60 protein-coding genes, 4 tRNA genes and 1 riboswitch (1 of these 65 only partly in view) are annotated in these 54,582 nt (G+C 68.4%); of the genes, 39 read left to right on the top strand and 25 right to left on the bottom strand.

What is annotated here, in order from left to right; genetic code table 11:
- The 5 genes from AC6EKW_RS13640 to proS all read right to left on the bottom strand — a co-directional run.
- Positions 1–25, bottom strand: partial view of a hypothetical protein gene (locus AC6EKW_RS13640; protein ID WP_273889362.1) — the start only. Its footprint begins 1,055 nt before the window's first position; 25 of the gene's 1,080 nt are visible here — the first part of the coding sequence; its start codon is at positions 23–25; its stop codon lies off the left edge, out of view.
- Entirely contained in the window at positions 22–1,206 is a 1,185-nt protein-coding gene (locus tag AC6EKW_RS13635) for an aspartate kinase (RefSeq protein WP_273889361.1), read from the bottom strand. Before AC6EKW_RS13635 ends, AC6EKW_RS13640 begins: the two co-directional genes overlap by 4 nt.
- 31 nt (positions 1,207–1,237) lie before the next feature.
- Positions 1,238–2,368, bottom strand: a complete 1,131-nt coding sequence (gene metX / locus AC6EKW_RS13630) for a homoserine O-acetyltransferase MetX (RefSeq protein WP_273889360.1) — start codon at positions 2,366–2,368, stop codon at positions 1,238–1,240.
- 112 nt (positions 2,369–2,480) lie between these two features.
- A riboswitch (SAM riboswitch) is annotated at positions 2,481–2,611 on the bottom strand.
- A gap of 51 nt (positions 2,612–2,662) precedes the next feature.
- Positions 2,663–3,550, bottom strand: coding sequence for a DUF8814 domain-containing protein (locus tag AC6EKW_RS13625; RefSeq protein WP_273889359.1), 888 nt, complete (start codon positions 3,548–3,550; stop codon positions 2,663–2,665).
- Positions 3,551–3,721: 171 nt separating this feature from the next.
- On the bottom strand, positions 3,722–5,152 hold the full coding sequence (gene proS, locus AC6EKW_RS13620; RefSeq protein WP_273889358.1) for a proline--tRNA ligase: 1,431 nt from the start codon (positions 5,150–5,152) through the stop codon (positions 3,722–3,724).
- A 123-nt stretch (positions 5,153–5,275) separates the two neighbouring features.
- Between proS and AC6EKW_RS13615 the strand changes: the two genes are divergently transcribed.
- Positions 5,276–7,984 carry a UxaA family hydrolase gene (locus tag AC6EKW_RS13615; protein WP_498514653.1) on the top strand — a complete coding sequence of 903 codons (2,709 nt, stop codon included), beginning with the start codon at positions 5,276–5,278 and terminating at the stop codon, positions 7,982–7,984.
- Positions 7,985–7,986: 2 nt separating this feature from the next.
- On the opposite strand, the gene AC6EKW_RS13610 is transcribed toward AC6EKW_RS13615, so the two are convergent.
- Genes AC6EKW_RS13610 through AC6EKW_RS13600 form a run of 3 tightly spaced genes read right to left on the bottom strand, consistent with a single transcriptional unit; the run spans position 7,987 to position 10,513 of the window.
- Positions 7,987–8,946, bottom strand: a complete 960-nt coding sequence (locus AC6EKW_RS13610) for a GGDEF domain-containing protein (protein WP_273889356.1) — start codon at positions 8,944–8,946, stop codon at positions 7,987–7,989.
- A 14-nt stretch (positions 8,947–8,960) separates the two neighbouring features.
- Positions 8,961–10,229 carry a serine--tRNA ligase gene (gene serS / locus AC6EKW_RS13605; RefSeq protein ID WP_273889355.1) on the bottom strand — a complete coding sequence of 423 codons (1,269 nt, stop codon included), beginning with the start codon at positions 10,227–10,229 and terminating at the stop codon, positions 8,961–8,963.
- Between the two features lie 44 nt (positions 10,230–10,273).
- Positions 10,274–10,513: a hypothetical protein gene (locus AC6EKW_RS13600; RefSeq protein ID WP_273889354.1), complete on the bottom strand. Its 240-nt coding sequence runs from the start codon at positions 10,511–10,513 to the stop codon at positions 10,274–10,276.
- An 83-nt stretch (positions 10,514–10,596) separates the two neighbouring features.
- Here AC6EKW_RS13600 and AC6EKW_RS13595 point away from each other — a divergent pair, with 83 nt between their 5' ends.
- Genes AC6EKW_RS13595 through larE form a run of 3 tightly spaced genes read left to right on the top strand, consistent with a single transcriptional unit; the run spans position 10,597 to position 13,298 of the window.
- The gene (locus AC6EKW_RS13595; protein WP_273889353.1) at positions 10,597–11,838 is read left to right on the top strand and encodes a beta-ketoacyl-[acyl-carrier-protein] synthase family protein; all 1,242 of its coding nucleotides are present in this window, start codon (positions 10,597–10,599) and stop codon (positions 11,836–11,838) included.
- On the top strand, positions 11,839–12,411 hold the full coding sequence (locus tag AC6EKW_RS13590; protein ID WP_273889352.1) for a peroxiredoxin: 573 nt from the start codon (positions 11,839–11,841) through the stop codon (positions 12,409–12,411).
- A 29-nt stretch (positions 12,412–12,440) separates the two neighbouring features.
- Positions 12,441–13,298 carry an ATP-dependent sacrificial sulfur transferase LarE gene (gene larE / locus AC6EKW_RS13585; protein ID WP_273889351.1) on the top strand — a complete coding sequence of 286 codons (858 nt, stop codon included), beginning with the start codon at positions 12,441–12,443 and terminating at the stop codon, positions 13,296–13,298.
- Here the strand turns inward: larE and AC6EKW_RS13580 are convergent.
- A complete protein-coding gene (locus AC6EKW_RS13580) occupies positions 13,295–14,176 on the bottom strand; it encodes a PAC2 family protein (RefSeq protein ID WP_498514652.1) in 882 nt (293 codons plus the stop codon). The two genes, larE and AC6EKW_RS13580, sit on opposite strands and share 4 nt — an antisense overlap.
- Before the next feature lie 23 nt (positions 14,177–14,199).
- The gene (gene aat, locus AC6EKW_RS13575) at positions 14,200–14,772 is read right to left on the bottom strand and encodes a leucyl/phenylalanyl-tRNA--protein transferase (protein WP_273889349.1); all 573 of its coding nucleotides are present in this window, start codon (positions 14,770–14,772) and stop codon (positions 14,200–14,202) included.
- A gap of 105 nt (positions 14,773–14,877) precedes the next feature.
- Between aat and AC6EKW_RS13570 the strand changes: the two genes are divergently transcribed.
- Both AC6EKW_RS13570 and AC6EKW_RS13565 read left to right on the top strand, forming a co-directional pair.
- Positions 14,878–15,306, top strand: coding sequence for a Fur family transcriptional regulator (locus AC6EKW_RS13570; RefSeq protein WP_273889348.1), 429 nt, complete (start codon positions 14,878–14,880; stop codon positions 15,304–15,306).
- Positions 15,303–16,349: a HoxN/HupN/NixA family nickel/cobalt transporter gene (locus AC6EKW_RS13565; RefSeq protein ID WP_498514651.1), complete on the top strand. Its 1,047-nt coding sequence runs from the start codon at positions 15,303–15,305 to the stop codon at positions 16,347–16,349. Before AC6EKW_RS13570 ends, AC6EKW_RS13565 begins: the two co-directional genes overlap by 4 nt.
- Positions 16,350–16,367: 18 nt before the next feature.
- Here AC6EKW_RS13565 and AC6EKW_RS13560 read toward each other — a convergent pair whose 3' ends face one another.
- The gene (locus AC6EKW_RS13560) at positions 16,368–17,855 is read right to left on the bottom strand and encodes a carboxypeptidase M32 (RefSeq protein ID WP_273888796.1); all 1,488 of its coding nucleotides are present in this window, start codon (positions 17,853–17,855) and stop codon (positions 16,368–16,370) included.
- A 45-nt stretch (positions 17,856–17,900) separates the two neighbouring features.
- Here AC6EKW_RS13560 and hisZ point away from each other — a divergent pair, with 45 nt between their 5' ends.
- From hisZ to AC6EKW_RS13540, 4 genes are read left to right on the top strand one after another with little or no spacing between them, the layout of a single operon-like run.
- The gene (gene hisZ, locus AC6EKW_RS13555; RefSeq protein WP_498514650.1) at positions 17,901–19,181 is read left to right on the top strand and encodes an ATP phosphoribosyltransferase regulatory subunit; all 1,281 of its coding nucleotides are present in this window, start codon (positions 17,901–17,903) and stop codon (positions 19,179–19,181) included.
- Entirely contained in the window at positions 19,178–19,822 is a 645-nt protein-coding gene (gene hisG / locus AC6EKW_RS13550; protein ID WP_498514649.1) for an ATP phosphoribosyltransferase, read from the top strand. Before hisZ ends, hisG begins: the two co-directional genes overlap by 4 nt.
- Positions 19,815–21,053, top strand: coding sequence for a histidinol dehydrogenase (gene hisD, locus AC6EKW_RS13545; protein ID WP_498514648.1), 1,239 nt, complete (start codon positions 19,815–19,817; stop codon positions 21,051–21,053). Before hisG ends, hisD begins: the two co-directional genes overlap by 8 nt.
- Positions 21,050–21,481, top strand: coding sequence for a GNAT family N-acetyltransferase (locus AC6EKW_RS13540; protein ID WP_498514647.1), 432 nt, complete (start codon positions 21,050–21,052; stop codon positions 21,479–21,481). Before hisD ends, AC6EKW_RS13540 begins: the two co-directional genes overlap by 4 nt.
- On the opposite strand, the gene AC6EKW_RS13535 is transcribed toward AC6EKW_RS13540, so the two are convergent.
- Positions 21,478–21,873: a Clp protease N-terminal domain-containing protein gene (locus AC6EKW_RS13535; RefSeq protein ID WP_498514658.1), complete on the bottom strand. Its 396-nt coding sequence runs from the start codon at positions 21,871–21,873 to the stop codon at positions 21,478–21,480. The genes AC6EKW_RS13540 and AC6EKW_RS13535 overlap by 4 nt on opposite strands.
- A gap of 257 nt (positions 21,874–22,130) precedes the next feature.
- On the opposite strand from AC6EKW_RS13535, the gene hisB reads away from it, so the two are divergent.
- The 5 genes from hisB (at position 22,131) to hisA (ending at position 25,653) form a co-directional block, all read left to right on the top strand.
- On the top strand, positions 22,131–22,715 hold the full coding sequence (hisB, locus tag AC6EKW_RS13530; RefSeq protein ID WP_420542084.1) for an imidazoleglycerol-phosphate dehydratase HisB: 585 nt from the start codon (positions 22,131–22,133) through the stop codon (positions 22,713–22,715).
- Positions 22,712–23,335: an HAD family hydrolase gene (locus AC6EKW_RS13525; protein WP_498514646.1), complete on the top strand. Its 624-nt coding sequence runs from the start codon at positions 22,712–22,714 to the stop codon at positions 23,333–23,335. Before hisB ends, AC6EKW_RS13525 begins: the two co-directional genes overlap by 4 nt.
- A complete protein-coding gene (hisH, locus tag AC6EKW_RS13520; RefSeq protein ID WP_498514645.1) occupies positions 23,328–23,969 on the top strand; it encodes an imidazole glycerol phosphate synthase subunit HisH in 642 nt (213 codons plus the stop codon). Before AC6EKW_RS13525 ends, hisH begins: the two co-directional genes overlap by 8 nt.
- Before the next feature lie 103 nt (positions 23,970–24,072).
- Positions 24,073–24,912, top strand: coding sequence for an undecaprenyl-diphosphate phosphatase (locus tag AC6EKW_RS13515; protein WP_498514644.1), 840 nt, complete (start codon positions 24,073–24,075; stop codon positions 24,910–24,912).
- A gap of 9 nt (positions 24,913–24,921) precedes the next feature.
- Positions 24,922–25,653 (top strand): 1-(5-phosphoribosyl)-5-[(5-phosphoribosylamino)methylideneamino]imidazole-4-carboxamide isomerase, encoded by a 732-nt coding sequence (gene hisA / locus AC6EKW_RS13510; protein ID WP_498514643.1) that lies wholly within the window; start codon positions 24,922–24,924, stop codon positions 25,651–25,653.
- Positions 25,654–25,660: 7 nt separating this feature from the next.
- On the opposite strand, the gene AC6EKW_RS13505 is transcribed toward hisA, so the two are convergent.
- A complete protein-coding gene (locus AC6EKW_RS13505) occupies positions 25,661–25,936 on the bottom strand; it encodes a hypothetical protein (protein WP_498514642.1) in 276 nt (91 codons plus the stop codon).
- A gap of 105 nt (positions 25,937–26,041) precedes the next feature.
- On the opposite strand from AC6EKW_RS13505, the gene AC6EKW_RS13500 reads away from it, so the two are divergent.
- From AC6EKW_RS13500 to AC6EKW_RS13490, 3 genes are all read left to right on the top strand, one after another.
- Positions 26,042–26,497 carry a hypothetical protein gene (locus AC6EKW_RS13500; protein WP_498514641.1) on the top strand — a complete coding sequence of 152 codons (456 nt, stop codon included), beginning with the start codon at positions 26,042–26,044 and terminating at the stop codon, positions 26,495–26,497.
- Positions 26,498–26,566: 69 nt separating this feature from the next.
- On the top strand, positions 26,567–28,012 hold the full coding sequence (locus AC6EKW_RS13495) for an NAD-dependent malic enzyme (RefSeq protein ID WP_498514640.1): 1,446 nt from the start codon (positions 26,567–26,569) through the stop codon (positions 28,010–28,012).
- Between the two features lie 28 nt (positions 28,013–28,040).
- Complete coding sequence (locus AC6EKW_RS13490; protein ID WP_273888809.1) at positions 28,041–28,304, top strand: (2Fe-2S) ferredoxin domain-containing protein; 264 nt, start codon at positions 28,041–28,043, stop codon at positions 28,302–28,304.
- On the opposite strand, the gene AC6EKW_RS13485 is transcribed toward AC6EKW_RS13490, so the two are convergent.
- Complete coding sequence (locus AC6EKW_RS13485) at positions 28,293–29,516, bottom strand: NAD(P)/FAD-dependent oxidoreductase (RefSeq protein ID WP_498514639.1); 1,224 nt, start codon at positions 29,514–29,516, stop codon at positions 28,293–28,295. The two genes, AC6EKW_RS13490 and AC6EKW_RS13485, sit on opposite strands and share 12 nt — an antisense overlap.
- A 212-nt stretch (positions 29,517–29,728) precedes the next feature.
- Here AC6EKW_RS13485 and AC6EKW_RS13480 point away from each other — a divergent pair, with 212 nt between their 5' ends.
- The 3 genes from AC6EKW_RS13480 to AC6EKW_RS13470 all read left to right on the top strand — a co-directional run bounded on the left by AC6EKW_RS13480 (position 29,729) and on the right by AC6EKW_RS13470 (position 31,506).
- Positions 29,729–30,055, top strand: a complete 327-nt coding sequence (locus AC6EKW_RS13480) for a hypothetical protein (protein WP_273888811.1) — start codon at positions 29,729–29,731, stop codon at positions 30,053–30,055.
- A gap of 77 nt (positions 30,056–30,132) precedes the next feature.
- Positions 30,133–30,354, top strand: a complete 222-nt coding sequence (locus AC6EKW_RS13475) for a hypothetical protein (RefSeq protein ID WP_273888812.1) — start codon at positions 30,133–30,135, stop codon at positions 30,352–30,354.
- A 36-nt stretch (positions 30,355–30,390) separates the two neighbouring features.
- Positions 30,391–31,506, top strand: coding sequence for an alpha/beta fold hydrolase (locus tag AC6EKW_RS13470; RefSeq protein ID WP_273888813.1), 1,116 nt, complete (start codon positions 30,391–30,393; stop codon positions 31,504–31,506).
- On the opposite strand, the gene AC6EKW_RS13465 is transcribed toward AC6EKW_RS13470, so the two are convergent.
- From AC6EKW_RS13465 to AC6EKW_RS13455, 3 genes are read right to left on the bottom strand one after another with little or no spacing between them, the layout of a single operon-like run.
- A complete protein-coding gene (locus AC6EKW_RS13465) occupies positions 31,503–32,132 on the bottom strand; it encodes a GNAT family N-acetyltransferase (RefSeq protein WP_273888814.1) in 630 nt (209 codons plus the stop codon). The two genes, AC6EKW_RS13470 and AC6EKW_RS13465, sit on opposite strands and share 4 nt — an antisense overlap.
- A gap of 45 nt (positions 32,133–32,177) precedes the next feature.
- Positions 32,178–32,981 (bottom strand): ABC transporter permease, encoded by an 804-nt coding sequence (locus AC6EKW_RS13460; protein WP_273888815.1) that lies wholly within the window; start codon positions 32,979–32,981, stop codon positions 32,178–32,180.
- Positions 32,981–33,946: an ABC transporter ATP-binding protein gene (locus AC6EKW_RS13455; protein WP_273888816.1), complete on the bottom strand. Its 966-nt coding sequence runs from the start codon at positions 33,944–33,946 to the stop codon at positions 32,981–32,983. Before AC6EKW_RS13455 ends, AC6EKW_RS13460 begins: the two co-directional genes overlap by 1 nt.
- Positions 33,947–34,151: 205 nt before the next feature.
- Between AC6EKW_RS13455 and AC6EKW_RS13450 the strand changes: the two genes are divergently transcribed.
- Positions 34,152–34,862: a class E sortase gene (locus AC6EKW_RS13450; protein WP_273888817.1), complete on the top strand. Its 711-nt coding sequence runs from the start codon at positions 34,152–34,154 to the stop codon at positions 34,860–34,862.
- A 16-nt stretch (positions 34,863–34,878) separates the two neighbouring features.
- On the top strand, positions 34,879–35,682 hold the full coding sequence (locus AC6EKW_RS13445) for a metallophosphoesterase family protein (protein WP_273888872.1): 804 nt from the start codon (positions 34,879–34,881) through the stop codon (positions 35,680–35,682).
- Here the strand turns inward: AC6EKW_RS13445 and AC6EKW_RS13440 are convergent.
- The 7 genes from AC6EKW_RS13440 to AC6EKW_RS13410 form a co-directional block, all read right to left on the bottom strand.
- Entirely contained in the window at positions 35,673–36,041 is a 369-nt protein-coding gene (locus tag AC6EKW_RS13440) for a hypothetical protein (RefSeq protein ID WP_273888818.1), read from the bottom strand. The genes AC6EKW_RS13445 and AC6EKW_RS13440 overlap by 10 nt on opposite strands.
- Before the next feature lie 4 nt (positions 36,042–36,045).
- Complete coding sequence (locus tag AC6EKW_RS13435) at positions 36,046–37,020, bottom strand: glycine betaine ABC transporter substrate-binding protein (RefSeq protein WP_273888819.1); 975 nt, start codon at positions 37,018–37,020, stop codon at positions 36,046–36,048.
- 10 nt (positions 37,021–37,030) lie between these two features.
- Positions 37,031–37,690: an ABC transporter permease gene (locus AC6EKW_RS13430; protein ID WP_273888820.1), complete on the bottom strand. Its 660-nt coding sequence runs from the start codon at positions 37,688–37,690 to the stop codon at positions 37,031–37,033.
- The gene (locus tag AC6EKW_RS13425; RefSeq protein WP_273888821.1) at positions 37,687–38,373 is read right to left on the bottom strand and encodes an ABC transporter permease; all 687 of its coding nucleotides are present in this window, start codon (positions 38,371–38,373) and stop codon (positions 37,687–37,689) included. The genes AC6EKW_RS13430 and AC6EKW_RS13425 overlap by 4 nt, the downstream gene beginning before the upstream one ends.
- Positions 38,370–39,329 (bottom strand): ABC transporter ATP-binding protein, encoded by a 960-nt coding sequence (locus AC6EKW_RS13420; protein ID WP_498514638.1) that lies wholly within the window; start codon positions 39,327–39,329, stop codon positions 38,370–38,372. The genes AC6EKW_RS13425 and AC6EKW_RS13420 overlap by 4 nt, the downstream gene beginning before the upstream one ends.
- A 140-nt stretch (positions 39,330–39,469) precedes the next feature.
- Complete coding sequence (locus AC6EKW_RS13415; RefSeq protein ID WP_498514637.1) at positions 39,470–39,754, bottom strand: hypothetical protein; 285 nt, start codon at positions 39,752–39,754, stop codon at positions 39,470–39,472.
- 80 nt (positions 39,755–39,834) lie between these two features.
- Entirely contained in the window at positions 39,835–40,215 is a 381-nt protein-coding gene (locus AC6EKW_RS13410; RefSeq protein ID WP_273888824.1) for a recombinase family protein, read from the bottom strand.
- Positions 40,216–40,271: 56 nt separating this feature from the next.
- On the opposite strand from AC6EKW_RS13410, the gene AC6EKW_RS13405 reads away from it, so the two are divergent.
- The 16 genes from AC6EKW_RS13405 to AC6EKW_RS13330 all read left to right on the top strand — a co-directional run bounded on the left by AC6EKW_RS13405 (position 40,272) and on the right by AC6EKW_RS13330 (position 54,034).
- Positions 40,272–40,345: transfer RNA gene (locus AC6EKW_RS13405), tRNA-Pro, on the top strand.
- Positions 40,346–40,530: 185 nt separating this feature from the next.
- Positions 40,531–41,286 (top strand): hypothetical protein, encoded by a 756-nt coding sequence (locus AC6EKW_RS13400; RefSeq protein ID WP_498514636.1) that lies wholly within the window; start codon positions 40,531–40,533, stop codon positions 41,284–41,286.
- A 163-nt stretch (positions 41,287–41,449) separates the two neighbouring features.
- Entirely contained in the window at positions 41,450–42,736 is a 1,287-nt protein-coding gene (locus tag AC6EKW_RS13395) for an adenylosuccinate synthase (protein WP_273888826.1), read from the top strand.
- Between the two features lie 13 nt (positions 42,737–42,749).
- Entirely contained in the window at positions 42,750–44,015 is a 1,266-nt protein-coding gene (purD, locus tag AC6EKW_RS13390) for a phosphoribosylamine--glycine ligase (protein ID WP_273888827.1), read from the top strand.
- Positions 44,016–44,034: 19 nt separating this feature from the next.
- Complete coding sequence (gene purB / locus AC6EKW_RS13385; RefSeq protein ID WP_498514635.1) at positions 44,035–45,351, top strand: adenylosuccinate lyase; 1,317 nt, start codon at positions 44,035–44,037, stop codon at positions 45,349–45,351.
- Positions 45,344–46,048 carry a phosphoribosylaminoimidazolesuccinocarboxamide synthase gene (gene purC, locus AC6EKW_RS13380; protein WP_498514634.1) on the top strand — a complete coding sequence of 235 codons (705 nt, stop codon included), beginning with the start codon at positions 45,344–45,346 and terminating at the stop codon, positions 46,046–46,048. Before purB ends, purC begins: the two co-directional genes overlap by 8 nt.
- Positions 46,042–46,272, top strand: coding sequence for a phosphoribosylformylglycinamidine synthase subunit PurS (purS, locus tag AC6EKW_RS13375; protein WP_498514657.1), 231 nt, complete (start codon positions 46,042–46,044; stop codon positions 46,270–46,272). Before purC ends, purS begins: the two co-directional genes overlap by 7 nt.
- Positions 46,269–46,931, top strand: coding sequence for a phosphoribosylformylglycinamidine synthase subunit PurQ (gene purQ, locus AC6EKW_RS13370; RefSeq protein WP_498514633.1), 663 nt, complete (start codon positions 46,269–46,271; stop codon positions 46,929–46,931). The genes purS and purQ overlap by 4 nt, the downstream gene beginning before the upstream one ends.
- On the top strand, positions 46,928–49,132 hold the full coding sequence (purL, locus tag AC6EKW_RS13365) for a phosphoribosylformylglycinamidine synthase subunit PurL (RefSeq protein WP_498514632.1): 2,205 nt from the start codon (positions 46,928–46,930) through the stop codon (positions 49,130–49,132). Before purQ ends, purL begins: the two co-directional genes overlap by 4 nt.
- A gap of 54 nt (positions 49,133–49,186) precedes the next feature.
- Entirely contained in the window at positions 49,187–50,596 is a 1,410-nt protein-coding gene (gene purF / locus AC6EKW_RS13360; RefSeq protein ID WP_273888831.1) for an amidophosphoribosyltransferase, read from the top strand.
- Positions 50,550–51,614, top strand: coding sequence for a phosphoribosylformylglycinamidine cyclo-ligase (purM, locus tag AC6EKW_RS13355; RefSeq protein ID WP_498514656.1), 1,065 nt, complete (start codon positions 50,550–50,552; stop codon positions 51,612–51,614). The genes purF and purM overlap by 47 nt, the downstream gene beginning before the upstream one ends.
- On the top strand, positions 51,607–52,188 hold the full coding sequence (gene purN / locus AC6EKW_RS13350) for a phosphoribosylglycinamide formyltransferase (protein WP_498514631.1): 582 nt from the start codon (positions 51,607–51,609) through the stop codon (positions 52,186–52,188). The genes purM and purN overlap by 8 nt, the downstream gene beginning before the upstream one ends.
- Positions 52,185–53,723, top strand: coding sequence for a bifunctional phosphoribosylaminoimidazolecarboxamide formyltransferase/IMP cyclohydrolase (purH, locus tag AC6EKW_RS13345; protein ID WP_498514630.1), 1,539 nt, complete (start codon positions 52,185–52,187; stop codon positions 53,721–53,723). Before purN ends, purH begins: the two co-directional genes overlap by 4 nt.
- A gap of 26 nt (positions 53,724–53,749) precedes the next feature.
- Positions 53,750–53,821: transfer RNA gene (locus AC6EKW_RS13340), tRNA-Lys, on the top strand.
- 3 nt (positions 53,822–53,824) lie between these two features.
- Positions 53,825–53,897, top strand: a tRNA-Glu gene (locus AC6EKW_RS13335).
- 65 nt (positions 53,898–53,962) lie between these two features.
- A tRNA-Val gene (locus AC6EKW_RS13330) sits at positions 53,963–54,034 on the top strand.
- Between the two features lie 210 nt (positions 54,035–54,244).
- On the opposite strand, the gene AC6EKW_RS13325 is transcribed toward AC6EKW_RS13330, so the two are convergent.
- On the bottom strand, positions 54,245–54,582 hold a 338-nt coding region (locus AC6EKW_RS13325; protein WP_498514629.1), incomplete at its 5' end, for a transposase.

The following is a 54,582-nucleotide window of genomic DNA, read 5'->3' as shown; positions in this document are numbered from 1 at the left end:
GCTGGACTATCTCGAGCCGCTTCATGCGACCCCCTCGCCCACCACCGCGGAGTTCACGACGAGCCCGTCGTGCAGCGCGCGCAGAGCCTCCCTCTCCCGCTCCTCGGCGACGAAGAAGATCGCCCCAGGTCCGAAGAAGGTGGCGTGCAGGGGGGAGATCCCCGCCGCGAGCAGGCAGCGGGTGCCGCGCTCGAGCAGCCCGCTCTCCCGGCCGCCGATGCACACGACGGCCGCCGCCCGGCGCCTGCGTCCCCCGCCGCAGGGGATCTCGACGGCGATGCCCCGCCGGAGGCCGACGCAGCGCGCCCCGCCGCTCTCCCCGGAACAGATGCGCGTGCCGGGGAAGGAGGGGTTGAAGGTGTTTTTCACCACGACCTCCATCCCGGCCGCCTCTGCCGGCTCCATCGTCCTCGGGTGCAGCACCTTCGCCCCGAGGCGGGCGAACGCCCCGGCCTGCTCGTAGGAGAGGTGGGGGATCGGCACCGCCCCGGGCACGAGGGCCGGGTCCGCCGAGAGCACGCCGTCGACGTCGGTCATGATCCAGACCTCCTCGGAGCCCAGGGCCCGGCCGAGCACCGTCGCCGAGAGGTCCGAGCCTCCCCGTCCGAGCGTCGCCACGCCGCCGTCCGGGGCACGCCCGACGTAGCCGGGGACGACCGCGACCATCCCTTCCTCGAGCAGCGGCGTGACGCTGCGGTTACATCGCTGCCGCGTCCGTTCCGGGTCGACCTCGGGGCCGTCGCCGCCGCCGCGGGTCGCTATCGGGTCTGGGGCCACCGCGGCCGGTACGCCGAGCTCGTCCAGCACCGCAGCCATCATCCTCGCCGAGAGCCGCTCGCCGAAGGACGCGATGGCCTCCCTGCGATCGGCACCCCCACCCAGGCACAGCCCCCTCAGTTCCGACAGGAGACGATACAGATCATCCTCGAGCTCCGCGAGCCGCTCCCCGGAGCACGCCCACCGCGCCGCCTCGAGGTGTCGCCGGGCCAGATTTTCGAGCAGGGCCTCGACCCCCGGTGCGGTTCGAGAGCCCGCCTCCCCGGTGTACCCGATGAGCTCGTCGGTCACGCCGCGCATGGCCGAGACGACGACGGCCACCGGACGTCTGCGGGCCTCCTCGGCGGCTATCCCCGCGGCGCGGACGAACTGCTCGCCCCCGCCGACCGAGGTGCCCCCGAATTTGATCACCAGGGGTTTCTCTCTCAATGGATCACGCTCCGTTCGCTTCTCCTGCTCCTTACTCCAGAAAGTCTCTGAAGACCGCCTCCATCGCGTCCCAGTCCTTGAGGAACGCGTCGTGGCCGTTCGGGGACTCTATCTCGGTGTAGTGCGCCCTCGCCCCCGCCCGCCGCGCCCTCTCCGCGAGGGCGCGCACCTCGGCCGCCGGGAAGAGCCAGTCGCTCGAGATGCCCACGAAGAGCACCTCCGACTCCATGCGCGAGAGCGCCTCCTGCTCGGACCGGTAGCCCGCGGCCACGTCGTAGAGGTCCATCGCGCGCGTCAGGTACAGGTAGGAGTTGGCGTCGAACCTCCTCACCAGGTCGCGTCCCTGGTAGTGCAGGTAGCTCTCCACCTCGAAGCGCCCGCCGAACTCCTCGTAGAGCGCCGGACGCGTCGCCGGCCTCCTCCCGAAGCGCTCCCACTGCCCCTGCGCGCTCTGGTAGGTCATCATCCCGGCCATCCGGGCTATGGCGAGCCCCCGCTCCGGCGAGCGCCCCGTGCCGTAGTAGTCGCCCCCCTGCCAGTCGGGGTCGGACATGATCGCCCGGCGTCCGATCTCGCTCATCCCGATCCCCTGCGGCCCGAGGGCGCCGGTCGCGGCGACCGGGATCACCCTCCTCGCGAACCCGGGGAACTCTACGGCCCACTCGAGCGCCTGCTGCCCGCCGATGGAGCCCCCGGCGACCAGCTCGAGACGCTCTATGCCGAGCTCCTCGAGCAGGCGCTTCTGGGCCCGCACCATGTCCCGGATCGTGACGAGCGGGAAGCGCATCCCGTAGGGCCTGCCGGAGACCGGGTCGCGGGAGGCCGGCCCCGTGCTCCCGGAGCACCCGCCGAGCACGTTCGAGCAGACCACGAAGTACCGCTCCGTGTCCACCGGACGCCCCGGCCCGATCAGGGGATGCCACCAGCCGCCGCGCCTGTACTCCTCGTCCGGCTCCCCGGCGGCGTGCGAGTCGCCCGTGAGGGCGTGGACGATGAGAACCGCGTTGTCCCTCGCCCCGTTGAGCTCGCCCCAGGTCTCGTAGGCCAGAACTACCTCGGGGAGATGGCCGCCGAGCTCCGGTTCGAAAGGTCCTATGCGGCAGAGAACCCTGCCCGAACGGGCCGGGGCTTCCTTAGCCCCGGCCCCCGGATCTTGTGCCATGCTTCGGAGTAATACAGCCTCCTTCCCTCGTCGGGTCTACACGTCATGAGGCGGCTGTCCCACCGCCCGGCGCGCTAACCCGCTCGCAGAAGAGGCCGCTTTTCAGGCTCTTCCCACATCTTCCAGGCCGGAGACCTATGGGCCGCCGCCTGCTGGATTTGGCACCTCACGGAGCTTTACGAGGAGCTCCGCCGGTTGCCGCGGCTTCGCAGGGCCAGTTCCCTCCACCGCTCTCGATGCGGGTTCGCGCTTGGGCAGAGATGCTAAAGCATCATCGCCCCGCGGTCAAGGAGGTTAGTGTCCGACCCAGGGGTAGTAGACCGTGATCCTGGCGTTCTCGTAGGTCGCGAGGCCGAGCCGGTGGGCGACGGCCGGGGTTATGTCTATGCCGGCGGGGTTGGCAACGGTGCGGCCGAACTCGTCCTCGCCCTGGTTGTAGTTCCGGCAGTAGGCGGCTTTGGCCTCCGGCACGCCCCGGGGGAGGTTGCGCCACATGGTGCGGTACCTGCTGCTCTGCCAGTAGTTGTCGCGGGTGTTCCACGGCCCGACCTCCTTCACCCGCACCCAGACGCTGCGTCCACCGTAGCTCAGGCGGACCCTGAAGCCGCCTTTCTGTTTGAGCGCCCGGTGCGGCAGTGCGACCTCGAAGTTGGTGTAGCCGTTGTACTGGGTGGCGTAGACCCTGTCGGTGACCCCCAGAGAGGATCTGGTGTTGTACGTGAGCCGCGTGTAGCCCCCGCAGTTCTGCCGCACCGCCTGGTTCCACCGGCTCCCGAGCCAGCTTCTCAGGGCGGGGCGCTCCCGGGCGGGGACGAGCCCCAGGATCTCGGCTCTGGCCCGCTCCTCCGCCCGGCTCACCCGGCGGTTGTACGCGGAGACGACGACGGCATCTCCGCTGCGGGCCATGGAGTTCCTCCCGGCTCCCAGGACCCGCTCGCTCCGGGCGTAGGCGCCGGCGATGGCGCGGTTCTCGCGCCGGACGGCGAGCAGGAGCTCTCTCTTCTTATCGCCGTTCAGCCCGAACTCCTTCTCGAGCGCCGCCACGGTCTTCCGGTCGGAGAGCAGGTAGGGGATCACAGGCTTCCCCGCCGGGGGAAGCGCGGGCCGCTGGCGCGCCTCGACCTTTCGGTCCGAAGTCGCGAGCACGACGGCGGAGAGCGAGACGGCGAGCGCGAGGGCCATGACCCAGAACAGCCTTGCTCGGGCGCGGAGAGGTCCGGGTCGCCCGAGAGCACCACGAAGGTCGTGCACTTTTCCCCCCTCCAAGGGTACTAAGTTCTATGAATAGAACTCCGCTTACAACGTGCGTTCGGGAATCCTAGCCGCCCTCCGTGCCCCGGTCAAGTGGCGGGCCTAGTAGGCCCGGGCGAAGACAGCTGTCTTCCCCGGCCGGCCGGAGACCGGGTCTTTGCCCTCCTCCCGCTCGAAGGGCAGGAGGCGGATCGTCGCCTTCGTCTCCTCCTTTATCCGCTGCTCGGTCTCTTCGGTGCCGTCCCACGGAGCGACGACGAAGCCGCGCTTCTCGGCGATGGTCTCCTTCATCTGCTCGTAGCTCTCGACGTGGCGGGTGTTCTCCTCGAGGAACGAGCGCGCCTGACGCAGCATGTTCTCCTGGATCTCCTCCAGGAGCTCCGGCAGCCGCCGCGTCAGCCCTCTGCGGCCCGCGAACTCCTTCTCGCCGGTGTCGCGGCGCACCAGGACGACCTGGTCCTTCTCGATGTCCTTCGGCCCGAGCTCGATGCGCACCGGCACCCCCCGTACCTCGTGCTCGTTGAACTTCCAGCCGGGGGAGTGCTCCTCGTCCAGGTCGGCCTCGACCCTCAGGCCGGAGCCCTCGAGCTCCGAGAGGAGCTTCCGCGTCTCTTCGAGCACCGCTCCCTTGCTCTTGCCCCGGTAGATCGGGACGATGACCGCCTGGGTGGGGGCCAGGCGCGGCGGGAGCTTCAGCCCCCGGTCGTCGCCGTGGACCAGGATGAGCGCCCCGACCGCCCGGGTGGAGAAGCCCCACGAGGTCTGGTAGGGGTAGACCCGCTCCTGGTTCTCGTCCAGGAAGGTGATGTCGAACGCCCTCGCGAAGTTCTGCCCGAGGTCGTGGCTGGTGGCGGCCTGCAGCGCCCGCCCGTCGCCCATCAGCGCCTCGCAGGTGAACGTCTCGACGGCCCCGGCGAAGCGCTCCGAGGGGCTCTTCGCCCCGGTGAGTACCGGGATGGCCGCGGTCTCGGCGTAGAAGTCCCTGTAGACCCCGAGCATCCGCAGGGCCTCCTCGCGGGCTTCCTCCGCGGTGGCGTGCACCGTGTGGCCCTCCTGCCAGAGAACCTCCGTAGTTCGCAGGAAGGGCCGGGTCACCTTCTCCCAGCGCACGAAGTTGGACCACTGGTTTATCAGGATGGGCAGGTCGCGGTAGGAGTCGATCCATTTGCGGTAGAAGTCGCAGATTATCGTCTCGGAGGTCGGGCGGACGGCGATGGGTTCCTCGAGATCTTCGCTCCCGGCCCGGGTCACCCAGGCCACCTCGGGGTTGAATCCTTCGACGTGCTCGGCCTCCTTCTTCAGGTAGCTCTCGGGGATGAACAGCGGGAAGTAGGCGTTGGTGTGGCCGGTCGCCTTGAAGCGGTCGTCGAGATCCCGCTGCATCCTCTCCCAGATCGCGTACCCGTAGGGTCTTATCGCGAAGGTTCCGCGCACCGGGCCGTAATCGGCGAGCCGGGCCATCCGGATCACGTCCAGATACCAGCGGCTGGAGTCTTCGCTCTTCTTGGTGAGCCTCTCGACGACTTCGGCCATGCGCGTCTCCTCTCTCGATGCGAGCCTGCCCTGCTGGGTGAAGAGTATATCTTCCGGGCCCCGGCCCCCGCATCCGGGTTACACTGGAGCCGGTAACGTCGGGGAGAGAGGAGGGGCGCCATCTTGGGTGCGTACGAGCGGGTTGGCTTCGAAGAGGTCGGACGTCTCCCGGACCCTCGGGACAACGCTGCGATCGCCGTGCGCACCCTGAAGGCCGGGACGCGGGTCATGTGCGGCGAAGATGAGATCGTGATCCGGCACACCGTACTCGAGGGGCACCGCTTCGCCGTGCGCGCCATCCGGAGTGGGGACCCGCTCCTCTCCTGGGGGCTCCCGTTCGGGGAGGCGGTGCGCGGGATACCGCCCGGAGGGTACCTGTGCAACGAGAAGATCCTGCGGGTTCTGAGAGAGCGGCGCGTGGGCTTCGGGCTCCCGCGGGAGGCCAACTTCACCGACGCACCGCTTATGCCCTACCGGCTCGACGAGGAGCGCTTCCGCCCGGCGGAGCAGGTGCCTCTACACCCGGATCGCGCCACGTTCTACGGGTACCGGCGTGGCGGCGGACGCGGGGTCGGGACCCGCAACTACGTCGTGGTCCTGGGGATAACCTCGCGCACCGGCTCCTTCGCGAAGGCTCTGGAGCGCAGGATGAGGGCGGCCGCCGGCGGGCATCCCGGCCTGGACGGCGTCGTCGCCGTCGCGCACACCGAGGGCGGCGAGGACCGCACGCCCAACAACCTCGACCTCCTGCTCCGGACGCTCGCGGGGTTCATGGTCCATCCCAACGTCGGGGCCGTGCTCGCGGTGGACGAGCCGGGGGCGCCCGTGACCGGCGAGATGGTGCGCCGCTACGCCTGGCAGGGAGGCTACCCGCTCGGCGACGTCCCGCACCGCTTCATGACGCTCGATTGTCCCTTCGAGACCGGGCTGCGGCGGGCGGAGAAGATCGTCGCGGGCTGGCTCGGGGAGGTGGGACGCGCCCGGCGCACCGAGGAGCCGCTTTCGGGGCTCAGGGTCGCGCTGCAGTGCGGGGGCTCCGACGCCTTCTCCGGCGTCTCGGCCAACCCGCTCGCCGGATGGGTGGCGAAGGAGGTGCTCCGGAACGGCGGGAGCGCGAACCTGGCTGAGACCGACGAGCTGATCGGGGCGGAGGAGTACGTCCTCTCGCGGGTGCGCGACCTCGATGTCGCCCGCCGCTTCCTCTCGATGGTGGAGAGGTTCGAGGAGCGCGCCGCCTGGCACGGGCACACCGCCGAGGGCAACCCCTCCGGCGGGAACAACCTCCGCGGGCTCTACAACATCTCCATAAAGTCCATCGGGGCGGCGCGCAAGAAGGACCCGGAGGTCAGGCTCGACGAGGTCGTCGAGTACGGCGAGAGGATGGACGCACCGGGCTTCTACTTCATGGACAGTCCCGGCAACGACCTGGAGAGCGTCGCCGGTCAGGTCGCCTCGGGGGCGAACCTGATCTTCTTCACCACCGGCAACGGCTCGATCACCAACTTCCCGTTCGTACCCACCATCAAGTTCGTCACCACCACGGGCCGCTACCGGCTGCTCGAGGACGAGATGGACGTGAACGCCGGGGCCTACCTGGACGGCACCCCGATGGAAGAGCTCGGCCGCAGGACCTTCGATCTCACCCTGCGCGTCGCATCCGGAGAGAGGACCGCCGGGGAGAGGGCCGGGCACTCCCAGGTCTCGATCTGGCGCGAGTGGAGGCAGACCGGCCCGGGGAACCTCGACCGTCTTTTGGATTCGCCCACCCCGGACGGCGAGCCGCTCGCGGTGGTGGGCTCCCGGCCCTCCGGGGGATGGACCTACGAGGCCGTGCGGGGCGGGCGCGGGCCCGCCGCGGACAGGGTCGGGCTCATCATGCCGACCAGCCTGTGCTCGGGGCAGATCGCGCTGCGCATCGCGCAGAAGCTCGACGAAAGCGGCCTCGGCGAGGGGAAGCTCTCCCGGTTCGTCGCGCTGCCGCACACCGAGGGGTGCGGCGTCTCGGGCGGCTCCTCCGAGGAGATCTACGGCCGCACCGTCCTCGGCTACCTCGCCCATCCGCTCGTCGGAGCCGCTTTGCTCCTGGAGCACGGCTGCGAGAAGACCCACAACGATTACTTCCGGGCGCTCCTCTCCTCCCGCGGGCTCGACCCGGAGGCGTTCGGCTGGGCGAGCATCCAGCTCGACGGCGGGATAGAGCGTGTGACGCGCCGCGTGGAGGAGTGGTTCGAGGCGGCGCTCGCGGGGATGGGGGAGATGGAGGGCTTCGAGGTCGGGCTAGAGAACCTCCGTCTGGGGCTGCATGCCGCAGGGCCCCTCTCCGAGGGAGCGGCGCTCGCGCTGGCCGGTGTGACGCTCGCGGTGATCGGGGCGGGAGGGACCGTGGTGGTGCCGGGGCGCGGAGCCCTGCTCGAGAGCCGGGCCTACCGCCAGGCGGTTCTCGGGGATGTGAGGCCCCGCATCACCCTCGCCTACGGACAGGTCGCGGAGAATCCGGGGCTGCACGTGATGGAGACACCGACCACGCACTGGGTCGAGACCGCGACCGGGATGGGTGCGACGGGGGTGGAGGTGATGCTCGCGCACGTGGCGGGCCGCCCGCTGCAGGCGCACCGGATGATCCCGCTGGTGCAGGTCTCCTCCGACCCGGGGACGGTAGAGTGGTACGCGGAGGACCTCGACGCGGTGCTCGCGGGGGATGCAGGGAGGTGGACCGAATCGCTGATGGAGGCGATCATGCTGGTCGCCTCCCGCCGCTACCTGCCGAAGCTCTTCGGGAGGGGGAATGTCGCCTTCCAGCTCACGCGGGGCCTTCTCGGCGTCTCTCTGTAGGGTCAGCCGGGCTGCCGGGCCATCTTGCGCGCGTAGAGCCTGCGGTCGGCGGCGGCGTAACACTCCTCCCAGCTCGTTCCGTCCTCACCCCAGACTGCGATCCCGGCGCTGGCCGTCACCCCGCCGGCGGCGAGATGTTCCTCCAGCCGACGCGCCGCGTGGTGCGGGCTGCCCGGTGCGGCCGCGCTCTGCAGGATCACGAACTCGTCCCCACCCCACCGGCAGGCGATCCCGCTGCCGCCGAGGTGCTCGCGCAGCAGGCGAGCCGTCTTCCGCAACAGGCGGTCTCCCTCCGGGTGGCCGAGCTCGTCGTTGGTCTCCTTGAGGTTGTCCAGGTCGACGACCCCGATGAGCAGGGCGGGGTGGCCGCCGGAGGTGGTCCCGGCGATCCGTTCCAGAAACCCCCGCCGGTTCCACAGCCCGGTCAGGAAGTCCCGCTCGCTCGCCTCCTCCGCGGCCCGGCGGGCGGAGATGAGCTCCAGAACCAGCGAGGTCTGCACCGCGCACAGGGATACCAGATCCCCGTCGTCGTCCTGTGCGCGCCGGGCGCGGCGCAGCACCATCGCCCCCACGCGCTCCCCGCGGAAGGTGAGCGCCCAGGAACCTCCCTGTTCCACGCCCCAGCGCTCCCAGTCGGAGCGTACCTCCGGCGGGACCTCGGAGAGGTCCATCCAGCGCTCGCTCAACCCGGAGAGCGCCCCCGGGGTTTCATCCTGCCGGACCACCCGGCGTGCGATCTCCTCGCGCCTCCCCGAGAGCACCCCCCACGGCTCGTACACCTGCAGAGGGCCCGCCGGTTCGCCCAGGATCGATCCCCGGCGGTAGACGAAGTAGCCGGTATCCACGCCGAAGACCTCTCTTAGCACGCTGGAGGCGGCCCGGAAGAGCTCTCCCTCGTCGGCCGCCTGCGACCAGGTGCGGGAGCGTCGGATCAGCGCGCCCGCCGGATCCCGCTCCGGCATCGGATGCCCCCGCGCTACTTCATCCCTATGCGCTCGAAGCCTGCGTAGGGGACGAGCTTCTCCGGGAGCACCACCGAGCCGTCCGGCTGCTGGTGGTTCTCGAGCAGCGCGATCAGGGCGCGGCTGACCGCTATCGCGGTGCCGTTCAGGGTGTGCAGGAGCCTGGGGGACCCCCCATCGGGGCGGTAGCGGATCCGCAGCCGGCGTGCCTGGTAGTCGGTGGTGTTCGAGGTGCTGGTGACCTCGCCGTAGTCGCCCCGGCCAGGCATCCAGGCCTCGACGTCGTACTTCCGGTAGGCGGCCCCGCCGAGATCCCCGGTGCAGATGTCCACCACCCGGTAGGGGATCTCGAGGTTGCGGAAGATCTCCTCCTCCGTTGCGAGCATCTCGCGGTGCATCTCCTCCGAGCCCTCGGGCGTGGTGAACGCGAACATCTCGACCTTGGTGAACTGGTGCACCCGGTAGAGGCCCCGGCTCGCCCGGCCGTGGGAGCCGGCCTCGGTGCGGAAGCAGTGCGAGAGCCCGGCGAAGCGCAGCGGGAGATCCCCCTCCTCGACGATCTCGTCCTGAAGCTGGGCGGCGAGGGTTATCTCGGCGGTCGCGATGAGCGAGAGGTCGGTGTCCTCGACCGAGTAGATCTGGGTCTCCGGCCCGCGCGGGATGAAGCCGGTCCCGACGAGCGCCTCGTCGCGGGCCAGATCCGGGGTTATGGCGGGCTCGAAGCCGCGCGCCACGAGCACATCCAGCGCGTAGCGCACGAGCGCGAGCTCGAGCAGGACCGCCTCGCCGCGCAGGAAGTAGAACTTGCTGCCGGTCGTCTTCGCTCCGGCCTCGAAGTCGATGATCCCCAAGGACTCCCCGATCTCGACGTGGTCCTTCGGCTCGAAGTCGAACTCCTTCGGTTCGCCCCAGCGGCTGATCTCGACGTTCTCGGTGTCGTCCTTCCCGATGGGGGCGTCGGGGTGGGTCATGTTCGGGATCTTGAGCTGCTCCTCGCGCAGCCTCTCCTCGACCTCCGCCAGCTCCTGCTCCCTCCTCGGGATCTCGTCCTTCAGGGCGCGCGACTCCTCTATGAGCCTCTCTCGGGCTGCGGGGTCTCTCTCCCTGCCGATGCACTTGGCGAGCTGGTTCTGGTTCTGTCTCAACTCGTTCAGATCGGTTATGAGCTTCGAGCGCCGCCCGGCGAGCTCGACGACGAGGTCCACGTCTGCCTCGACGCCCCGGTTCCTGCAGTTCTCTTTCACCGCCGGTGCGTTCTCGCGGATGTATCTGAGATCCAACATCGAAAGCTCCCTCCGAGCGGATTGCAGCCACTTCTACCGTGACCCTATCCTAGCCGCGGGCCGGTGGCGCCGCCAGGGCCGTCCTCCCTCTCCGGCGCCCGTCCGAAGTAGACGGGGCGCCTCTCGGCGGCATACCGCATCACCGCCCGGCCCGCCTCTTCGCGGGAGGGCGTGGCCAGTATGAGGGTCCCCGAACGGCTCCCCGGACCGTCGAGCACCACCGCGAGCCACATCCCCGGGTATCTCCGCGCGAAATCGTCCACGGTGCCGTGCTCGCCTTCCATCGTGGATACATTGTAGCGGCGGGGTAAGCCCGGCTGCGGGATGCTAAGATTGACGGCTGGGTTTGGCGCTCTTTGGAGGTTTTATGCACAACGGTCGTCCGGCGGCGTACATAACGGGAATAGGTGTCGTGAGCCCGGTCGGCGTGGGGCGTGAGGACTTCTGGAAGGCCCTGCTCGCGGGCGAGAGCGGGGTCGGTCCGATCACGCTCTTCGACGCCTCGGATTTCGCCGTGAGGATCGCCGCCGAGTGCCGCTCCTTCGACCCGAGGGACTTCATGGACCGCAAGGTGGTGCAGAGGACCGACCGCTTCACCCACTTCGGTCTCGCGGCCTCGAAGCTCGCGCTGGACGACGCCGGGGCCTGGGGGGAGCTCGAGAGCAACCCCGAGCGGGTCGGGCTGGTCCTCGGCAGCGGCATCGGCGGGGTGGCGAGCATGGAGGAGACCCAGCGCACGATGGACACCAAGGGTCCCACCCGGGTCAACCCGTTCGCGGTCACCAAGATCATGCCGAACGCCGCGGCGGCGCACGTCGCGATCCAGTACGGCGTGCAGGGACCCTCAGCCTCCCCGGCGCTCGCCTGCGCCTGCGGCACCGACGCCCTGGGCTTCGGGTTCGACCTGATCCGACGCGGGGACGCGGACATGGTGCTCTGCGGCGGCACCGAGGCCGTGATAACGCCGGTCTTCCTGGCGGGGTTCATCTCGATGCGGGCGATGAGCGACCTCAACGACGACCCCGAGGGGGCCTGCCGGCCCTACGACCGCGACCACCGGGGGTTCGTGCTCGGGGAGGGGGCGGCGGTCTTCGTCCTGGAGAGCGAGGAGTCCGCCGCGCGCCGCGGCGCCGACCCCTACGCGAAGGTAACCGGGGTCGGGCGCACCACGGACGCCTACAGCACCGTCGACCCGGACAGGGAGGGGCGCGGGATCCTGCGGGCGATGCAGCTCGCGCTGGAACGGGCCGGGGTCGAGGGCGGGCGCGTCGGGTACATCAACCCCCACGGTGCGGGCACCCCGGCCGGCGACGGCCCCGAGTCGCGCGCGATGTACCAGATCAACCCGAACGCCATGGTCTCGGCGACGAAGTCGACGCTGGGGCACGCGATGGGGGCGACGGGCGCGATAGAGGCCTCGGTGTGCGCGCTCGCGCTCAAGGAGAGGACGGTCCCGCCGATGCGCAACCTCGAAGAGCTCGCCCCCGACTGCGCGAAGCTCGACTACGTCGTGGACGAGCCGCGAGAGGCCCCCGACCTCGAGGTCGCCCTCTGCGCCAACCTCGGCGTCGGCGGACACAACGCGGCGGTCGTGCTGGAGAGGGTGTAGGTGGCGGGCGGCTACGAGCATCTGCCGGAGGACCTGCCCGTCCCCGAAGACGACGGCGCCTGCGACCACCTCCCCGGTGCGCGGGTGCCGTCCCTCGCCCTTCCGGCCACCTCCGGGGAGAGGGTCGATCTCTCCTCGCTCCCGGGAACGACCGTCGTCTACTGTTACCCGATGACCGGACGCCCCGGCGCGCCGCTGCCCGAGGGGTGGGACAGTATCCCGGGCGCCCGCGGCTGCACCCCGGAGTCCTGCGGTTTCCGCGACCACCACGATGAGATCCTGGCCCTCGGGGCCCGCGTCTTCGGCCTGAGCACCCAGGACACCGACTACCAGCAGGAGGCGAAGGAGAGGCTCGCCCTGCCGTTCGAACTTTTGAGCGACGAGGGGCTGGGCTTCTGCCGCGCGCTCGGGCTCCCGACCTTCGAGGTGGAGGGGATGGTCCTTATAAAGCGTCTCACCCTCGTGGTGCGCGACGGCAGCGTCGAGCACGTCTTCTACCCGGTCTTCCCGCCGGACGCCCACGCGGGGGAGGTCGTGCGCTGGCTCTCAGGACGTGGTGCGGTAAAACAGTGACCGTAGGCCGGACGGAAGGAGGGTGCCAGGTGCCGGACCACGACTTCTCTCCCCAGGAGCTCGAGCGCAGGCTGCAGCAGCTCGAAGGGATCGTCCGTCCCCACGGGAGCGCGCTCGTCGCGTTCTCCGGCGGGGTGGACTCCTCGCTCGCGCTCGCGGTCGCCGCGCGGGCCCTCCCGAAGGAGCGGGTGCTCGCGGTCACCTCGGACAACGAGACCTACCTGCCCTCGGAGCTCGAGGAGGCCAGGCGGTTCGTCGCCTCGCTCGGGGTCGAGCACGTGATCATAAACACCCGCGAGCTCGACGACCCCAACTACGCGAGCAACCCGACCAACCGCTGCTACTTCTGCAAGAGCACGCTCTACACCGACCTGAAGAAGATCGCCGAGGAACGCGGCTACGGCTGCATCGTGGACGGCGCGAACGCCGACGACGAGGGCGACTGGCGGCCCGGAAGGAAGGCCGCCCGCGAGCTCGGGGTCCTCTCCCCGCTCTCCGCGGCCGGGATGGGCAAGGAGGAGGTGAGGGCGCTCGCGCGTCACCTCGGGCTCCCCACCTGGGACAAGCCCGCGCTCGCCTGCCTCTCGAGCCGCTTCCCGTACGGGCAGGAGATAACCCCCGAGAAGCTCGCCCAGGTGGCCCGGGCGGAGGAGTTCCTGCGCCGGGAGGGCTTCCGGCAGGTGAGGGTTCGCCACCACGGCGAGATCGCCCGCCTCGAGGTCGGCGAGGAGGAGATGGAGCGGGCCTTCGCGATGCGCGGGGAGATCTCCACGGAGCTCAAGAAGGCCGGCTTCCTCTACGTCGCGCTCGATCTCTCCGGGTACCGCTCCGGCAGCCTCAACGAAGGGCTGAAGAGGAAGAAGAGGAGCCTGCCCGTCCTCTCCTAGCCGTCCTCCCCGCGCTGGTTGCGCAGGAAGTCCTCGAGCTCCCGGGCGAGATCGTCTCCCGAGGGTATGTTCGGCTCCCCGGGCCCCTGCGCGTCGTAGCGCTCCTCGAGCATCCTGACGTAGGAGGTGAGGTCCGGATCGCGTGCGACGGCGGCGGAGACCTGCTCCTGATACTCTTCGGCGGATTTGCGCAGGTTGCCGACCTCCACCTCGACCCCGAGCAACTCGGAGAAGCTCTCCAGGAGGGCGAGCGCCGCCGGGGCGGAGGGGACCGCGGGCAGGTAGTGCGGCACGGAGGCCCAGAAGCTCACCGAGGGCAGCCCGGCGTCGGCGCACATCCGGTGCAGTACGCCGGTTATCCCCGTGGGGCCCTCGTATTGTGAGGGGCTGAGGCCGAGCCCTTCTATCAGCGCGGGATCCTGGGAGTTGGCGTTCACCGCGATCGGGCGCGAGTGCGGGACGTCGGCGAGCAGCGCGCCGAGGGTGACGACCATCTCGACGCCGAGCTCTCGCGCGAGCTCCACCACCGTGCGCGAGAAGGTCCGCCAGCGCAGGTTCGGCTCGGGACCGGAAAGGAATACCGCTCCGCGCCCGCCGGCGGCCTCGACGCTGCGGGACGTGGCCCACAGGACGTTCTCCGGCCACTCTATCTCGCGCGTTATGCCGTCGATGAGCTTTATCTGCGGCCGGGTGGCCTGGAAGTCGAAGAACTCCTCGCTCTCGAAGCGGCCGATGCGCTCCGCCCCCCACGAGCTGCCGAGCGTGGCGACCGCGACGCTCGCCGCCTCGGCCGCGTCGTTCCAGCCGGTGAAGGCGCACACGAGTACGGGGCGTTCCAGATCCGGTCTCCGGTCCAGCTTGAGATATCTCTCGTCCATGGGGCTAGCTTACCACGCCGGCCTCACACGAAGCTCCTCCGGAGCCCGAGCGCTTCTTCGAGCCGCCTCATGTACTCGGCCTCCGGGATCTCGGTGGCACCCATGCGGGCGAGGTGGTCGTTCTGGATCTGGCAGTCGAGCAGCACGTACCCGCGCTCCTCGAGCCGCTCCACCAGATGCACCAGGCAGACCTTCGAGGCGTCCGGCATCCGGCTGAACATCGACTCGCCCATGAACGCCCCGCCGAGCGTGACCCCGTAGAGCCCCCCGACGAGCTCGCCTTCCCGGTAGGCCTCGACGCTGTGCGCCAGACCCCGCTCGTAGAGCCCCAGGAAGCCCTCTATGATCTCCTCGCCGATCCAGGTCTCGGGCCGGTCGGCGCAGCCCCGGATCACACCCTCGAAATCCTCGTCCACCCGTACCTCGTACACCCCTTTGCGCAGCACGCGCGCGAGCGACTTCGAGACGTGCAGATCCCCGAACTCCAGCACCGCCCGCGGGTCGCAGCGGTAGAAGCGCACCTCCCCGGACTCGTCCGCCATCGGGAAGGCCCCCTGCCGGTAGGCCAGCTCCAGCAGCTCCGGACTCAGACGCAATCCGCCTCCGATCTCTCGCGCTCGTTGACCCCGCGAAAATTCTAAATCCTCCCCGACCGAAGACCCTTGCGCAAAGACCAGGCTTCTGCAAATAATTCGCACACAATGGCCGGGAACATAGACGAGACGCTGCGCGAGCGGGGTTTGAGGGTCACGCCGCAGCGGGTCAGGATCTGGGAGGTTCTGGCCGGCTCCGGCGGGCACCTCACGGCGGAGGAGGTATGGAGGGAGGTGTCCGGGGCGTTGCCGGGGCTCGAGCTCTCTACGGTCTACCGCTCGCTCGATGCGCTGTGTGATGCCGGGCTCGTGGTGGAGAGCCGTCCACCGGAGGGACCCCGTCTCTTCGAGGCGAGGGGGGAGAGGCACCCGCATCTGGTGTGCAGGGAGTGCGGGGGTGTCTTCCACCCGGAGAGGGAGGCCGAGAGGCGGCTGGTGGAGGTCCTCGGCGAGGTCTCGGGAGGATTCGAGGTGGAGGAGGTGCACCTGGTCGCGGTCGGGGTGTGCTCCCGATGCTCGGGGGAGGAGGCCGGTTGAGGAGCTTCTCCTGGGGCGGGGATGTACGGCTGCGGCTCGGGGGGGTGTTCGGGGTGGCCGGGCTTTTGCACCTCGTGGGGTGGGGGCTTTTGTTTCTCGTCGTCGCTCCGCAGCACCCGAAGATGCTCGGGCTCGGCGTGCTCGCGTACACGCTCGGCCTCAGGCACGCTTTCGACGCCGACCACATCGCCGCGATAGACAACACCACCAGGAAGTTCCTGCAGGAAGGCAGGAAGCAGGTAGGGGTGGGGTTCTTCTTCTCTTTAGGGCACTCCACCGTGGTCGCGGCCATGGCGCTCGCGCTCGCTCTGGCGACCCGTGAGGCACAGAAGGATCTGCCCACCCTCAGGGCCGTCGGCGGGGTGATAGGGACCGCGGTCTCGGGTGGGTTTCTGTACCTGATCGGGGTTTTGAACCTCATCGTGCTGGTCGGGATCTGGAAAGTCTTCCGCGGGATGCGGCGGGGGACGTACGACCGGGAAGAACTGGAGGGCCTGCTCGCCGGGAGGGGGCTCGCCAGCCGCTTCTTCGGCAGGCTCTTCGATTCCATCCGGAGCAGCTACCAGATGTACCCCATCGGGTTGCTCTTCGGGCTCGGGTTCGACACCGCCTCCGAGATAGCTCTGCTCTCCCTCTCGGCCGGAGCCGCCACGCAGGGGATGCCGGTGGCAGCGATTTTGACCCTGCCGGTCCTCTTCGCCTCCGGGATGTGTCTGATGGACACAGCCGACGGGGCCTTCATGGCCCAGGCCTACGGGTGGGCCTTCACCAACCCGGTGCGCAAGGTCTACTACAACCTCACCGTCACCGGGCTCTCGGTCGCGGTGGCGCTCCTCATCGGTACCGTGGAGCTCTTCCAGGTCGCGACTTCACGGGTGGAGCTCGGCGGTTTTCTCGGAGGCCTGCAGCGGCTGGACTTCGGCTATCTGGGGTATGCGGTCGTCGTGGTCTTCCTCGGTGCCTGGGCGGTCTCCTACCTGGTCTGGAGGCTGGGCCGGATAGAGGAGCGCTGGGAGATCCCCCGGGAAGGTGCGGAGGATTGATCCCGGCGCCCCATCCACTCAGAGATCGTAGATCTCTCCGTATTTCCTTTTCAGGTAGGAGACGTAGGGGCCGCTCTCCATCGGGCGTCCGGTCGCGCGCTCGATGAGCTCCCGCGGCTCGTAGCGTCGGCCGTGGCGGTGTATGTTCTCCCTCAGCCAGCCGAGGAGCGTCTCGAAGCGGCCCTCGGAGATCTGCTCCCTTATCTCGGGGTGTGCACTCTCTGCCGCCTCGAAGATCTGAGCCGAGAGCACGTTACCTAAAGTGTAGGTCGGGAAGTACCCGATGAGGCCCATCGCCCAGTGGACGTCCTGCAGCACGCCTCTGGCGTCGCTTCGGGGTGTGAAGCCCAGGTAGCTTTTCGTCTTCTCGTTCCAGACCCCGGGCAGCCCAGAGACCTCCAGGTCACCCTCGAGGAGAGCTGTCTCTATCTCGTAACGGATGAGGATGTGCAGGTTGTAGGTGAGCTCGTCGGCCTCGGTGCGGATCTCGGAGGGGTAGGCGACGTTCGCCGCCCGGTAGAGATCCTCGGCGCTCGCCCCCGCGGCCTGCGGGAAGGTCTTCCCGAACAGCGGTTGGTAGTGGTTCCAGAACTCCCTGCTGCGCCCCACGATGTTCTCCCACAGCCTCGACTGGCTCTCGTGCACCCCGAGGGAGGCGCCGCCCGCGAGCGGGGTGCGGGTGTAGGCGGGGTCGACGCCCTGCTCGTAGAGGGCGTGGCCCGCCTCGTGCAGCGTGGCGAAGAAGTGGTAGGAGAACCATGTGGGGTCGAAGCGGGTCGTGATCCTCACGTCGGCTGGGCCGCCGAGCGAGGTGCAGAACGGGTGCGTCACCCGGTCCTGCCGGCCCCGGCTCCAGTCGTAGCCGAAGTCCGTTATGACGCGGGTGCTGAACTCCTCCTGCTTTCCCTCGTCGAAGCTCCCGCGGAAGGGCTCCTCGCCGGTTGCCTCGCGCGGCAGCTTCTTCACGGTCGGGACGAGCTCCTCCCTGAGCCGGGCGAAGAGCTCGTCCAGCTGCGACTTGCGCATCCCGGGCTCGTAGGCGTCGAGTAGGGCGTCGTAGGGGTGCTCCTCGTAGCCCAGGTGCTCCGCCGCCTCCCGCTGCAGCGCGACCATCCGCTCCAGGTGCGGGGCGAAAAGCTCCCAGTCCGAGTTTGCCCGGGCCTTCTCCCAGGCCCCCTGCGCGAGCGAGCGGGTACGGGAGAGCTCCCCGACCAGCCGCGAGGGGAGCCTCGCCGCCCGTTCGTACTCCCTCCGGGCCACCCGCAGGAAGGCACCCTCCACGGAGATGGGATCCGGGTTGCCGGTCTCCTCCAGCAGAGCCCCGGTCTCCTCCGAGACGAGCATATCGTGCGAGATGCGGCTCAGGGTGGAGAGCTGCTCCGCCCGCGCCGCGAGCCCGCCTTCCGGCATGTGCGTCTGCTGGTCCCAGGAGAGGACGGCCGAGGCGGCGTCCAGGTCGGCTATCGTGGCGAATCGCTGCTTGAGGGAATCGGATATCTCGTTCATGGGGAGAATGCTACCTCACCCGCCCGGTGGATTCGGGGCACGCCGGTGGCCGTATCGGTTAAGATAGCCTCGTTCATGGAGCGCAGGGCACGCAGCAGGTTCGCCACCACGCCGGGCACCCGCGACGTCCTGCCCCCGGAGTCCACGCATCTCGTGGGGCTCGAGGGCAGGGTACGCGGGCGCTTCGCGGCCTGGGGTTTCAGGGAGGTCATCACCCCGGCGCTCGAGTACTCCGAGGTGATAGAGGAGCCCCGGCTGCGTGATGCCTCCTTCAAGCTCTTCGATGCGGACAACCAGATGCTCCTCTTGCGCCCGGAGATGACCTCCCCGATAGCCCGGCTCGTCGCGCAAAGGCTGCGCAACAGCCCGCCGCCGCACAGGCTCTCCTACGTGTTGCCCGTCTACCGCAGGACCGGGGTGGGGCGGGGTCAGAGCGCGGAGTTCCATCAGGCCGGGGTCGAGGTCGTCGGATCTTCGAGCGCGGCGGAGGACGCCGGGGCGATAGCCCTGCTCGCCGACGTCCTCTCTTCGGTGGGGCTGCGTCGGGAGGGGGAGTTCGCGATCGTCGTCGGCCAGAGCGGCTTCTACGCCGGGTGGCTGCGTCGTGCCGCCCCCGAGGCCGCGTCCGAGATCCTCTCCGCGCTCGCCGACAAGGACCTGGCGCGGGTGGACGCCCTCGCCGCGTCCCTGCCGGACGAAGCCGCGGCCGGAGCCCGTGAGATACCGCGCCTCGTCGGGCCGGCCTCCGACGGCGAGCTGCTACAGAGGGCGCAGAAGTACGCCCTGGGGGAGGCCGAGGGCGCGCTGGAGAACCTGCGCGAGATCCTCGCGCACCTCGAGGTCCACGGGTGCCTGGATTCGGTGATCCTCGACCTCGGGCTCATCGGGCGCTTCGGATACTACACGGGGGTGGTCTACGAAGCCTACTCCCCGCGCCTGGGCTTCAGCGTCGCGAGCGGCGGACGCTACGACGAGCTGCTCTCCCGCTTCGGCGCGCCGATGCCGGCGACGGGGTTCGCGATCTCGCTCGAGCGGCTGCTCTCCATCCTGCCGGAGAGGGAACCCGATCCCCTCGTCGTCCTGGTGGGCTCCTCGACCGGGGCGACGGCCGCCGCGTGCACCCTGCGCGCCCGCGGCGTGGCCGTGCTGCAGCTCGCTGACGAAGATCCCCCCGAGAAAGCCGCCCGTTACGCTCGCACGGTCGAGGCCTCCTGGCTCGCATATCCCGCCGGGGAGAGGGTGAAGCTCGCCCCAGTCTCGGAGCGGGGTGTCGGCGGGTTCGAGGAGCTCTCGCCCGAGGAGGCGGCGGGGAGGGTCTCGGCGTGAGCGGGCCCCTGCGGGTCGCGGTACCGAAGGGTGCGATCTTCGAGGATGCCCTGCGGGTGCTCGAGGGGGCCGGGCTTCCGGCCGGGATACTGCGCGAGAACGGGCGCCGGCTCGTGCACGAGAGGGAGGGGGTCCGTTTCATCGTGAGCCGTCCCTCAGACGTCCCCGTCTTCGTCGAGTACGGGGCGGCGGACGTCGGGATCGTCGGCAAGGACGTCCTCGACGAGCAGGAGCCCAACGTCATCGAGCTCGCCGACCTCGGGGTCGGGGCCTGCCGGATGGTCCTCGCGGTACCCGAAAAGACCGCCGGGCGGGTGCAGGAGAGGATCTCGCACGCCGAGGTGATAAGGGTCGCGACCAAGTTCCCCAGGACCGCCCGCCGCTACTTCGAGGGGATGGGCCGGCAGGCCGAGATCATCGCGCTGCACGGCTCGATAGAGCTCGCGCCGCTCGTCGGGCTCGCCGAGGGTATCGTCGACCTCACCGCCACCGGGACCACCCTGCGCGAGAACAACCTGGTCGTGCTGGACGAGATCTCCCGCTCCACGGCACGCCTGATCGCGAACCGCGGCTCCTACCGGCTGCGCAACGCGGAGGTCGCGGCGCTGACGGAGCGGATGGAGAGGAGCATCCTTGGCTGAGACGCTGGACGCCCGCACGCTCGATATGGAGGAGCTGCTCGCGCGGCTGCGCCGGCCCGGGGGCTTCCTCGCCGGGAAGGTGCGCGAGGCGGCCCGCAGGATCGTGGAGGACGTGCGAGATCGCGGGGATGCGGCGGTCCTAGAGTACGCCGAGAGGTTCGACAGACTGCGCCCGGATCCGCTGAGGGTGCCCGAGGAGGAAGTGGCGGGTGCCGGGCTACCGCCGGAGATCGAGGAGTCTTTCCGGGTCGCGATCGAGAACGTGCGCGCTTTCCACGAACGGGAGCTCGACCGGGGCTGGGAGCTGCGGCGGGAGGGAGCGGTTGTGGGCCAACGCGTCCGCCCGCTGCGGCGGGCCGGCCTCTACGTCCCCGGCGGCCACGGGGCCTACCCGAGCACGCTGGTGATGAGCGCCGTCCCGGCGCAGGTTGCCGGGGTGCGGGAGGTCTGCGTGTGCGCCCCACCGGGCCCCGACGGACGGGTGAGCCCGCACGTCCTCGCCGTCGCCCGGATGCTCGGTCTGCGCGAGATATACCGCGTCGGAGGCGCGCAGGCGATAGCCGCGATGGCCTTCGGCACCGAGAGCATCCCGAAGGTGGACAAGATCGTCGGCCCCGGCAACGACTACGTGACCGCCGCCAAGCTGGAGGTCTTCGGGGTGGTGGGGATCGACGCCCCGCAGGGGCCGAGCGAGCTCATCGTCATCGCGGACTCCTCCGCCCGCCCGGAGCACGTCGCCCGGGACCTGATGGCCCAGGCCGAACACCTCTCCGGGGCTTCCTCGATCCTGCTCACCCCGGAACGTAACCTCATCGAGGGGGTCTTACCCCTGCTCTCCGGCGAACCGGCGGAGCACGTGACGCTCGTGCTGGTGCGCGGCCTGGATCAGGCCGTCGAGCTCACCAACCTCTACGCCCCGGAACACGCGCACGTGATCTGCGCGGATGCCGAGAGGGTCGCCCACGGCCTCGACGCGGTCGGGCTATTGGCCGTGGGCGACGCGAGCCCGGTCGCACTCTCGGACTACGCCGCCGGTCCTTCCCACGCCCTGCCGACCGGAGGGGCCGCCGTCTGGGCCTCGCCGCTCGGGACCCACGAGTTCACCGCCCGCACCAGCTACATGCGTTACGAAAACCGCGGGCTCGCCGCGCTCGGGCCGCACGTCGAGCGGCTCGCCCGGCTCGAAGGCTTCGAGAACCACGCGGGAAGCGTGCGGGTGAGGCTGGATTGAGCCCCGTCGAGGTGAGGGAGATGTTCTCCGACGAAGAGGTCGCGGCGACCTTCGGCGTGATGCGCCAGCTACGGCCGCACCTCGGTTCGGCGGAGGACTATCTGCGGCGGGTGCGCAGGATGCGAAAGGAGGGCTACCGGCTCGCCGCCGTCCTGGAGGACGGGGAGGTCAGGAGCGTCGCGGGTTTCAGGGTGCAGGAGTCCCTGATCTCCGGCCGGCACCTCTACGTGGACGACCTCGTCGCCGCCGATGACGCCCGCTCGCGGGGCTACGGCCGGATGCTCTTCCGCTGGCTCGCTGAGGAGGCGAGGAGAGAGGGCTGCCGGGAGCTGCACCTCGACTCGGGCGTGCAGCGGGGAAGGGCGCACCGCTTCTACTTCCGGGAGGGGATGGAGATCCGCCACTACCACTTCGCGATGGAACTCTAGCCTTCGGCCCCGTGCCCCTCGTACAATCGCTCCTCCAGCGCCTCAGCCGAGACGTCCAGCCTCGCTAGCAGCCTGACGTCCGTCCCGTCTCTGTCGCCGAGAATTCCCAGAAGAACGTGCTCGGTACCGATGTAGTTGTCTCCCAGCCGCCGCATCTCCTTGTGCGCCTCGACCGGGGCATTCTTCGCCCGGGGTGAGAACGGGAGCGGCTGCCTTCCGGGATGCGCATCTCGAAGGCGTCGCCGGCCTGCTGGCGGATGTCTTCGAGGGGGATCCCGACCGAAGAGAGCGCCTCGGAGAGCATCGCCTCGGACTCTTCCCGCGCGGCTTCGAGCGTCACCCCCAGCGGCCTCCACGGCCCCGCGGGATTTGTCGGTCAAACGCGTGAACATCACGCCTCTCTTCCCTTCCTCACCGGCAAATCTCCGGGGTACTTCTCCTTTATCCTTCTCGCGTGCTTCTTGTGCACCGCCTGCCTGCTCACGCCCAGGACCTCGGCGATCTGCGCCCACGACCACCCCGCGGGTCCTGCGGTCCACCAACCTGCGTCTTCCTGCTTTCGTTCATGTGTCAACATTGGTTGACGATTGGTTTCGGATCGGTCGGCTAAAATGCCTCTTTGCGCAGGCCAGAGAGCAGAAGGAGCATGATGGGGCGCAGCGGGAGCGTGGAGCGCAAGACGGGCGAGACGTTCGTACGGGTGAGGCTGGAGCTCGACGGGGAGGGGCGGGCGGAGATCTCCACGGGCGTGGGGTTCTTCGACCACCTGTTGCACCTGCTGGCGCACCACTCCGGGATGGATCTCGAGGTGGAGGCAGAGGGCGACACGTGGGTGGACGACCACCACACCGTCGAGGACACCGGTCTGGTCCTGGGGCGGGCTCTCGATGAGGCTCTCGGTGACCGGTCGGGTCTGGTGCGCTTCGCCGACGCCTCTGCGCCCCTCATCGAGGCGCTCTCCACGGCGGTCGTGGACCTCGGCGGCCGGAGCCACCTCACCTGCAACCTGGGGGGGATGCCCGAGAAGATCGGGACGTTCGATACAGAGCTCTTCCCGGAATTCTTGCGGGCGTTCACCCAGTACGGGCGGTTCACGCTGCACCTCAACTGTCACTACGGGGAGAACGCCCACCACAAGGTCGAGTCGGGGGTGAAGGCCCTCGCGCTCGCCCTGAGGGCCGCGGCCGCCCGCCGTACCTCGGGCAGCGCCTCGACGAAGGGGGTGATCGATTGAGGAGCGTGGTCTTCGACCTCGGGGGCGTCCTCGTCGACTGGGACCCGCGCTACCTCTACCGCAAGCTCTTCTCCGACGAGGAGGAGATGGAGCGTTTCCTCTCTGAGGTGTGCTCGCCGCGGTGGAACCGGCAGCTCGACCTGGGACGGCCGTTCGAGGAGGCCGTCGCGGAGCTGCGCGCGAGGCATCCGCGCTACGCCCGGGAGATAGAGGCGTACCACAGCCGGTGGGGCGAGATGCTCGGCGGGCCCATCGCCGGGAGCGTGGAGCTCCTCGGGAGGCTGCGCGGGCGGGGCGTGCCGCTCTACGCGCTGACCAACTGGTCCTCGGAGACGTTCGCGATCGCCCGTAAGAGGTACGGATTTCTCGGGTGGTTCGAGGAGATCGTGGTCTCCGGCGAGGAGAAGGTCGCCAAGCCGGACCACGAGATCTACCGGCGGCTCGTCGAGCGGTGCCGCCTGGATCCTCGGAGCACGCTCTTCGTCGACGACGTGGAGGAGAACGTCGCGGCCGCGCGTTCCCTGGGCTTTTACGGGGTCGTCTTCCGGAACCCCGAAATGCTCGCGGAGGAGCTCGACCGCCTCGGGTTTCTGGAGAGCGGGGTAAGGGCCGGTGGTTGATGGGATGAGGGTCGCGGTCGCCGACTACGACGCGGGGAACACTCTCTCGGTGAGGAGGGCGCTGGAGAAGGTGGGCGCTCGGGTGGAGCTCACCCCGGACCCGGAGCGGTTCCTCGCCGCCGAGGCCGTGGTGCTGCCGGGCGTCGGGGCGTTCGGGGACTGCGTCAGGAAGCTGCGTGAACGGGGGCTGGATGGAGCGTGCCGGGAGGCGTACCGTTCCGGGAAGCCCTTCCTCGGGGTGTGCGTCGGGCTTCAGGTCCTCTTCGAGACCTCCGAGGAGTCGCCGGGGGTGGAGGGGCTCGGGATCCTGCCCGGACGGGTGGTCAGGTTCCACGGCGAGGATCTCAGGGTGCCGCACATGGGCTGGAACACCCTCTCGGTGGTCCGGGAGCATCCCGTGCTCGAGGGCCTCGATGGCGAGCATTTCTACTTCGTCCACTCCTACTATCCTGTGCCGGACAGGGGGGAGGATCTGCTCGGGGAGAGCGAATACGGTGGTCCCTTCTGCGCCGCCGTGGCGCGGAGCAGCCTGGTAGCGGTGCAGTTCCACCCGGAGAAGTCCAGCCGGGCCGGGCTCGCTCTCTACGAGAACTTCCTGCGCTGGGCCAGCGAGTTAAACGAAGGTAAAAGATAGGTTAACCCTGCGTAAGATCCCCCTTCCGGCCCATCACGGGCGGGTACGGCTGGTTTATCCTTGCGGCTGCTTGGGCGGGTCGGATCGAAAGGAATGAGGCCTTTTGAGCATCTGGGAAGCGTTCGTTCTGGCGCTGTTGCAGGGGGCGACGGAGATACTGCCGGTCTCGAGCCTGGGGCACGGGGTGATACTTCCCTCGCTGCTCGGCTGGGACGTGAATCAGGAGAGCCCCACCTTTCTGCCGTTTTTCGTTGTATTGCACCTCGGGACCGCCGCCGCGCTCTTCGCGTTCTTCCGGCGGGAGTGGTGGGCGATCATTCGGGGGTTCTTCCTCTCGCTATCAGAGCGCAGTCTCAGGGGCAACGAGGACGGGCGGCTCGCGTGGCTCGTGATCGTGGGGACCATACCCGCCGGTCTCGTCGGGCTTCTCTTCGAGAAGGGGCTCTCGGCCAACTTCGGCCGTCCGATGCTCGCGGCGATAGTCCTCGTCTTCAACGGGATCTTCCTCCTCGCCGGGGAGAGGATCAGGCGCAAGCGGATCAAGGAGGGAGCCTCCCAGCTCTCGTTCTGGCAGGCCGTGGCGGTCGGAACCTCGCAGGTCCTGGCGCTCATCCCCGGCATCTCGCGCTCGGGTGTGACGGTGGTCGGAGGGATGGCCTCCGGGCTCAAGGCGGAGGTCGCGGCGCGTTTCTCCTTCCTGCTCGCCACCCCGATAATCCTTGCCGCCGGGGTCCTGGAGGTGCCGAAGCTCGTCCGCTACGGCACCGCCCACACGCTCGAGGTGGCGCTCTTCGGCGGGGTGGTCGCAGGGCTCGCGGCCTACCTCTCCACGGCGGCCCTCATGTACCTGTTCAAGAGGCGGGAGATAGAGGCGCTGGGACCGTTCGGGTACTACTGCATCGCGGCGGGGCTCGTCGCGGCGGTCGTGCTCGGGCTGCGGTAGAGTAGGAGCGTGGAAGGCGGCACGTTCACCGTATTCCCCGCGATAGACCTGCGCGGCGGCCGCTGCGTGCGGCTCGTGCGGGGCGACTTCGGGCGCGAGCGGGCTTACGATGCGGATCCTGTTAGACGTGCTCTGGAGTGGGAGAGGCGTGGCGCGCGGGCGATACACGTCGTGGACCTCGACGGGGCCCGGGGAGGTCGTCCGGCGCAGCTCGACATCATCCGAGAGATCGCCCGCGCGGTCGAAGTGCCGTTGCAGGTCGGCGGGGGCATCCGCACCCTCGAAGATGCGCGGGGCGTGCGGGAGGCCGGGGCGGAGAGGGTCGTGGTCGGGACGGCGGCGGTGGAGGACAGGGGGCTACGGCTGCGGCTGCTGGACGAGTTGGGGAACGCGCTCGTCGTCGCGGTGGATGCGCGCGGTGGCGTCGTCGCGACCCACGGCTGGCTCCAGGAGAGCGGGGTGGGGGTAAGAGAGCTCGCGGCGGAGCTCGCTGCGGAAGGGGTCGCCTCGGTGCTCTTCACCGACATCGAGCGCGACGGGATGGGCGCGGGGGCGGCGCTCGAGGAGACGGCGGAGGTGGCGGGGATCATACCGACCATAGCGAGCGGCGGGGTGCGCGGCAGGGAGGACGTGGAGGCGCTCGCGCGCACGCCGGGGGTGATCGGGGCTGTGGTCGGGACCGCGCTCTACGAGGGTAAGGTCACGCTGGAGGAGCTTCTGGAGGCCGCGGACCGGCCGTAGGAGGGGCTCAGAGCTCCAGCGTGTTGCGCTTCTCTTCTCCCCGCTCGTACTTGGCGGATTGCAGGGTGCGCCAGGCGAGCTGGGAGAGGGCCTCGTCGGTGGGGCGGGCCTCCGATCCGGCCTCGGAGATCGCGCGCCGGGCCTTCTCGACCGCTGCGTCCAGCGCCGCGTTTATCTCGTAGGCTCGCGCCGCCTGGTACCTTATCCGGAGCTCCTGTTTGGAGGAGCCGTCCACGGCGAAGGCGAGCTCGTACTCCTCGGTCCGGCTCTCGAGGTCACCCACCCTTTTTGCGGTGCAGATCAGGGTAGCCATGCGCAGATACTAGCATCTGCGGGCGATCTTCGGGCTAAACTAGGTCCCGAAGAGAGTATGTGGGAGGTGTTCGCGGTGGATCTCGAGGCCCTCTACGGGGGATCGTTCGTGAACTGGGAGGCCGTGGGGGAGTCCTGGCAGAAGCACACCCTGCCCTCGCGGATGTTGTTGATCCGGGCGAGGGCATACCTGGAACGTTCCGGCCGTCCCGAGCTGCCGGAGCGGGTGGAGATCATCTCCCGGGCCCCGCTTCCGGAGGAGATAAGGCGGGCCTTCGCCTCCCCACCGGAGCCCGAGGACGAGGCGGCATCCTCTGCGTGGGGGGATTTCATCGACGCCGCGCTCGCCGCGGAGCTCGAGGTCGTCTCCTACGGGGAGCGACCGCCGATCCTGCACGAGCTCCGGGCCGGGCTCGAGAAGGCCGCGGAGGAGGCCGGCGGGCGCACGCCGCTCGGGAGGTGGTTTCTGGCCCGGCGTGAGGCCTTGCCCGGTAAGGATCTTCCCCCCGAGGCCGGCTACCTGCCGGTGTAGGTCGGCGGGGGAGGCGGTGTGCGAAGATAAAGGGATCAACTCGAGGGAATCGGAGAAAAGGGGGTGTTCATGGAGGCCATACCGAGCGCCAGCTACAGCCTCACGATAAGGGTCGAATACCCGCACCGGGCGGGGGCCCTGGGCCAGATCATGACCGCCATAGGCGAGGCCGGGGGGATAGTCGGGGCGGTGGACATCGTCAGGATGGGGCAGAAGCGCTCCATCCGGGACGTAACGGTCAACGCCCGCGACTCCGAGCACGGACGCAGGATCATCCAGGCCATAGAAGGGCTGCCGGAAGTGGAGATCGTGAACGTCTCGGACAGGACCTTCCTCATCCACCTCGGCGGCAAGATAGAGGTCACGCCCAAGCGCCAGCTCGCCACCCGCGACGACCTCTCGATGGCGTACACGCCCGGGGTGGCGAGGGTCTGCCGGGCGATAGCAGAGGACCCCGAACGTGCCTTCAACCTGACGATAAAGCGCAACACGGTCGCGGTGGTGACCGACGGGACGGCCGTTCTGGGGCTCGGGGACATAGGACCTGAGGCGGCGATGCCGGTGATGGAGGGGAAGGCGATGCTCTTCAAGACCTTCGCAGACGTGGACGCCTTCCCGATCTGTCTGGACACCAAAGACCCGGACGAGATCGTCTCCGTCGTCAGGAACATCGCCCCCACCTTCGGCGGGATAAACCTGGAGGACATCTCCGCGCCGCGGTGCTTCGAGATCGAGGAGCGCCTCAAGCGGGAGCTCGAGATCCCGGTCTTCCACGACGATCAGCACGGGACGGCGGTGGTGACGCTCGCCGCGCTGATCAACGCCCTGAAGATAGTCGGCAAGGAGATGGAAGACATCAAGGTCGTCGTGAACGGCGTCGGGGCCGCGGGGGTGGCGTGCGCGAAGATGCTCTTGGCGGCGGGCACGAGGAACATCATCGGCTGCGACCGCAGAGGCATCATATACAGGGGGCGTGAGGGACTCGACACCTCCAAGGGCTGGTTCGCGGAGAACACCAACCCCGAGGGTCTCAGGGGCACGCTCGCGGACGCCATGGAGGGGGCGGACGTCTTCCTCGGGCTCTCGGCGCCCGGCGTGTTGAAGGTGGAGCACGTGAAGAAGATGGCGCGGGATCCTATCGTCTTCGCGATGGCCAACCCGGACCCGGAGATAAGGCCCGAGGAGGCCGCCGGACACGCCAGGATCGTCGCCACCGGCAGGAGCGATTACCCGAACCAGATCAACAACGTCCTCTGCTTCCCGGGCATCTTCCGGGGGGCGCTCGACGTGCGGGCGCGCGGCATCGACGAGGAGATGAAGCTGGCCGCGGCCCGGGCTATAGCCGGGGTGATCTCCGAAGACCAGCTCTCGGAGGACTACATAATCCCCTCCGTCTTCGACGAGCGGGTGGCGCCGGCGGTGGCCGAGGCGGTGGCCGAGGCGGCCCAGAGGAGCGGCATGGCGCGCAAGGTCGAGGACAGGAACGAGGTGGGGATCACTTCTTCGGGCTTCTGAGTTCTTCCGGCGGGCTTAAAATCTCGGTGTGGCGAGGTTCTGCCAGATATTCGTCTGCGCCAACGAGGGAGAGGGCCGGTGCGGCTCGAAAGGGGGCGGCGAGATCCTGGGCCTCCTCAGGGAAGAGGCGAGGCGCCGGGGGCTCTCGCCTTCGGTGGTGCTCCCCAACGTCTGCACCCGGCGGCACCACGAGGGGCCTGTCGTCTTCGTCTTCCCGGACGACGTGTGGTACACCCGCGTCCGTCCGGAGGACGTGCCCGAGATAGCCGAGAGGCATCTCTCAGGCGGATGAGGATGAAAAGCCCAGCCTCCCCAGCACGGGATCGAGGGTCCAGTCGGAGAGGGTGAGCAGCCGGCCCTCCCTGCTGCGCATGTAGTACAGGAGTATGCTGCGGTAGAGCACCTGCGCCGCGGGTCCTCTCATGCGGATACCCAGCGCCTCCGCCACGGCGTTGCCGGGTCCCAGCCCCACCACGTACCCGCGGTCGAAGAAGCGGAACGGGGGGCGTTTGATCCTCCTCTGCCTGCGGCCCAGATCCCGGGCTACGTAGGGGCCCTGCTGAACGGCGACGGAGGCCGTGGGGGGAAGGGGACCGTGGTTCGGAGCCTCGCAGAGCGCCGAGTCGCCGAGGACGTAGACCTCCGGGTGGTGGGGGAGCGTGAGGTTGCCGCTCACCCGCACCCGTCCGGACCGATCGTGCTCGCCGGGGAGTGATCTGACGAGCGGGCTGGCCTCGACTCCGGCCGTCCAGATCTTCACCGGGGCCGGGATCTTCTCGCCGCCGGCCCTCACCCCCTCCGGGTCGGCTTCGTCGACGAAGTGCCCGAGCCTGACCTCCACGCCCATACGCTGTAGCTCCTCCACCGCGACCGAATGGAAGTACGGGGAGAGCCACCCGAGGAGCCTGTGCTCCCCCTCGATGAGGTGCACTTTGGGCAGGGGATCCGGCTTGCGCCCGACCAACCTTCGCAGGTGGGAGAACAGGCTCGCCACCTCGGCGGCGAGCTCGACGCCGGTGGCCCCGCCACCGACGATGGCCACGGAAGGGGGTACGGCACCGCCCCGGCGGGCGTCCTCCCACCTTCGGGCCAGCTCGTCGCGGAGCCAGAGCGCGTCCTCGAGCGACCAGAACGTCCCGACGTGCCCCTCCAGATGTCCTGGAGGTGCGGCGGGGACGCTACCCGGGGTCAGGACCAGCGTCTCGTAGCCGATGCTCCGCCCATCCGAGGTGTGGAGCGTGCGCCTTTCGAGGTCTACCCCTTCCACTTCCGCCCGCAGGAAGCCGCAGCGCCCCCGGCAGAGCGGCTCCAGGGGTGAGAGCAGGCTCTCCGGGTGCACCCTGCCCGAGACCACCTCGTGGACGAGCGGGATGAAAGGGTGGCGCTCCGCCCTGTCGATGAGCAGGGTGGCGCCCGGACGACGCAGCGCGGCGGGGAGGTTGCGTACCAACGAGGCCCCCGCGAAGCCTGCCCCCACGATCACGAGCCGCGCTCTGTGGTCCAAGATCGCCTCCGAGTCTCTTCGCATCCTCCGTGGAGGGAGTGAGTATAAAGCCCCCGCACGGCGGAGGTCAGGGAGTGGCTTTACAAAACCGCATATGATACGTAAACTCTATTAAGCTGGGGAACCGGGGCACAGCACCCGGCATTCGGGGAGGTTTTGGGGAACAGGTGGGCTGAGCCCGCTGTAGCGGGCCTGGAAGAAAGGGGCCATCCATGCAGAAGGAGATGGAGGGCACCCCGGGGTTCATAGTGAGGCACACCAGCCGTCGCCTCGGGAGTCTCGACCGGCGGGAGGCTTGTGAGCGTCTGATCTCCGGGAGGATATCCTTCTCCGAGTTCGTGGATCAGGGTGGCGAAGGCTTCCGGGAGCTTCTGGAGTTCATGATCGATTACGACCTGCATCCGGGGCGTCCCGAGGAGGTGCTCTTCTGCATAGACTGTTACGCGAAGCCTGGGGAGAGAGCGGTTTTGCGCGAGCAGCTTCGAGACCTCTACCGTATAGTACCCGGAGCCGGGAGTGCCGGATTTCAGGGCGCATAGCGGTTAGAATCTCCTATCGTGCGGCGGGGATCGCCGCAGGGACGTGCAGGCTTTTGAAGAGAAAGGCTCTCTCTGGTATGAGCGAGGAAGTGCAGAAGCGGCTGATAACCATACTCTCCTCGGCCCTCTCCTCGATCATGGCGAGCCGACTCTCCGAGAGGCTCATAGACCTTCCGGAGGAGCGGGGCGTCAAGGACGACGTGAAGGAGGCCCTGCTCAGGGCGGGGTTCACGGTCACGGCCACCATCGCCGCCTCCGTCATCGTGCGCAACGTCGTCGGCAGGAGGTGGAGCTCTTAGGCTGAGTCCCGGCGTGGCCGGGGGTGAGGAGATGCGATGGGCGTGATCGTCGCCACGATCGTCCTCATAGCGTGCCTGCTCGCGTTCTCGTCGCTCGTTCTGGGGCGTGTCACCGACGAGGTCGAGAACCCGAGAGGGGAGGACTACGTGGAGCTCGAGGGCTCCATGATCCGTTACCGGGTGCGGGGCGAAGGCCCACCGGTGCTCCTCGTGCACGGCTGGCTCTCGTCCTCGCGGGTCTGGGAGGTCCTGGCCGGGGCGCTGGAGGACCGCTTTACCGTATATTCCCTGGATCTCAGGGGATTCGGGGAGTCGGACAAGCCGCTCTCGGGGTACGGGATCCGCTACGGCAGCCGGCTCCTCTACGCCTTCTGCGCCTACTTCGGGCTTTCCAGGGTCTCGGTGGTCGGCCACGACCTCGGTGGGACGATGGCGGTGAAGCTCGCCGCCGATCATCCGGAGATGGTCGAGCGTCTCGTGCTCGTCTCGGCTCCGGCGGACGGGGGACAGATCGACCTTCCCACCCCGCTCTGGCTCGCCACCCTGCCCGTGATCGGGCCTCCCTTCTACCTTCTCGGCCGGCGTGCCGGGTGGCTGCGGAGGATGTGGCTGCGCCCGTTCGTCACCGACCGCAAGGCGCTCACGCAGGAGGTCCTCGAGGATGCCGGGCGGTCGACCCCGGCCGCCGTACGCCGGACGCTGGTCATGGCGAGGCGTGAGCTCTCGCGCGGCAGGATACCGCGTCAGGCACGCTCCGTCGGATGCGGGGTCCTCCTCGTGACCGGGGACGACGATTACATAGTCGACCCGGAGGCGGCCAACGACTGGTCCGGGAGCATGCCGCAGGCCAGGGTGAGCGTCATCGAGGGGTGCGGTCACCTGCCCATGGTCGAGTACCCCGAGGAGTTCTGCTCGCTGGTGCGCGGGTTTCTCTGCGAAGAGCAGGGAGGATGGACCCCGTCTCGGGAAGAGGCTGGTGAGCCCGGCCCCTCCAAAGTACCGCGGGACGATCTCGACGAGACGATGGACCTCGTGGAGGAGGACGATCCGGCGGAGGGCCGCAGGGGCCTGCCGGAAGGGATCTTCGAGTGGCCGTCCGATCTCGACGAAGAGCGTCGCAGGCGCGGCGGGGAGGGTCCTCCGGGCCGCTAGGAGAGGCGCTTTTTCAGGTAGACCCAGTAGCGAACGCCCAGAAAGCTCGACGTGACGAGCGATCGTTCTCTGGAGATCGCCTCGTAGCCCGCGCTCTCGTAGAGCTCGATCGCCGGCCGGTTCACGCCGCTCACGTGCAGACCGGCAGACCGCTTCCCGGCCCTGCGACCCAGTTCCTCGGCCTCTCTGAGCAGGCTGCGCGCGAGGCCCCGCCTGCGGCAGTCCTCGTCCACCACCAGCCGCTCGATGTACGCCTCCGAAGGGTTCACCCGGTAGCGCGGATAGGAGAGCAAAAACATCGACCAGCTCGCCCGCCAGAAGCCCAGGGAGTCGCGCAGCGCCTGCCAGAGGCCCTGCGCCAGCTCTTCCTCTCGTGAGATCCCCGTGCGGACGCCGACGCTCGCGGCGATCCCGTCGGCCGGGGGGTCCCGGTCGACGACGAGCGTGCTGACCCCGCCGAGCTCGTGCTCCAGCTCGATCCACCGGCGCATGATCTCCCCGGCTTCGGACATTCGACCGCCGAAGATGGGCTCGAACTGGTCCCTGAAGCCCTCGACGACGAGGGTGGCCACGGCCTGGAGGTCCCCGGGACCGGCGAGGCGCACGGTGTGGTGTCCGGCGTGCATCCTCTCAGGATACTACCAGAGAGAGCGCGCTGGGGTGTCCTGCCCTCAGCCGATGAGCCTGCGGCGCATGATGCGTACCGGCAGCGCCGCCAGCAGGGCGGTGAAGACGACGATCCAGAGCAGGTCCACGAGCGTGCCCGCGGACGGGCCCTGCGCCAGGGCCCGGCAGACGTTCACCGCGTGGTAGAGGGGGGTGAGCCAGGCGATCTGGGGCACGGGAGCCGGGAAGTTCTCCACCGGGAAGAAGATGCCGCTGAAGAGGAAGAGCGGCGTGATCACGAGCGTGAAGTAGTAGGCGTAGTAGTCTATGCGCTCTATCAGGCTGGTGAAGAGCATGCCCATCACGCTGAAGGTGACCCCGGTGAGGAACAGGAACGGCGGGATCAAAAGCCCCCACCACGACGTGATCAGGGGGCTCCCGGGCAGGAAGAGCTCGCCTATCGCCACGAGCACGGCGAGGAAGCCCGTACCGTAGAGCGCGGACCGCGTGCCGGCCCACAGGTACTCCCCGACGACCACGTCCTCGGCGTTGACCGGGGTCGCGACTATGGCGTCGAAGATCCGGTCGATCTTCAGCTTCACGAAGGTGTTGTAGGTGCTCTCGAAGGAGGCCGCGAACATTGCGTTGGAGGCGAGCAGCCCCGGCGCGATGTACTGCACGTAGCTCTCGCCGCCTATCCCGCCCTGCCTTATGTAAGCTCCGAGCCCGAGCCCCATGGCCGCCAGGTAGAGCATCGGCTCGACGAAGTTGGGGAAGGTGAGGGTCTTCCAGTACTTGCCGAAGATGGTCATCTCCCGTTGCCAGACGCGGTAGGAGCCGCGTGGCGAGGGCCACCTCACGCCCCTCATCAGTCGGTGAGCCTCCTTCCGGTGAGCCTGAGGAAGACGTCTTCGAGATCCGCCCTGCGGTAGGTGGTGTTCTCGGCCTCGAGCCCCGAGGCACGTACCTTCTCGAGCAGCGGCTCGGCTTCTTCGGCGTAGACGAGCAGGGTGTCCCGGGTGCTGCCGTACTCCACGGCGTCGGCGTCCTCCTCGAGTAGTTCGGAGAGGGCTTCGAGCGTGCCCGCATCGGCGTTGAACTCCAGGACCTGCGGGCTCACGTGCCGCTCGATGAGCTCTTCGGGTGTGCCTTCGGAGATTATCCTCCCACCCCACATGATGACCAGCCGGTCGCACAGGCGGGCGGCCTCCTCCATGTAGTGGGTGGTGAGGATGAGCGTCTTCCCCCGGGCGGCCAGCTCGCGCAGGCGCTCCCAGACGAGGTGTCTGGCCTGCGGGTCGAGGCCGGTGGTCGGCTCGTCCAGGATGAGCAGGTCCGGGTCGTTGACGAGCGCCCGGGCGATCACCAGCCGGCGCTTCATCCCGCCGGAGAGGTGCTCGACCGCCGAGTCGGCCTTGTCCTTGAGCTCCATGAACGCGAGGAGCTCGTCCACCCGTCGCTCGATGACCTTCTTCGGGAGGTCGAAGTAGCGACCGTAGACGATGAGGTTCTCCCGCACCTTCAGGTCGTCGTCGAGGTTGTTCTCCTGCGGAACGACCCCGATGCGCCGCTTCACCTCCCGCTCGTCGCGGCGCACGTCTAGCCCCACGACCTCGAGGGTGCCGCCGGTCGGGACCGCCGAGCAGTAGATCATGCGCATCGTGGTCGTCTTGCCGGCTCCGTTCGGACCCAGAAACCCGAAGCATTCCCCCCGGCGGACCTCGAAGTCGATCCCGCGTACGGCCTCGAACTCGCCGTAGTTCTTGCGCAGATCACGCGCGGAGACCGTGGTGCGTGCACCGTCCGCCGCCGTCGTCTCTGGGATGGACTTCAACTTCCCGTACGGTCCCTTCTTCTCGACTCCGTTGTCTTCGCCTGGAGAAGAATACTACCCCATGCGGTGGCGGGAGCCACCCCTGTTCTTCCTGCAGGGGGGGCTTGCTGGTAGAATCCGAGGCTGGGTTCTGCAGGAGATGGAGACGTGCGGAGGAGGGTGGCCGTATCATGCTCGGAAGGTTCCCTACACGAGAGGCGAGAACATGCGGATGATACTGGCCGTCCTCGCGGTGCTTGGTCTCCTCGCGGCCTCCGGCTGCGGGCAGAGCGGGAGCGCGCAGCGGGGCCACTCCGCAGCGCAGACGAAGAGCCACCCCGTCTCCCAGTCCACCCACCAGCGGACCGGGCCCCAGAAGAAAAAGAGCCCGGATGCGAAGCACGAGAAGAAGGGTGGCAAAAAGTCGTCCACGGCTTTGATAAAGCACCCGCCGAGCGACCCGACGCTCTACCTGACCATCCCCAAGCTCGGCATCTACGGGGACACGGTCGCCAACACGGATTCCGAGGCGGTCATGAACCAGGAGGCGATAAAGCTGCCCGCGACCGGCTTCCCCTGGCAGAAGGGGGCCAACACCTACATAGCCGGGCATCGCATAGGGTACGCCGGCACCCAGAGCTACTACCAGTTCTACGAGCTGCCCGCGATGAAGCCGGGTGATAAGGTCATCCTGAGAGACGCCGACGGCAACACCTACGACTACGTCGTCACCCGGGTGTTCGCCGTCACCCCGCAGCAGGTCTCGGTCACCGAGCCGGTGCCGGGGCAGACAACGGTCACGTTGCAGACCTGCATCACCTCGCTCAACGACTGGTGGACCATAGGCCCGGCGATGTACTCCTCCTCGCCGAGCCTGGACCGGCTCATCGTGCAGGCGAAACAGGTCGCGATCCATCCGGCCGGGAAGAAGGGGTGATCTCACCTTGCGCATAGTGCAGATGTCGGACATCCATGTCGGCCCGAGCCTCTTCCGACCCGACCTGCTCGAGGCGGCCATAGAGGAGACGAACGCCCTACGGCCCGACCTGGTGGCGATAGCCGGGGACCTCACCACCGACGGCTACCGGCGGGAGTTCGAGGAGGCGAAAGGTTATCTCGACCGCATAGAGTGCGAGAACGTCTGCGTGATAATGGGCAACCACGACGCCCGCAGCGTCGGATACCGGCACTTCGAGGACATCTTCGGGATGCGGGAGTGGTCGAGGGTCGTGAGGGTGCCGGAAGGGGAGGCGAAGGTCGTCGGGCTCGACTCGACCAAGCCGGACCTCGACGAGGGGGAGGTCGGCCGGGAGCACTACGCCTGGCTGGACTCCGAGTTCCGCGGCTGGGAGAGGGGGCCGAAGATCCTCATCGTCCACCACCACATCCTCGCCGTCCCCGGCACCGGACGCGACGTCAACAACCTGCGCGACGCGGGGGACGTGATGGCGATCCTGCGCGAGCTCAAGGTGGACATGGTGCTCGCCGGACACCGGCACGTGCCGTGGGTCTGGAGCATCTCGGGGGTGAGGATAGTGCACTCCGGTACCGTATCGTGCATGCGGGTGCGCGGGACCAGCCCCCCGACCTACAACGTCATAGACCTCGACGAGGAGAGCGTGAGGGTGACCCTGCGGGAGCCCGGCGGGAAGGAGGAGCCGCTCGCGAGCTTCGCCCGCCGGGCCCCCTCGACGAGCCGCTTCTACCCGGACATCGAGCGCTACGTCCGCTACGACAAGCTGCCGTTTCAGCCCTGAGAGGAGGCCAGGAGCCTGAGGCCCTCCTGCTGTCCGGTCTTCTCGAAAGCCTTTCTCAGGAGTTCGCGTCCTTCCTCGCGCTCCTCCTCGGAGCGGGCCTTCTGCTCGATGGTGCGGATGGTCTCCTCGATGGAGTCCTCGTCGAAGACGATCCCCGGTATGTCGATTATGACCTCCCGGAGCTGACGGTAGATGAAGTCCGGCTCGCCGGCGTAGGCCCAGCAGTTTCGCGCCAGCACCCACGCCCAGCCCTTCATCCGGATCGTCTGCTCCACGTCCTCGTCTTCGAGGTCGTAGAGCTCTATCCGCATGCGGTTCTCGGTGAGGACCTCGGGTTTTATCCGCGCTTTTGCCGGCATGCCCCTACTTTATCAGACCCTGCTCCTTGAGAAACTGCCGGGCCACCTGGTCCGGGTCCTTGTGGTCTAGGTCGACCTCGCCGTTGAGGCGGCGCATGGTCTTCGCGCTCAGGTGCGAGGAGACCTCGTCCAGGATTTTCTTTATCTCCGGGTGCTTCTTGAGCACGCTCGTGCGCACGACCGGAGCCGGCTGGTACCAGGGCCAGATGTGCTTGGTGTCCTTGAGGACCACGAGCTTCGGCGAGCGCAGCTGGCCGTCGGTGGTGAAGCCTATCCCGACATCCCCCTCGCCGCGCAGGACGCCCTGGTAGCGGAGCCCGATGCTGTTGACCACGACCGTCTTCTTGAAGTTCATGTTCGGGTAGTGGCGCTTTATGTTCGGGAAGCCGTCCTGGCGGTGCTGGAACTCGGAGAACGAGTAGAAGACCAGGTGCGGGGAGGCTTTAGCGAGGTCGGAGAGCGTCTTGAGGTGGTACTTCTCGGCCACCGGTTTCCTGACGAAGATGCCGTAGGTGTTGTTGTAGGGGGCGGGCTGGAGCATCGTGTCCGACGGGTTGCGCGCGGCGTAGAGCTTCTTCGCCTCCTGGTAGGTCGCCTGCGGGGTCTTCGGTGTCTTGCTCTTGTGGAAGACCGCCTCGAGGGAGGTCCCGGTGTACTCCGGGTAGAGGTCTATCTGACCCCTCTGCAGCGCCCGGTCGCAGATGGCGACCGAACCGAGGTTCATCTTCTTCTGCACCCGGAAGCCGTGGGCCTTGAGGGCGTCGGCGTACATGTTGCCGAGGATGATCTCCTCGGTGAAGTTCTTCGAGCCGACGGTGATGACGGGTCCCTTGCCCCCGGAGGAGCCACCGCTCGCCTGCGGTCCGTTCCCGCTGCTCGAGCCGACGTTGCCGCAGCCGCCGAGGATCAGGGCCGCGAGCAGCGCCGCGGCGAGGATCAGCCACTTCTTCTTGCGTACCACACCGGTGCGTCGCACCATGCTCTTCTCCTTATCTTTTCGCCTGACGTCTTTTCGCCACCTTCAGGCCCTCGGGGGTGAAGACCCTCTCGAGCGCACCGAAGACGACCTCGGTTACGATCGCGAGCGCCGCGACCGTGAAGGCTCCGGCGAGCAACACGGGCGTGCTGCTGAGCTGGAAGCCCTCGACGATGATGTCCCCGAGCCCACCGCCCCCGATGAACGTCGCCAGGGTCGCGCTCGCCACGATCTGCACCGCCGAGGTGCGTATCCCGGCGAAGATGACCGGGGCCGCTATCGGGAGCTGGATACGGGTGAGGATCTGCAGGTTCGAGAGACCCATGCCCTTCGCCGCGTCCACCACCTCCCGGCTGACCTCCCTCAGACCCGTGGCGGCGTTGATGAGAATGGGAGGGATGCCGAGCGCCGCGAGCGCGACGAGCGCGGGTGCGAACCCGAAGCCCAGGAACGGCATCGCGAGCGCGAGCAGCGCCAGCGAGGGGACCGCCCGCCCGATGTTGCCGATGTTTACGGCGATGAGGGATGCGACCGGGGAGCGGTTCACCAGGAGCGCGAGCGGCACCGAGATCGCGACGGCCACGAGGAGCGCCGCCGCCGAGAGCTCGACGTGTCGCGCGACCGCGCCGGGGAACTCGGGGCGCCCGAAGACCCGGAACAGTCCTCCCATCATCCCCTCCTCCCGGCGGCGCGGGCCCAGGGCCTGAAGTAGTGCTCGATCCCGAGCAGCAGGAGGTCCGCCGCCACCGCGAGCGCGGTGGCGAGGATGGCGCCGGTGATCACCATCGTCGGGAAGCTGCGGTCTATCCCGTCGAAGATGAGCGCCCCGAGCCCCCCGCCCGCGACGTACGCCCCGATGGTCGCTATCCCGATCACGGTGACGGTCGCTATGCGGATGCCGGCGATGATCACGGGCAGCGCGAGCGGCAGCTCGACCTTGAGCAGGATCTGGCCCTCGGTCAGCCCCATCCCTCTCGCCGCGTCTATCGTCTCGGGAGGGACCGAGTCTATCCCGGCGACGACGTTGCGTATGAGCACCAGCAGCGAGTAGGCCACGAGCGCTATGATCACGGCCTTCGGACCGACCCCCACCCCCGGCACGACGACGAGGATGGCGAAGAGCGCGAGGCTCGGGATCGTGTAGAGCACCCCCGTCACGAGCGTCACCGGGGCGTAGGCCTTGCGGTAGCGAGCCACGAGCACGCCGGTCGGGAGCGAGATCACGAGCGCTATCGCGACCGAGACGAAGGAGAGGTAGACGTGCCCGACGAGGGCCGGGATGATCTCCGAGGTGAGATGGGAGCGCACCCAGGACCAGTCGAAGAGCGGCCCCTCGAGCCCCTGCAGGGCGATCACGCCTCCCCTCCCCGGCTTCCCAGCGTACGCTCTATCGCCCGCAACGTGAGCAGCTTCCTCTCGCTTCCGTTCTCCACGACGGCGGCCTCCACCCCCGCGCCGACTAGCTGCGAGAGGGCGTCCCGCACGGTGGGATCTCCTTTTATGCGGGGCAGCCCCATCCCCGCACCCTCCGCGCTCTCGAGCTCCATCTCCGAGACGCGCGAGAGCGAGAGCCGCTTGAGTATCCTGTCCTCCCCGACGAAGGAGGCGACGAAGTCGGAGGCAGGGCTCGTGAGGATGTTCTCCGGGGTGTCGTACTGGGCCAGGACGCCGCCCTGCTCCATTATGGCGATCCTGTCGCCCATCTTTATCGCCTCGTCTATGTCGTGGGTGACGAATACTATGGTCTTCCGGATCTCCTGCTGGATCTTCAGAAACTCGTCCTGCAACCTCTCGCGCGTGATCGGGTCCACCGCCCCGAACGGCTCGTCCATGAGCATGATCGGGGGATCCGCCGCCATCGCCCGCGCCACCCCGACCCGCTGCTGCTGACCGCCGGAGAGCTCCGACGGATAGCGGTCGCGGTAGTCGCCGGGGTCGAGCCCGACCATCTCCAGGAGCTCGTCCACCCGCTTCCTTATCCGCTCCTTGCTCCAGCCGAGAAGCTGCGGGACGGTGGCGATGTTTCCGGCTATCGTGCGGTGCGGGAAGAGCCCTATCTGCTGGATCGCATACCCTATCTTGCGCCGCAGCTCCGTCCCGCTCATGGAGGTGTTCGGCTCGCCGTCGATGAGGATCTCGCCGCTCGAGGGCTCGATGAGCCGGTTTATCATCCGCATGCTCGTCGTCTTGCCGCACCCGGATGGCCCCACCAGCACGCATATCTCCCCGTCGGGGACCTCGAAGGAGAGATCCTTCACCGCCGCGCTGCGCGAGCCGGGGTAGAGTTTGCTTACTTCTCTAAACTCGATCATTGCATCTCCTGCGCGTCCAGGGGTAGTACCCACCATCGCAGGGCCTGAGACCTTCGCTCGCCACGACTCCTCCAGAAAACTGCTTGCGGACAGTTCCGCATAAGTATAGAGATGTTTCGGCTCCTCTGCGGGCGGTTCTCTTACTTGCCTCGTCCCACGCCGAGCAGCAGGTAGAGGATGAAGTAGCCTATCACCGCGGCGAGCGCGCTGGCGTAGAACGGGTTCTTCTCCACGAGGCTGCGGCTACCTCCGGAGAGCGGCAGGGCGTTCAGGAGCGCACCGGCCGGGGATTCCAGTATCGCCCCGAGGCCGTAGACGGCCCGGGTGAAGCCGTTGGTGGAGGGGGAAACGCCGACGAAGGAGGCGCCCAGGTGCAGCAGGATGACCAGGATCACGAGCACGAGTATGGTCCTTATGAGCGCCACGGTCCTCGGGCTACCTTCCCCGCTCTCTACGGTTCACAGCCGGGTAGTATACCGGCTCGGCCCGACCTTGCGGGAGGGGACTACCGGCGCGCCATGGCGCGCCGGTAGTCCTTCATGGCCGAGAGCAGCTCCTCCCAGCTCCTCTCCGGGGACTCGATCCGGTTGCCGTAGAGGGAGAACTTGTGCACCAGCTCGTGGATCGCCGTCTCGTCGTCCGAGATGCAGCGCACCTGCGCCACCACGAGCACGTCCCAGTCCTCCTCCTCCTTGATGTTGTTTATCGCCTCCTTGAGCGCCGGCTTGTGGTAGAGGAGCTTGCCGGGGGCCTCGAGATCCTCGTAGGAGGCCACCTGCTGGTAACCCATCTTCCCGATGTACTCCTCCACGGAGGCGATCTGCTCCTCGCGCGGGGGCAGGGTGTGCTCGGGATCCGTCCTTACATAGTATGCCGCTCGTACCATGCGCCAGATGATAGCACGGGTGCTGTCTGGTATGATTCAACCCGAGAGGAAGGCGTCGGGACGTGGCGCAGTCTGGTAGCGCACTCGGCTGGGGGCCGAGTGGTCGCCGGTTCAAATCCGGCCGTCCCGACTACCTCTTTTGCTCTGGAGGATACGACGGAAAGGCCTTGAGGGAGCTTTGGGGACGCTGGATCTTCTGCTGGGGATCGTAGGGTTCATGGTCCTGATCGCGGTCTTCTTCTTCGGCGGCTTTCTCCTTCTGGACTACCTCTGGGGCCGCCGGGGCGGCGACCTCTAGGCCACACCGGGCTGCGTTTGATCCCCGTTCTCGACGATCTGAGGCTGGTCTCCGTCGGGCGGCTGGTGCTGCACGAGGCGCACGACGTTGGGAGGCTCGCCGCGCTCAAGGAGCGGATGCTCACCGAGGGGGTACAGCGCAACCCGATCATCGTCTCACCCTTCGGCGGGGACTATCTGGTGCTCGACGGGGCGCACCGCCTGCGTGCCCTCTCGGAGCTCGGGTGCACGATGGTGCTCGTGCAGCTCGCGGAGCTTCCAGCGAGGGTGGAGAGCTGGTCGCATCTGGTCGACGAGCGGGTGGTGCGCCGGGCTCTGGGGGAGATGGACTGGGTGGAGGTGGGGAGGGAGGGGTGGTTGTTCTCGGTCGTCTTCTCCTCCGGGGAGGAGGTCTTCGTGAAGCCTGCGCGGCCGGGGATCCCGGCCGAGATCGATCTGCTGTGGGCGTTGCAGCGAGGGTACCCGAAGGGTGCGCCGGTACGTCGGGTGGAGTCCGGGGTGCCTCTCGAACCTCCCTCGGGGGAGGCTCTGGTCCGCTACCGGCGGTTCACGCCGGAGGAACTGCACCAGGTGGTCCGGCTGGGGAAGGTCCTGCCGGCGGGGATCACACGCTTCCGAATCCGTGAGCGGGTGCTCGGCGTCTGCTTCCCGCTCGAGAAGATGTACTCCGGGGACGAAGCCGGCCGCAGCGCCGAGCTCAAGAGCTTCGTCCGGCGGATGTGGGAGGGGGGCAAAGTCCGGCGCTACGAGGAACCGGTGGTGCTCTTCGAGTAGTGCCCGGGAGCGAGTTTAAAAACCCTGGGGGCATGTGCTACATTGCTGAAGTGAGAGGCGGCCGAGTATTCTCACGGAGCGAGGAGGCTCCCGCCGGGTTGCCGGCTGGAGGTGAGGCTGCGAGAGTTTTCCGGATGATCCCGTCTGTAAGAGAGGAGTTGTTGTGACGGCCACGGTCGTGCTCGGGCTCGCCTGGGGAGACGAAGGCAAGGGAAGGGTCTGCGACGTGCTCGCCGCCGATGCGGGCCACGTCGGGCGCTACTCCGGAGGCAACAACGCCGGGCACACCGTACGCGTCGGCGACGAGGAGTTCAAGGTGCACCTCATCCCCTCGGGGATAGTCCGCGAGGGGGTCATCTGCACCATCGGCAACGGGGTCGTCGTCAACCCGCAGGTGCTCGAGCAGGAGGTCGAGGCGCTCGAGAAGCGTGGTGTGGAGGTACGCAGCCGCCTCAAGGTGGACGGGAGGGCGCACCTGATCCTGCCGTACCACATCCGGCTCGACTCCCACCGCGAGAAGGCGCTCGGCAAGGCCAAGATAGGGACGACCAACCGCGGCATAGGCCCCGCCTACGAAGACAAGGTCTCGCGCGTGGGCATCCGGGTGCAGGACATCTTCGACGAGGGTATCCTGAGGACCAAGCTGAAGGCCGCGCTGCGCGAGAAGAACGCCATCTTCGAGGGCATCTACGGCGAGGAGCCCTTCGAGGTCGAGGAGCTCGCCTCCTACCTGCTCTCCTTCAGGGATCTCCTCTCCCCGATGATAGACGACACCGGCGCCAGGCTGCGCCGGGCGCTCGATCGCGGGGAGCAGGTCCTGCTCGAGGGCGCCCAGGCCACGCTGCTGGACAACGACCACGGCACCTACCCCTTCGTCACCTCCTCCAACCCCTCCATCGGAGGGGCGTGCGTCGGCGCGGGGATACCGCCGCGTTACCTCGACCGGATCGTGGGGGTCACCAAGGCGTACACCACCCGGGTCGGGGACGGGCCGTTCCCGACCGAGCTCTTCGACGAGACCGGCGACAGGATAAGGGAGGCCGGCCACGAGTACGGCACGACCACCGGAAGGCCCCGACGGGTCGGGTGGCTGGACCTGCCCGCCATAAAGTTCTCCGCCCGGCTCAACGGCATCACGCACCTCGCGATCACGCTGCTCGACGTGCTCTCGGCCGTCGAGGAGGTGAAGATCTGCGTCGGATACGAGGTGGACGGCAGGAGGACCGACGAGTTCCCGATGAGCCAGACCGATCTGCACCACGCCCGGCCCGTCTACAAGACGCTCCCCGGCTGGCAGGAGGACATAACCGGCTGCCGGATGCGCGGTGACCTTCCGGAGGCTGCGCAGGAGTTCGTCGGCTTCGTCGAGGCGGAGGTCGGGGTGCCGCTGTGCATGATCAGCGTCGGCCCCGAGCGTGAGCAGGCGATCGTCGAGAAGATAGGGGCCTGAAGAGGTGCGCGTCATGGTGGTCGGCAGCGGGGGACGCGAGCACGCCCTGGTCGAGGCGCTGGCCGCGAGCCGTCTCGAGCCCGAGATGTACGCCGCGCCGGGCAACCCCGGCATGGCGGGCATAGCGAAGACCGTGGACATCCCCGCCTCTGACCTCACCGCCCTGCGGGACTTCGCCAGGGAGAACGGGATCGACCTGACCGTCGTCGGTCCGGAGGATCCGCTCATCGGCGGGATCGTGGAGTGCTTCTCCGAGGAGGATCTCGCGGTCTTCGGCCCCTCGCGGGCCGCCGCGAGGATAGAGGGGTCGAAGGTCTTCGCCAAAGAGCTGATGCGTCACGCCGGGGTCCCGACGGCCGACTTCGAGGTCTTCGACCGGGAGGAATCGGCTCTCGCCTACCTGTACTCGACCGAACGTTATCCGCTGGTGGTCAAGGCGGATGGGGCTGCTGCGGGCAAGGGTGTGACGGTCGCCAGGGCGCGCGAGGAGGCCGAGGAGGCCGTGAGGGCCTGCTTCGGCGGGAAGTTCGGGCCGGCGGGCCGGCGCATCGTGATCGAGGAGTGCCTGGAGGGGCGGGAGGCTTCGGTCTTCGTCATCACCGACGGCGAGGAGATCCTGCCGTTCCTCCCCGCCCAGGACTACAAGGCCGCCTACGACGGCAACCGGGGGCCGAACACCGGCGGGATGGGGGCCTATTCGCCCATCTTCTGGATGGAACCCGCGACCTACGCGGCGATCCTGGAGGAGATCATCCGTCCCACGCTGCACCAGCTCTCCCTCATCGGCTCCCCCTACACCGGCGTGCTCTACGCCGGTGTGATGGTCACCCCCGAGGGGCCGAAGGCGCTCGAGTTCAACTGCCGCTTCGGAGATCCGGAGACGCAGGTTCTCCTGCCTCGCATGGAATCCGACCTGCTGGAGCTCATGATCGCCGCCAGGGAGCACGACCTCTCGGGACGCGAGGTGGAGTGGTCCTCGGAGAAGGCGGTCTGCGTCGTCCTGGCCTCCGAGGGTTACCCGGAGGATTACGACACCGGGGTGGAGATAACCGGCCTCGAGAACCTGCCGGCGGGGGTCTACGTCTACCACGCGGGTACCGAGGAGCGTGACGGCAGGCTCTACACCGCGGGAGGGCGGGTCCTGAACGTCGTCGGGACGGGACCGACCATCCTGGAGGCCCGCGCCCGGGCGTACGCGGCCGTCGAGCAGATCCACTTCGAGGGCATGCACTACCGCACGGACATCGCGCTGGAGGCGATAGAGCTGGAGGATCTGTGACCATCCTGCGGGAGGACGCTTGATCGAACGCTACACCCTCCCTGAGATCGGTGCGATCTGGACGGAGGAGGCGAAGTACCGCGCCTGGCTCAGGGTCGAGCTCGCCGTCTGCCGGGCGCGAGCGAAGCTCGGCGAGATCCCGCCCGGGGAGGTCGAGAAACTCTCCCGCAGGGCCAACTTCGACGTCGGGCGCATCCACGAGATAGAAAGGGAGACCAACCACGACGTCATAGCCTTCGTCTCGAACGTCGCCGAGACGGTGGACGACCCGGTGGCCCGTCACTTCCACTTCGGCCTGACGAGCTCCGACGTGGTGGATACCGCCGGGGCGCTGCAGCTCAAAGAGGCGCTCGGTCTGATCCTGGACGCGGCGAGGGAGCTCACGCTCCTCCTTTGCCAGATGTCCCTCGAGCACCGCGAGACCGTGATGGTCGGGAGGACCCACGGCGTCCACGCCGAGCCCACCACCCTCGGGCACAAGCTCGCCGTGTGGGCCTTCGAGATGGAGCGAAACCTGAAGCGCCTCGAGCGAGCGCGGGAGGTTGCGTCCGTGGGCAAGATCAGCGGCGCCGTCGGCACCTACGCGAACGTGGATCCTGCGGTCGAGGAGCTGGCCTGCGAAGAGCTCGGGCTCTCCCACGAGCCGGCCTCGACCCAGATCGTCCAGCGCGACCGCCACGCGGAGGTGCTCTCGGCGCTCGCCGTCCTCGGCTCGACCATCGAGAAGATCGCGCTCGAGATAAGGGGAGCCCAGCGCACCGAGGTGCGCGAGCTGGCCGAGCCGTTCGGGCGGGGACAGAAGGGATCCTCGGCGATGCCCCACAAGCGCAACCCGATCCTCGCGGAGAGGCTGTGCGGGATGGCCCGCCTGCTGCGCGGTTACGCGACGGTCGGGTTCGAGGACAACGCCCTCTGGCAGGAGCGGGACATCTCCCACTCCTCGGCCGAGCGGGTGGTGCTCCCGGACGCGACGATCCTCTCCTACTACATGCTGCGCACCGCGCTGCGCATCCTGCGCGGGCTCGAGGTGGACAAAAAGAGGATGCTCGCGAACCTGAACTCCGGCGGCGGGATAGTTTTCTCCGGACGCGTCCTGCTCGCGCTCGTCGAGAGCGGGATGGACCGCGACGACGCCTACGCCGTGGTGCAGGACGCCGCGATGCGGGCCTGGCGGGGGGAGGGGGGCTTCCGGGAGCTGCTGCAGAAGAGGGAGGAGGTCAGGGAGAGGCTCGATGGAAGGCTCGACGACCTCTTCGACCCCGCCTACGCGCTGCGCAACCTGGAGGTCGTCTACGAGCGGGTACAGAAGCTCAGAAGGAGACTCGAGGATGGGTGAGACCCTGATCTACGAGGGCAAGGCCAAGAAGGTCTACGTCACCGACGAGGAAGGGGTGCTGCTGCACCGCTACAAGGACGAGGCGACCGCCTTCGACGGCAAAAAACGCGGCTCGTGGGAGGGCAAGGGGGAGACCAACGCCGCGATGAGCGCCGCGCTCTTCGCCTACCTGGAGGAGCACGGCGTCCCCACCCACTTCATCGAGCAGACCGACGAGAGAACGATAAAGACCAGAAAGCTCGAGATGCTCCCCGTCGAGGTCATCGTGCGCAACGTCGCCGCCGGATCTCTCGCGAGGCGCCTCGGCTACGAGGAGGGGCGCAAGCTCAAGGCCCCGATCGTCGAGCTGTGCTACAAGAGCGACGAGCTCGGGGACCCGATGCTCAACTGGTATCACTTCAGGGAGCTCGGGATGACCGACGAGGAGCTTGCCTTCTGCGAGGAGCTCGGGCTCCGGGTGAACGAGATCCTCTACCCCTTCTTCGCGGAGCGTGGGGTTACCCTCGTCGACTTCAAGATAGAGGTCGGGCGCGACGCGGAGGGCAACCTGATGCTGGCCGACGAGATCAGCCCGGACACCTGCCGCTTCTGGGATGTCGAAACCGGCGAGAGGCTGGACAAGGACCGCTTCCGGCGCGACCTCGGCGGGGTGGAGGAGGCCTACGCCGAGATACTGAGGAGGGTGAGGGGATCTTGAAGGTGCGGGTGCTGGTCCGGCCGAAGCGGGGCATCCTCGATCCGCAGGGAGAGGCGGTGAAGAGCGCGCTCCCCGCGCTCGGCTTCGAGGGGGTGGAGAGCGTGCGCGTCGGGCGGCTCGTGGAGCTCGAGGTCGAGCGGGCCGACGAGGTCGAGGCGATGTGCCGCCGGTTGCTCGCCAACCCGACCATCGAGGAGTACGAGTGGGAGGTGCTCGAGGGGTGAGGATAGGCGTCGTCGTCTTCCCCGGCTCCAACTGCGACCGCGACGCCCTCTACGCGGTCGAGAGGGTGGGGGCCGAACCCGTCGCCCTCTGGCACGCCGAAAGAACCCTCAAGGGCTCAGACGCCGTGATCCTGCCCGGCGGCTTCTCCTATGGAGATTACCTGCGGCCCGGCGCGATCGCCCGCTTCGCGCCCGTCATGCAGTCCGTCGAGCGCTTCGCCCGCGAGGGAGGTCCGGTGCTCGGGGTCTGCAACGGGTTCCAGGTGCTCTGCGAGGCGCACCTGTTGCCCGGCGCGCTGCTGCGCAACGCCGCTTTGCGCTTCGTCTGCCGCCGGGTGCGGGTGCGCGTCGAGCGGACGGACACACCCTGGACCTCGGGGTGTGGGGCCGGGGAGGAGCTCGTCCTCCCCGTCGCTCACAACGACGGCTGCTACTTCGCCGACGGCGGGACACTCGATGCGCTCGAAGAAGAGGGACGCGTCGTGTTGCGCTACCTGGAGAACCCCAACGGCTCGGTCAACGACATCGCGGGCGTCTGCAACGAGGGGCGAAACGTCGTCGGGGTGATGCCGCACCCCGAGCGGGCCTCGGATCCTCTCCTCGGTTCGGAGGACGGGCTCGGGATACTGCGATCGGTGCTGATGGGGGCGGCGCTTTGAGCGCGGAGAAGACCCACGCCACGCTCGGGCTCTCCGACGCCGAGTACGGGCGCATCGTCGGCCTCCTCGGGCGGGAGCCGAACTTCCTCGAGCTCTCGCTCTTCAGCGTGATGTGGAGCGAGCACTGCGGCTACAAGAACTCCCGACCGCTCCTGCGGCGGCTGCCGACCGGGGGGGAGCGGGTGCTGCAGGGGCCGGGGGAGAACGCGGGGGTCGTCGAGCTCGGCGAGGGCTGGGCGCTCGCGTTCAAGATAGAGAGCCACAACCACCCTTCCGCCGTCGAGCCCTACGAGGGGGCGGCGACGGGGGTCGGCGGGATCATCCGGGACATCCTCGCCCTCGGCGCCCGGCCGGTGGCGCTGCTCGACTCGCTGCGCTTCGGACCGCCGGGGGAGGAGCGCAGCCGCTACCTCTTCGGGGAGGTGGTGCGCGGCGTGGGTGGCTACGGGAACGCGATCGGCGTCCCGACGGTGGGGGGCGAGCTCGCCTTCTCCCCGGCTTACTCCGGCAACCCGCTCGTGAACGTGATGTGCGCCGGGCTCGTGCGCGCGGACGGGATCATGAGCGCGAGGGCCTCGGGGGAGGGGAACGTGCTCGTCCTCATCGGGTCTAAGACCGGCAGGGACGGCATCCACGGGGCGACCTTCGCCTCCGACGAGCTTTCCGCGGACTCCGAGATGCGGCGCTCCAACGTGCAGGTCGGCGACCCGTTCTGCGGGAAGATGCTCATCGAGTGCTGTCTCGAGCTGGTGCGCGGGGGTTTGCTCGTCGCGCTGCAGGACATGGGGGCGGCCGGTATTACGTCGAGCGCTTCCGAGATGGCCGCCAGGGGCGGCGTCGGCGTCGAGGTGGACGTAGACGAGGTGCCGCTGCGCGAGGAGGGGATGGAGCCCCACGAGATAATGCTCTCCGAGTCGCAGGAGCGGATACTCGCGGTCGTCGAGCCGGAGAAGGTGGAGCGGGTGATCGGGATCGCAGGGCGCTACGGGCTCGTCGCCGCCCCGATAGGACGCGTCGCGGGACACGGGGAGCTGCGCGTGATCTCCGGCGGGGAGGTTGCCGCTTCGGTGCCCGCCTCCTACCTCGCCGACGCCCCGGCCTACGAGCGGGAGGTGGTGCGACCGGCGTACCTGGAGGGGGTTCGAAGGTTCGAGGTCGGGGACGTCCCACCTCCGGAGGACTACGGGGCGGTGCTTCTCCGGATGCTCTCGCATCCGAACCTCTGCTCGCGGAGGAGCGTCTACGGCCAGTACGACCACGAGGTCGGGACGGACACCGTGGTGCGGCCCGGGGCGGACGCGGCGGTGATGCGGGTGAAGGGCACCACCCTCGGGTACGCGCTCACGACCGACGGTCGGGGGCGGCACTGCTACCTGGACCCGGAGGGTGGGGCCGCCTCCACGGTCGCCGAGGCGTACCGCAACCTCTCGTGCGTCGGGGCGAGACCCTTGGCGGTGACCGACTGCCTGAACTTCGGCAACCCCGAGAAGCCCGACGCCTACTACCAGCTCGCCCGCTGCATCGAGGGGATGGCACGGGCGTGCGAGGTCTTCGGGACGCCGGTCGTGGGCGGCAACGTCAGCCTCTACAACGAGACCTCGCGCGGTGCGATCTACCCGACCCCGGTCGTCGGGATGGTCGGGGTGATGGAGGACGTGCGGCGGCACGCAACGCCGGCTTTCAAGCGGGAGGGGGATGTCGTACTGGCGGTCGGCGCGCCGGTCGAGCCCTCGCTCGCCGGCTCGGAGTACCTCGAGGTGATCCACGGCCGGGTCGCGGGCGTTCCCCCGGAGCCCGATCTCGCGGAGGAGAGGCGCTACGCGGACCTCGTCCGCGGCCTCATAGAGCGCGGCCTCGTCGATACCGCCCACGACGTCTCGGGTGGAGGAGAGGTCTTCGCGCTCGCCGAGATGGCGCTCGCCGGGGGGATCGGGTTCGAGTACGAGGGAGACCCGGCGGAAGGAGCCCGCCCGGACGTCCGGCTGTTCGGGGAGCGTGGGGCCGGGTTTCTCGTCGCTCTGCCCGGGGAGAGGCTGGAGGAGGTCGAGCGGATCGCGGGTGATGCCGGCGCCGACTGCCGCCGGGTCGGGCGCACCGGCGGGGAGCGCTTCAGGGTCGGCGCCCTGATCGACCTCTCGCTCAAAGAGATGGAGGAGGCCTACGGGCGGGATCTCTTCGGCGATGGCGGGAGGAGCGGTTAGAATCAGCCGTGTGTAAGCCTTTGCAGTGCACCCTCTGGAGCGAGGTGAGCCGCTTTGAGCCTTGAAGACAAGCCGAAGGAGGCCTGCGGGGTCTTCGGGATGTACTCCCGGGCGCTCGCGGGCGAGCTCGCCCAGCAGACCTACTTCGGGCTGTATGCCCTGCAGCACCGGGGCCAGGAGTCCGCCGGGATCGCCATCTCCGACGGGGAGAGGACGACCGCGATGCGCGAGATGGGGCTCGTCTCGCAGGTCTTCGACGAGGCGAAGCTCGCCGCGCTCGAGGACGGGCACATCTCTCTGGGGCACGTGCGCTACTCTACGACCGGGTCGGCCTCCTGGGAGAACGCCCAGCCCGAGTTCCACGGGAGAGGGGAGATAAACGTCGCCGTGGCGCACAACGGCAACCTGGTGGGCTCCGCCGCGTTGCGCGACGAGCTGGCGAGCGAGGGCTTCGAGTTCCACTCCACCTCGGATACCAGTCTGATCGCGGCGTGCGTCGTCGCCTTCCTGGAGAGGGGATACCCGGTCGAGGAGGCGGTGGGGAGCGCGATGGGCCGTCTGAAGGGGGCGTACTCGGTCGCGATGATCTGCCGGGATGCGCTCGTCGCCTTCCGCGATCCGCAGGGCTTCCGGCCCCTGTGCATCGGGGAGGTCGAGGGCGGGTACGCCGTCTCGAGCGAGACGTGTGGTCTGGACATCATCGGGGCACGCTTCCTGCGCGAGGTCGAGCCGGGAGAGGTCGTCGTGATCGACGACGGCGGGCTCCGCAGCCACCGGGCGCAGCAGCCCCGCCCCGCGCTTTGCGTCTTCGAGTACGTCTACTTCGCCCGACCCGACTCCCGCTTCGGCGGCCAGGAGGTCGCCGACTCGCGCGAGAAGATGGGCGAGCGGCTCGCTGAGGAGGCCCCGGCCGACGCCGACGTCGTGATCCCGGTGCCAGACTCCGGGATCATGGCCGCCATAGGCTACTCCCGCCGCAGCGGCATCCCGTACGCCGAGGGGCTCATCAAGAACCGCTACGTCGGCAGGACCTTCATCCAGCCGACCGACGGTATGCGCCAGCTGGGGCTGCGCCTCAAGCTCAACCCCCTTCCCTCGGTCATCGATGGTAAGCGGGTGGTCGTAGTGGACGACTCGATCGTGCGGGGCAACACCAGCCGCAAGCTGGTCCGGATGCTCTTCGAGGCCGGGGCTAAGGAGGTGCACTTCCGCGTCTCCTCGCCGCCGGTGATCGGCCCCTGCTACTACGGGATAGACATGGACACGGAGGACCAGCTCGCCGCGGCCCGCTATTCGGTCGAGGAGATCCGGCGGATGATCGGCGCGACCTCGCTCGCCTACCTCTCGGTCGACGGGATGGTCGCGGCGACCGGGCGCCCGAAGGGTCGTCTCTGCCGGGCCTGCTTCGACGGCGAGTATCCCGTCGAGGGGGCGGCGGAGAAGTTCGCGCTGGAGAGGAGGTAGCGCCCTGTCCGGAGCCTACGAGGAGTCCGGCGTCTCGCTGGAGCGCGCGGAGCGGGCCCTGGCGCGGATGCGCTCGGCCGTCGAGGCGACCCACGGCCCCTCCGTCGTCCCCTACCCCGGCGGTTTCGCCGGCCTCTACGGGCTCTCCGGGTATCGCGATCCCGTCCTCGCCTCGACGATAGACGGGGTGGGCACGAAGGTTCTCGTCGCGAGGGAGACGGGGCGGTACGCCTCTTTGGGGGAGGATATCGTCAACCACTGCGCGAACGACGTGCTCGCCGCCGGGGCGCGTCCGCTGTTGTTCCTGGACTACGTGGGGACGGGCGTCCTCGACCCCGAGGCCGTCGCGGAGATCGCCTGCGGGGCCGCCGGGGCCTGCCAGAGGCTCGGGATCTCGCTCGTCGGCGGGGAGACGGCGGAGATGCCGGGGCTCTACGGGGCGGGGGACTTCGAGGTCGTGGGGGTGTGCGTCGGCGCCTGCGAGCGGGACGAGCTGGTGCGGGGCGAGAGGGTGAGGGCGGGGGACGCGGTGATCGGGCTCGCTTCGAGCGGGCTGCACACGAACGGGTATACGCTCGCCCGGAAGATCGTCTCGGAGGCGGGCCTCTCCTACGCGGATGTGCCGGAGGGGCTGGACCGGCCTCTGGGCGAGCTCTACCTGGAACCGCACCGGGCTTACGTGAAGGAGATCCTGGCGCTCAGGGAGAAAATCGAGGTGCGCGGGATGGCGCACATCACGGGGGGAGGGCTCCCGGGGAACCTGCCGCGGGCCCTCGGCGGCTTCGGGGCGCACCTCGAAGCCTCCTCGTGGGAGGAGCCGGAGGTATTCGGCTTCATCCGCCGGGCAGGCGGTATCCCCGAGGACGAGATGCGCAGGGTCTTCAACCTCGGGGTGGGCTTCTGCGCCGTGGTGCCCGCGGAGGAGGCGGAGCGGGCGGTCGGCGTGGTGCGGGAGGCGGGGTGTGTGGCCTGGCGCATCGGGGAGGTCGTGGAGCGGAGGGGGGTGTCGTTTGGGTAGGCGGCTCCCCGAGGGGGCACGCTTCGGGGTGCTCGTCTCCGGGTCTGGGACGAACCTCCAGGCTCTTCTCGATGCCTACCCGGGACACGTCGCGGTCGTCGGCGGGGATAAGGAGGATGCCTACGCATTCGAGCGGGCCCGGAGGGCGGGGGTGCCGGTCGAGCACGTCGATCCGGCGTGCTTCGCCACCCGCGAAGAGTACGACGCCGAGCTGGCCGAGAGGATCGCGGCGTATGACGTGGAGCTCGTGGTGGGGGCCGGATACATGAGGATACTCTCTCCGGTATTCCTGGAGCGCTTCCCGGCGATCATCAACGTGCACCCCTCGCTGCTGCCGCGTTTCCGCGGGCTGGGCGCGGTGAGGCGGGCGCTCGAGGCCGGGGAGAGGGAGACGGGGGTGACGGTGCACCTCATGGTCGAGGAGGTGGACGCCGGGCCGATCCTGGCTCAGGAGCGGGTGCCGATCCTGCCCGGCGACACCGAGGAGACGCTGCTCGAGCGGCTGCACCCGGTCGAGCACCGGCTGCTCGTCGGGGCGGTCGCGGACTACTTCTGGGGGAGGGTGAGGGTATGAGCGATGGGGGCAGGAAGAGGGCTCTGATCTCCGTCTCGGACAAGAGCGGGCTCGTGGGGTTCGCCCGTGGGCTCGTGGAGCTAAACTTCGAGATCGTCTCGACCGGGGGGACGGCGCGCCATCTCGAGGCGTCGGGTGTCGAGGTCGTCCCCGTCTCGGAGGTGACCGGGGAGCCCGAGATCCTCGGCGGCAGGGTGAAGACGCTGCACCCGAAGATCCACGGCGGCATCCTGGCCGATCGCAGAGACCCGGAGCACCTGCGTGAGATCTCAGGGCTCGGCATAGAGCCGGTGGACCTCGTCTGCATCGACCTCTACCCGTTCGAGAGGACCGTCGGCGGCGGGGCTTCGGAGCCCGAGGCCATCGAGCAGATAGATATCGGGGGACCGGCGATGCTGCGGGCGGCGGCGAAGAACTTCGAGTCGGTCGTCGTGGTGCCCGGACCGGAGCACTACGCGGAGGTCCTCTCAGAGCTCCGGAATGGAGGCGTCTCGCGCGAGACGCGCAGGCGCCTGGCGCTCGCCGCGTTCCGCCGCACCGCCCTCTACGACGCGGCCATCGCGGGCTGGCTCGGGCGGGGGGAGACGTTCCCGGAGGTTCTGGTCGAGGGCTACCGCAGGGTGATGCCGCTGCGCTACGGGGAGAACCCGCACCAGGAGGCTGCCTTCTACGCCCGCATCGGGGAGCGGCACCTGCTCTCCGACCTCGAGCAGCTTCAGGGCAAGGAGATCTCGTTCAACAACCTCTACGACCTCGACGCGGCGAGGACGTTGCTCGCCGACCTCATGGATGGGTTTCCGGACGAGAGCGCGGCCGTGATCGTCAAGCACGCCAACCCCTGCGGGGCGGCGGTCGCCGCCAGCCCTGCGGAGGCGTACCGCAGGGCGCTCGCCTCGGACCCCACCTCCGCCTTCGGCGGGATCGTCGCCCTCGGGGACGAGGTCGACGGGGAGCTGGCCGAGGAGATCTCGGGTGTCTTCACCGAGGTACTCGTTGCCCCCGGCTTCTCCGACGAGGCCAGGCGGATATTCTCCGGCAAGCCCAACATGACCCTGCTCGAAGGAACCTCACCCCCCCGCTCACCTCTCTCCGCGAAGTACGTCAGCGGCGGCATGCTGCGGCAGCAGGCCGACGTGGTGGAGCCCCCCGACGAGTACCGGACGGCCACCAGGAAAACCCCCACCGCAGGACAGATGCGGGATCTGCTCTTCGCCTGGCGGGTGGCGCGGCAGGTCAAGAGCAACGCCATCGTCCTGGCGAAGGACGGTGCGACGGTCGGGGTGGGGGCCGGGCAGATGAGCCGGGTCGAGGCTGCGGAGATAGCCGTGCGCAAGGCGGGGGACCGCGCCACGGGGGCCGCCGCCGCGAGCGACGCTTTCTTCCCGTTCCCGGACGGGCTCGAAGTCCTGGCCGAAGCCGGCGTCTCAGCCGTTATCCAGCCGGGGGGATCGAAGCGCGATCCCGAGGTCGTAGAGACCGCCGAGCGCCGCGGTGTCGCCATGATCTTCACCGGAAGGAGACATTTCCTGCACTAGGGCCGTTGTTTGTTAAACTTTCGGGTGGGCCAGTAGCTCAGTGGTAGAGCAGGGGACTTTTAATCCTCGTGTCGTAGGTTCGATTCCTACCTGGCTCACGGGCCCCCATCGTCTAGCGGCCTAGGATTCCGCCCTTTCAAGGCGGCGGCACGGGTTCGAATCCCGTTGGGGGCATGGTGCGGCGGCATACGCCGCACCGTCGATTGTTCGATGATTGACCGTCTGGTAGTCTATTCGCGGGGCGATTAGCTCAGGGGTAGAGCGCCTCCCTTACAAGGAGGAGGTCGGTGGTTCGAACCCACCATCGCCCACTCTAAATTGTTTGCAAACAGCGGTGTTCTGCAGATGTAAAGAGAGATCTCGGCCGCATTTCCGAGCCTTTTGCTGCAACCTGGGTGGATTTGCTCTCACTATCACCGGAGCGATAGTCAAAACGGGTTGACCCACCGCGCGATACCACTGGTGTTCGAAGAAGCCGTGGGTGTCCTAACGGGATGCCGCTGTTAGGACTAGAGCGTTTGTCATAGTGGTTGAGCCAATGGGCGGTAGCCACAATGATCGAAGAAGCCTCGTGCATCACTCGCCGTCACCGCGTCGAGAGCTTGGCCTATCTCTTCTATGAGTGCCTCGCGGCTACGCGCACCGGCCCTCCTCAGCAGCGCCTTTATCTTGGCGAACGCTTCTTCTACTATGGGGTTTAGGTCCGGCGAGTAGGGCGGCAGGTAGATCAGCTCGCAGCCTCTACCCTCGATCAGCTCCCTGACCCTCTCTCCCTTGTGCGCAGAGAGGTTGTCCATCACCACCACCTGGCCCTCCGAAAGCGTGGGGCATAGGACCTCGCGCAGGTAGGTCTCGAACG

This window comes from Rubrobacter sp. M3-4 (assembly GCF_059772285.1).
The sequence above is the reverse complement of the archived record's forward strand: the minus strand, read 5'-3'. Positions and strand labels throughout refer to the sequence as shown.

What these genes read in the sequence shown, in the direction of transcription:
- metX (WP_273889360.1), bottom strand. Translation starts at nt 2,368, where the DNA reads ATGGCACAAGATCCGGGGGCCGGGGCTAAGGAAGCCCCGGCCCGTTCG.
- AC6EKW_RS13625 (WP_273889359.1), bottom strand. Translation starts at nt 3,550, where the DNA reads ATGGCCCTCGCGCTCGCCGTCTCGCTCTCCGCCGTCGTGCTCGCGACT.
- proS (WP_273889358.1), bottom strand. Translation starts at nt 5,152, where the DNA reads ATGGCCGAAGTCGTCGAGAGGCTCACCAAGAAGAGCGAAGACTCCAGC.
- AC6EKW_RS13610 (WP_273889356.1), bottom strand. Translation starts at nt 8,946, where the DNA reads ATGCCGGAGCGGGATCCGGCGGGCGCGCTGATCCGACGCTCCCGCACC.
- serS (WP_273889355.1), bottom strand. Translation starts at nt 10,229, where the DNA reads ATGTTGGATCTCAGATACATCCGCGAGAACGCACCGGCGGTGAAAGAG.
- AC6EKW_RS13600 (WP_273889354.1), bottom strand. Translation starts at nt 10,513, where the DNA reads ATGGAAGGCGAGCACGGCACCGTGGACGATTTCGCGCGGAGATACCCG.
- AC6EKW_RS13595 (WP_273889353.1), top strand. Translation starts at nt 10,597, where the DNA reads ATGCACAACGGTCGTCCGGCGGCGTACATAACGGGAATAGGTGTCGTG.
- AC6EKW_RS13580 (WP_498514652.1), bottom strand. Translation starts at nt 14,176, where the DNA reads ATGGACGAGAGATATCTCAAGCTGGACCGGAGACCGGATCTGGAACGC.
- AC6EKW_RS13570 (WP_273889348.1), top strand. Translation starts at nt 14,878, where the DNA reads ATGGCCGGGAACATAGACGAGACGCTGCGCGAGCGGGGTTTGAGGGTC.
- AC6EKW_RS13560 (WP_273888796.1), bottom strand. Translation starts at nt 17,855, where the DNA reads ATGAACGAGATATCCGATTCCCTCAAGCAGCGATTCGCCACGATAGCC.
- AC6EKW_RS13535 (WP_498514658.1), bottom strand. Translation starts at nt 21,873, where the DNA reads ATGTTCACGCGTTTGACCGACAAATCCCGCGGGGCCGTGGAGGCCGCT.
- hisB (WP_420542084.1), top strand. Translation starts at nt 22,131, where the DNA reads ATGGGGCGCAGCGGGAGCGTGGAGCGCAAGACGGGCGAGACGTTCGTA.
- AC6EKW_RS13495 (WP_498514640.1), top strand. Translation starts at nt 26,567, where the DNA reads ATGGAGGCCATACCGAGCGCCAGCTACAGCCTCACGATAAGGGTCGAA.
- AC6EKW_RS13480 (WP_273888811.1), top strand. Translation starts at nt 29,729, where the DNA reads ATGCAGAAGGAGATGGAGGGCACCCCGGGGTTCATAGTGAGGCACACC.
- AC6EKW_RS13475 (WP_273888812.1), top strand. Translation starts at nt 30,133, where the DNA reads ATGAGCGAGGAAGTGCAGAAGCGGCTGATAACCATACTCTCCTCGGCC.
- AC6EKW_RS13470 (WP_273888813.1), top strand. Translation starts at nt 30,391, where the DNA reads ATGGGCGTGATCGTCGCCACGATCGTCCTCATAGCGTGCCTGCTCGCG.
- AC6EKW_RS13465 (WP_273888814.1), bottom strand. Translation starts at nt 32,132, where the DNA reads ATGCACGCCGGACACCACACCGTGCGCCTCGCCGGTCCCGGGGACCTC.
- AC6EKW_RS13460 (WP_273888815.1), bottom strand. Translation starts at nt 32,981, where the DNA reads ATGAGGGGCGTGAGGTGGCCCTCGCCACGCGGCTCCTACCGCGTCTGG.
- AC6EKW_RS13450 (WP_273888817.1), top strand. Translation starts at nt 34,152, where the DNA reads ATGCGGATGATACTGGCCGTCCTCGCGGTGCTTGGTCTCCTCGCGGCC.
- AC6EKW_RS13440 (WP_273888818.1), bottom strand. Translation starts at nt 36,041, where the DNA reads ATGCCGGCAAAAGCGCGGATAAAACCCGAGGTCCTCACCGAGAACCGC.
- AC6EKW_RS13435 (WP_273888819.1), bottom strand. Translation starts at nt 37,020, where the DNA reads ATGGTGCGACGCACCGGTGTGGTACGCAAGAAGAAGTGGCTGATCCTC.
- AC6EKW_RS13430 (WP_273888820.1), bottom strand. Translation starts at nt 37,690, where the DNA reads ATGATGGGAGGACTGTTCCGGGTCTTCGGGCGCCCCGAGTTCCCCGGC.
- AC6EKW_RS13420 (WP_498514638.1), bottom strand. Translation starts at nt 39,329, where the DNA reads ATGATCGAGTTTAGAGAAGTAAGCAAACTCTACCCCGGCTCGCGCAGC.
- AC6EKW_RS13410 (WP_273888824.1), bottom strand. Translation starts at nt 40,215, where the DNA reads ATGGTACGAGCGGCATACTATGTAAGGACGGATCCCGAGCACACCCTG.
- purD (WP_273888827.1), top strand. Translation starts at nt 42,750, where the DNA reads ATGGTGGTCGGCAGCGGGGGACGCGAGCACGCCCTGGTCGAGGCGCTG.
- purC (WP_498514634.1), top strand. Translation starts at nt 45,344, where the DNA reads ATGGGTGAGACCCTGATCTACGAGGGCAAGGCCAAGAAGGTCTACGTC.
- purH (WP_498514630.1), top strand. Translation starts at nt 52,185, where the DNA reads ATGAGCGATGGGGGCAGGAAGAGGGCTCTGATCTCCGTCTCGGACAAG.